Raw genomic sequence first — 45,708 nt, forward strand, 5'->3', positions numbered from 1 at the left:
TCGGCCGGGATGCCGGGGCCCTGGTCCACCACGGTCAGCTCGCCGCCGCGCAGGGCCACGGCGACCGTGCCGTGCTGCGGGCTGAACTTCACCGCGTTGTCGAGGACATTGACGACTGCCCGCTCCAGCGCTGCCGGCTCGGCCCTGACGTACCAGGGTTCGAGGTCCGCGGTGATGGTCAGCTCGGGGCCGCGGAGCCGTGCCCGCTCCAGCGCGGCGGAGGCGATGTCGTGCAGGCCGACGACTTGGAGCGGGCCGGGCTGGGCCGCGTCCGGGCGGGCCAGTTCCTGGAGGTCGCCGATGAGCGACGCCAGCTCCGTCATCTGCGCGGTCACCGATTTCATCAGCGCCCTGCGGTCGTCGGGCGGGATGGGGCGGCCCGTCTCGTCGCTGCGGGCGAGCAGTTCCACGTTCGTACGCAGGGAGGTCAGCGGGGTCCGCAGCTCGTGCCCGGCGTCCGCGATCAGCTGCGCCTGCCGGTCCCGGGAGGTGGCGAGGGAGGCGGTCATCGAGTTGAAGGAGCGGGACAGCCGGGCGATCTCGTCCTCGCCCTCGACGGGGATGCGGAGCGAGAGGTCCTCGGTGCGGGCGACATGCTCGACGGCGTCGGTGAGCTCGTCGACGGGGCGCAGGCCGGTGCGGGCGACCCAGAGACCGGCGGCGGCCGCACCGATGACGCCGATGCCGGAGACGATGAGGAGGACGAAGGCGAGCTGGTTGAGGGGGTGGGTGACCTGATCCATGGGCACCGCCACGGAGACGGCGAGGCCGGGCCGGACCAGCGGGCCGATGTGGACCTGCGAGGTGTAGACGCGCATCCTGGCGCCGTCCTTCGCCCTGGTGGTGTGCACCGCGTCCTGCCGCTCCCCGGCTGCGACGGCCCGGTCGGCGGACTGCACCGGAATCGCGGACTTGCCCGGCCAGGTGCACGGCTTCGTGCTTGTCGGTGTCACCACCTGGATGGTGTAGGGGATCTCCGGCCCGGGGTTGTTGTTCAGCGGCAGCCCCTGCAGGCAGGCCGCGTTGAGATCCTCGACACTCTGCCGGTCGACAGTGACCTGCCGCAGACCGCTGTCGAGCTGCTCGATCAGCCGGTCCCGCGTGGTCAGCCAGCAGGCCAGAGCCACTGCGGCCACCGCGAACGCCACCGCGGTCGCGACCAGCATCGCCAGCCGGGAGCGGAGCGGTAGGGCGCGGAACCGCTGCACGGGGCCTGTCACCCCTCACCCCCGTCGGCCCGCAGCGCGTACCCCACGCCCCGCACCGTGTGCACGAGCCGCGGTTCGCCGCCCGCTTCCGTCTTGCGGCGCAGGTACATCACGTACACGTCCAGGGAGTTGGAGCTCGGTTCGAAGTCGAAGCCCCAGACCGCCTTCAGGATCTGCTCGCGGGTCAGTACCTGGCGCGGGTGGGCCAGGAACATCTCCAGGAGCGTGAATTCGGTCCGGGTCAGCTCGACGCGGCGCGAGCCGCGGGTGACCTCGCGGGTGGCGAGGTTCATCCGCAGGTCGGCGAAGGCCAGCACATTGTCGTCGGGGACGCCGCCTGCCGCGGCCGCGTAGGAGCTGCGGCGCAGCAGGGCCCGGATGCGGGCGAAGAGCTCGTCCAGTTCGAAGGGCTTGACCAGGTAGTCGTCGGCCCCGGCATCGAGTCCGGTGACCCGGTCGCCGACGGTGTCGCGGGCGGTGAGCATCAGGATGGGCGTGGTGGTGCCGGTGGCACGGAGGCGGCGGGCGGCGGTCAGACCGTCCATCCGCGGCATCTGGATGTCGAGGACGATCAGATCGGGGGCGTACGACTCGGCCCTGGCGAGGGCGTCGAGTCCGTCGACGGCGACCTCGGTGTCGTAACCCTCGAACGCGAGACTGCGCTTCAGGGCCTCGCGCACGGCGGGCTCGTCGTCGACGATCAGGATGCGTTGCGGATCGTCTTCGGCGGGGCTCATTGCTCGTCGTCCTTTTCTCTCTGCTGCCGTGGTGCTGTCGTCTCAGCCTCGCACGACTGTCGCACTGCGGCGGGCGGCGCGGCGCTTCCGGCCGGTGCTGCGGGTGGTCGCACGGACCTCCGGCGAGCGCCGCGCCGCGGCGGCGAACTCCGTCGCGAGCATCAGTGGCAGCGCGAGGGCGGCCGGGCCGGTGGGGGTGTCGGAAGGGTGGTTCATGGCTGATCTCCTCAGGAGTTGTTGCCGGACCGCAGGGTGTCCAGGTCGGCCTTGAGCGTGTTCACCGGGATGGCGAAGCCGAGGCCGACGCTGCCCGCGCCGGAGCTGCTCGAGCCGTCGGACGAACTCGCGGAGTACATCGCGGAGTTGATGCCGATGATCTCGCCGTTCATATTGATGAGCGCACCGCCGGAGTTGCCGGGGTTGAGCGAGGCGTCGGTCTGGATGGCCTTGTAGGTGGTGGTGGAGTCGCCGGTGTCGCCGTTGAACTGCTGCCCGCCGAACTCGAACGGCCAGACGCCGCGGCCCCAGCCCTGCTGTCCCTGACCGCTGCTGTTGCCGCTGCCGCTGTCCTTGGCGACGGTGACATCGCGATCCAGCGCGGAGACGATGCCGCTGGTGACGGTGCCGGTGAGGCCCTCGGGCGAGCCGATCGCGACGACCTGGTCACCGACCTTGAGCGAGGAGGAGTCGCCGAGCGTGGCCGTCTTCAGCCCGCTCGCCCCCACCAGCTTGATGAGCGCGAGGTCCTTGTCGGCATCCGTGCCGACGACCTTCGCGGTGTACGTCCTGCCGGTGCTCAGCGTCACCTTGATCGTCGAGGCGTCCGCGATGACATGGTTGTTGGTGACGATCTCGCCGTCGGAGGTGATGATCACGCCGGACCCGGTGGACTGGCCCGCGTTCGAGCTCGCGACGATCTCGACGATCGTCGGCGACACCGCTTGCGCCACTCCGGCGACGGTGCCTGCGCTGCTCTGCGAGACGGTCGTGCCGCTGACCGCACTGCTGCCGCCACTGCCGCCGGAACCGGAGTCGGAGAACTGACCGATGACGGTGGCGGTGGCACCACCGACGACCGCCGCCGCGACGGCCACGGCCGTCAGGAGGGCGACCGGCCGTCCGACCCGACGCCTGCCGCGCGCGGGCGGCTCGGGTGCGGGCTGCGGCAGCCCGTGGAAGTCGCCGTGGCCGTCGTCACCGCCCCCGCTGTGACCGTCGGCGCCGCCGCTGCCGGGCCACACGGTCGCCCCGGGGCCCGCAGCGATCGGCTGCGCCGGCCGGTACGAGGGCGGCGGCGGGTAGGCCGCGTCGTCGTTGCCGTACGAGGGGTGCGTCGGGTGCTCGCCGCTCGGGCGCTGGCTCTCAGTCATGTCTATGACTGTGTCCAGCGAACATGAGAGAACCCTGAGCGTGCCCTGAGAAGCCCGACAGAACCGTGTATGCCCCATATAAGGCCGACCGGGAACGTCGTACGGGTGGGCGGAAGGCGAGCGCCCCGGCCCGGGGAAATGTCCCGTCTACCGGCCCTGGGCCGCCGGCTCCCCGCACCCGCACGAGCGCCGCACCACCAGCGCCGACGGGAACTGCTTCAGCCGCTCCCGTCGCGAGCCCGAGACCCGCAGCGAGTCGTCGAGCACCAGATCAACCGCGGCCCGGGCCATGGCCGGGCGGTCCGAGAAGACCGTCGTCAGCGGCGGATCGGTCAGCCCCGCTTCCTTCACGTCGTCGAAGCCCGCCACCGCGAGCTCCCCGGGCACATCGATCCGCAGTTCGCGCGCGGCCCGGAGCACCCCGATGGCCTGGTCGTCCGTCGAGCAGAAGATCGCCGGGGGCCGGTCCGGACCGGCGAGCAGTGCGAGCGCAACCCGGTAGGCGTCGTAGCGGTTGTACGGGGCCTGGAAAAGGCGCCCCTCCGTGGAGCGCCCCGACTCGTGCATCGCCCGTCGCCAGCCCTCGACGTGGTCCGCGACCGGGTCGCCGACCGCCGGGGTGGACTCCATGCCGCCGAGGCACGCCACGTACGCGTTGCCGTGTTCGAGGAGGTGCCGGGTGGCGAGCTGAGCGCCGCCGATGTCGTCGGTGACGACCGCGACGTCGTCGATCGCCTCGGGCCGCTCGTGCAGCAGCACGACCCGGGCGTCCCATGCCTCCACCTCGGCCGCGGCCCGCTCGCTGGGGCCCTGGCTGACCAGGATCAGTCCGGAGACGCGCATACCGAGGAAGGCGCGGAGATAGTGGACCTCGCGCTCGTCGCGGTAGTCGGAGTTGCCGACGAGAACCATTTTTCCGCGCTCGGCGGCAGCCTGCTCGACCGCGTGCGCCATTTCCGCGAAGAAGGGCTGGCGGGCGTCCGGAACGATCATCCCTATGAGGTCGGTCCGCCGCGAGGCCATCGCCTGGGCGACGCGGTCGGGCCGGTAGCCCAGGTTCTTGATCGCGGCGAGTACCCGCTCGCGCGTGGCCGGGGCAACCGGCCGGGGTCCGTTGTTGATGACGTAGCTGACCACCGCGGTCGACGTCCCCGCCAGTCTCGCCACATCGTCTCGCGTCACCTTGGCCACGCGCGGCAGTCTACGCGGATGGACCTACCTGCCGGCAGGCCGGACCGGGGCATCTTCCACGATCTCGGCCACGGAGGACTGCTCCGAACGGGTGGGTGGTTCGGCGGCCGCCTTTGCCGCCTGGGACTTCGCCGCCTGGGACTTCGCCCCCTTGGCGGCGCGCTCCCCCTTCTCCGGTGCGACGAAGCGGTAGCCGACGTTGCGGACCGTGCCGATCAGCGACTCGTGCTCGGGGCCGAGCTTGGCGCGCAGCCGCCGGACATGGACGTCGACCGTCCGGGTACCGCCGAAGTAGTCGTAGCCCCAGACCTCCTGCAGCAGCTGGGCGCGGGTGAAGACGCGGCCCGGGTGCTGTGCGAGGTACTTGAGCAGTTCGAATTCCTTGAAGGTCAGGTCGAGGACCCGGCCTTTCAGCTTTGCGCTGTAGGCCGCCTCGTCGACCGAGAGATCACCGCTGCGGATCTCCATCGGGGAGTCGTCGGAGGTGAGCTGCTGCCGGCCGGTGGCCAGCCGCAGCCGGGCCTCGACCTCGGCTGGTCCCGCGGTGTCCAGCAGCACGTCGTCGATGCCCCAGTCGGCGGTGACGGCTGCGAGACCGCCCTCCGTCACGACGAGTATCAGCGGACAGCCAGGTCCGGTGGACCGCAGCAGCTGGCACAGCGACCGCACCTGCGGCAGGTCGCGGCGGCCGTCGACCAGGATGACGTCGGCACCCGGAGTGTCGACGAGAGCCGGTCCCTCGGCGGGGGCCACTCGCACGCTGTGCAGCAGGAGGCCGAGGGCGGGAAGCACCTCCGTCGACGGCTGAAGAGCGTTGGTCAGAAGCAGCAGTGAACTCATCGCCGCCCACCTGCCCGGGTCGTCGGTCGGTGATCGTGCACGATGTGCTTGCCTTGCTCGCCCATTACGTCGGTCCTCCTCGTTCCCTGCGAGAGGGGCACTCCCGGGTGGGGCCCGGGGGAGATCTGCGGCACTTCTTCGTACGTGTGTCGTGCTGCTGCCGTACGACGATTGTCATACGTTTTTTAACGGTGCGTTCCCGCGCCCTGGGACCGCTGAGCTTGTCGAAACGTCGTCGTAACAACGCGTGTAAAGCACAAAAGGACCCGGGGGCTGCATTGCCCGGATCCTCTTCCCAGCAGAATAGCCCACATGAGTTCTGTGTCCGAGAGTTCGTTTCGCAGTTCTTCTGTTTGCTTGATCACGCCGGGAGCCCGGCGCACCACCTTGCGGACGGATGACGGGCTGCCGATCGAGGCGGTGTACGAACCGTGTACGACGGGTGCCGCCCCCGGCGCCGATGCCGGGGATGCCGGCCCGGCGATCGTGGTCGCGCACGGATTCACCGGTTCGCTGGACCGGCCCCCCGTGCGCCGCGCGGCGGCGGTGTTCGCCCAGCGTGCTGCCGTGATCACGTTCTCCTTCCGGGGACACGGAGGTTCCGGTGGCCGGTCGACGGTCGGTGACCGTGAGGTGCTGGATCTGGCGGCCGCGGTGGCGTGGGCGCGCTCGCTCGGACACCGGCGGGTGGTGACGGTCGGGTTCTCGATGGGCGGGTCCGTGGTGCTCCGGCACGGGGCGCTGTACACGGCTCCCGGGACTCCGGACACGGCACAGCCCGCTCCTCCGGTTCCCGAGCGCAGGGGGCGGATCGAAGCGCACGCGGACGCGGTGGTGGCTGTGAGTGCTCCCGCCCGTTGGTACTACCGGGGTACGGCCCCGATGCGGCGCCTGCACTGGGTGGTGACCCGTCCCACCGGCCGGCTCGTCGGCCGGTACGCCTTCCGCACCCGGATCGACCGCAGGGAATGGGACCCCGTGCCGCTCTCCCCGGTCGAGGCGGTCCCGCTGATCGCCCCGGCGCCGCTGCTCATCGTGCACGGCGACCAGGACCCCTACTTCCCGCTCGACCACCCCCGCATGCTGGCCGACGCGGCACAGGGCGGTGCGGAACTGTGGCTGCGGCGCGGCATGGGGCACGCCGAGAGCGCGGCGGACGAGAGCTTGCTCACCCGGATCGCGGACTGGGCGGTGGCGGAGTGATTCATCATGGACAGCTGACACGAGACGAAGGGAGCGTCGCCATGCCAGCGGGAACCATCCGCTACTGGGCCGCCGCCAAGGCCGCCGCCGGGACCGCGGAGGAGCCGTACGCAGCCGCGACGCTCGCCGAGGCGCTCGACGCGGTGCGCGAGCGGCACCCCGGTGAGCTCACCCGAGTGCTGCAACGGTGCTCATTCCTGATCGACGGTGACCCCGTGGGTACGCGCAGCCATGAGACCGTACGCCTTGCCGAGGGCGGCACGGTCGAGGTGCTCCCGCCGTTCGCAGGAGGGTGAACCACAGCACATGAGCAACAGAGATCAGCAGTATCCGTACGGACAGGAGCCCGGGACCGGTCACGGGTACGGCAACGGATACGGAAACGGCCAGGAACCGCAGCCGTACGGGCAGCAGGTCCCGTACGACCCGAACCAGGCGTTCCAGGACCCCGGGGTCGTACAGACCTGGGAGGGCCAGACCTGGGACACCCAGTACCAGCCGGCCGTCCCGTCGACACCGCAGCCGCAGCAGCCCCAGTACGAGCAGCCGCAGCAGTACGAGCAGCCCTACGCCCAGCAGTACGAGCAGCCTCAGTACCAGCAGCCTCAGTACGAGCAGCCCTACGCCCAGCCCTACGCCCAGCAGTACGAGCAGCCTCAGTACCAGGAGCCCCAGTACGAGCAGCCTCAGTACGAGCAGCCGCACCCGCCGCAGGCGCCGCAGCAGCCCGTCGCGGCCGCCACCGGCCCCGCCGGATATCCGATCCCGCAGGGCGCCTCCGGCTCGTACCCGCTGCCCCCCGAGGTCCCGGCCGCCGCCCCGGCCCCGGACGCGGCGGCCGCGCGCGACGCCTCCGGCTACAGCGCGCCCACCACCCTGGGCAACAGCCGCATCACCGACGCCCAGCGCGCCCGCGCCGAGGGCCGTTCGCCGATCATCGCGCCGGGGATGCAGCCGGCGGCGATCACCGCGGGGCTCGGGCTGCTGCTCGCCCTCGGTGCCGCGATCGGACAGTACGCGCTCTTCGTGCCGCTGGTGCTCCTCCAGGCCGTGACCGCTGCCGGCTGGTTCCGGCTCAACGGCATGTGGCCCGCCCGGCAGGGCATCGCGCTCGCTTTCGCCGGCGGGTTCGTCGCCGATGTCGTGCTGCTCATCGCGGGCCGGGAGAACGCCCCGGCGGCGATCCTCGGCACCCTCGGCATCTGGGTGCTGCTCACCGTCGTCCTGCAACTGCGCAGCCACGCGGGCGCCGACGAGCGGATGTACGGGCTGATGGCCACCGTCGCCTCGGCCGCCCTGGCGATCCTCGCCGCCGGGCATCTCGCGGCGGCGCCGGACGCCGTGACGGCAGGCTGTGTGGCTGTCGCGGTCGCCGTGCTCGCCCGGGCGCTGCCGCTGCCCGGACCCGCCTCGGTCGCGGTGGCGCTGCTCGCGGCCACGGTTGGCGGTGTCGCGGTCGGCGGGCTCACCGACCTCGGCGCGAAGGGCGCCTTCCTCGGGTTCGCGGCCGGTGGCTGCGCGCTGATCGGGCTGCGGGTGGCGAGCTACGACTACCCGTCACGTTTTGTGCACATGACGGCCGGGGTGGCGCTGCCGCTCACCGCCGCGGCCCCCGCCGTGTATCTGATCGGCCACGCGGTCTCCTGACCCGCGGGACTCGCCGCGGACCGGGAACCGCGGAGGGGCCCCGGCTCGTCGATCACCCCGGGCGTGCCGTGCAGCCGCAGCAGGCTCACGGGCGCCAGGGGGTCCGGGCGGACGCAGGGTGGGGGAAGAACGGGCATGCGTGCACTGCGAACACTGCTGGTCATCGTGGTGGTCCTGGGGGGCATCTTCCTCGTCGTCGACCGGGCCGCGGTGTACTTCGCCGAGTCCGAGGCGGCGGGCCGGGTCGAGGTCGTCGGGGGCACGGTCGACTCGACGGACGTCTCCATCAGGGGTTTCCCCTTTCTGACCCAGGTCGCCGGATCGGCACTCGACCAGGTCGACATCAAGCTCACCGGCATCGAGACCGCCGCCGGCGGGCGCAGGATCCGGATCAGCGAGATGAACGCCGAACTCCACGACGTCACGCTGGCCGACGGCTTCTCCAGCGCCACCGCCGCCCGGGCCACGGGCACGGCGACCATCTCGTACGAGGATCTGACGCACGCGGCCGACGACGGCGTCGTCGTCGAGTACGGCGGCAACGGCAAGGTGAAGGTGACCGGCGCCATCGACGTCCTCGGCCGCACCCTCACGCGCAGCGTGACCTCCACCGTCACCCTTGTCGACGGCCGCACCGTGCGGGTGCACGCGGACAAGGTGCCGGGCGAGGGAATCCCCGGACTCGAAGGCCTGGTGCGCGGGAAGACCGATTTCGAGCGGGAGATCGGCGCCCTGCCGAGCGGGCTGAAGCTGGAGCGGATCGAGCCGACGAAGGACGGTCTGGAGATCTCGGTGACGGGTTCGGACATCCGGCTCGCCGGATAGCCGAACCGCGTGCAGGCTGGGTAGAGCATTCCACCGCCACTGCTCCACATAGTGAGACGGGCCCGTCCGATCCGCAGATGACCGAGCGGCGCGCTCCTCCCGGTGCGGGTCCCGGAGGCACCGCGATCGCTCGACCGTCCCGCATTGCGGACGATCGCGTCTCAAGATGCGACACGCCGGTGACATGTCCGCCCGTACGTCCCTACGATCGGTTCCATGCAGTGCTCTATCAGCGGCCTCCGTCAGCGGGGCCAGGCGGATCTCACGAAGCGGCGGGCAGTAGACCTGTGCCGCGTCGCCGCCATGCTCTGTCGCACTGTCTGAGCGGGATCGTCGTATCCCGCATTCCCCCGGCCCTTCGATCGTTGTCAGGGCCCATTTCCGTGCATGTGTGTACGCGCAGAAATGCGCCCCCGTACATCCGCACCATCTCGCCGCAGACTGCCCCGGAGGAGAAAAGAATGAGCCGCAGTGACGTCCTCGTAGACGCCGACTGGGTCGAGGCCCACATCGACGACCCGAAGGTTGCTCTTGTCGAGGTCGACGAGGACACCTCGGCGTACGAGAAGAACCACATCAAGAACGCGATCCGGATCGACTGGACCAAGGACCTCCAGGACCCGGTCCGCCGTGACTTCATCGACCAGGCCGGCTTCGAGAAGCTCCTGTCCGAGAAGGGCATCGGCAACGACACCACGGTCGTGCTCTACGGCGGCAACAACAACTGGTTCGCGTCCTACGCGTTCTGGTACTTCAAGCTCTATGGTCACCAGGACGTCCGCCTGCTCGACGGCGGCCGCAAGAAGTGGGAGCTCGACTCCCGCGCCCTGGTCGACGGCGACCAGATCCCGTCCCGTCCGGCCACCCAGTACAAGGCCCAGGCGCAGGACCGGTCGATCCGCGCCTACCGCGACGAAGTCCTGGCGGCGATCGGCAACCAGAACCTGGTCGACGTGCGTTCGCCCGACGAGTTCAGCGGCAAGCTGCTCGCCCCGGCGCACCTCCCGCAGGAGCAGTCGCAGCGTCCGGGCCACGTCCCGACCGCGCGCAACATCCCGTGGTCGAAGAACGCCAACGACGACGGCACCTTCAAGTCGGACGACGAGCTCAAGGCCCTCTACGAGGACGAGCAGGTCGACCTGTCGAAGGACACCATCGCGTACTGCCGCATCGGTGAGCGCTCCGCCCTGACCTGGTTCGTGCTGCACCAGCTGCTCGGCCAGGAGAACGTCAAGAACTACGACGGTTCGTGGACCGAGTACGGCTCCCTCGTCGGTGTGCCGATCGAGCTCGGCGCCAACAAGTAACTCCGCACGACCTGGACCAGCCCGACCCCGACCAGAAGGACAGAACACCATGTGTGGAGCACAGGCCGGCGGCCCCGACGCCTCGACCATCAAGCCCGGTGAGACCACGATCCAGGGCAGCGTGACCCGCGACGGCGAGCCGGTGACCGGTTACGTCCGTCTGCTGGACTCGACCGGCGAGTTCACCGCGGAGGTCCCGACCTCGGCGACCGGACAGTTCCGCTTCTACGCGGCCGAGGGCACCTGGACGCTGCGCGCCCTCGTCCCGGGCGGCAGCGCCGACCGCACGGTCGTCGCGCAGACCGGTGGCCTCTCCGAGGTGGCCATCGCCGTCTGATCCGCGGCACAGAACGGCCGGAGGGCCGTACCCCAGGGGGTTGGACGCCTTCTGAACCGGGGTACGGCCCTTCGCGCCGTCCACAGGGTGTGCGGGGGTCCGTTCGTGCCGGGCGCACAGGCCGGGATCGGGCCTACCCTTGAGTTATGTACGCCCGGCGCCGTCGCCGCTACTTCCTGATGATGGGCGGATGCATAGTCCTTTTCGTCTCCGCCTGGGCCTTCGTGCGGCTCTGGTCGATGCCCGTCGCCGTCGGAATGTGTGTGGTCGCCATGGTCATCCCGCCCGTCGCGGCGATGCTCGCCAACCGGCGGGGGCCGGAGGACCGCTGGTGGGACGATCCGTCCGGCGACCCGCAGTCGGACGAGTGGTGGGACGAGCTCGACGGCAAGAAGCGCCGCTAGTGCCGCGACCGGCAAGGTTTGCCCCGTCGCGACGCCCGGCACGCGCGCTCGCGGCGTTGGCCAAAAGCCCAGGTAGCCCCTTCCCCGAGTTCTCAGCTTCGTTCGAGCAGGGGAGACCCCACCCCAGGGCCGCCTTGCGATCACACGCACCGGTCGCCGCTCCTTGACGGGCAAACCTTGCCGGTCGCGGCACTAGTAGCAGAACTGTCCGCCGTCGGCAGGAAGAACCGTCAGTAGACGAGGGCCTGGACGCCGTCCGCCATGACCTCGCTGACGAAGACCTGGGCACCGGCGATCCGTACGCCTTCCAGTACGTCGTTCTCGGTGATGTCGCGCCGAGCCGCGCACTGGGTGCAGAGGGTGATCAGGCCGCCCGCCTGAATCGACTCGATCAGGTCCGGCAGCGGTGCGGCGTGCGGGAGTTCGAACTCGGCGGCGCGGCCAGGCAGTGCGAACCAGCTGGATTCACCGGTCAGCCAGAGCGAGACCTCGACACCGCTGGCGACGGCGACCGCCGCCACCGTGAACGCCTGCGAGCAGCGCTCGGCGGAATCGGCACCTGCGGTCACCTTGATCACGAGCTTCTTCGGCATATGCCGAACTGTAATCGCCGGCCGCGCAACCCCACCCGACCGCCATAGCGGTTCCTTCCGCGTCCGTCCCCTGTACTACGCGGGGGCTATGCCGTGGCCGCAGGTGCTGCTGCAGTGAAGGCGTCCGCGTGCTCCGCGGCCCACTGGGCGAATGTGCGGGCCGGGTAGCCGGTGACCTTCTCGACGGTGTCGACGACCGTACGGCCCACCTCCGGGGTATTCCCGTATGCCTGGATCAGGAAGCCGATGACGTCCTCCGGGTGGCCCGCCGCCCGCCATTGCACGATGGCCTGCTCCTCGCTGAGCTCGACCAGGGCGATCTCCCGGTCGCGGGCGGCAGCGATCGTCGCCACCTTGTCGCCGACGGTCAGCAGTTCGGGGCCGGTGATCACGTACTCCTGGCCCCCGTGGCCCTCCTCGGTGAGCGCGACCGCGGCGACGGCGCCGATGTCGCCCTCGTGAACCATGGCACTCAGCCGGGAGATGAACGGCTCGCGTACTTCGCCCGAGGCCACGATCCCGTCCGCCCACCCCAGGCAGTTGGCCATGAACTCGACCGGCATGAGCACGGTCCAGTCCACATCGTCATCGGCACGCACGGCGTCCTCCAGCAGGGACGGCCCGCCGCCATGCAGCACGGTGACCCGGCGTACGGCCGCGCGGGCCAGCTCCAGGATCCGCGGGCCGGTCTCCAGCGGGGCGAAGTAGGGCCCGCCGAAGGTGATCAGATGGAGGCCGGTGACGCCCTCCAAGGCCGGAATCAGGCTGTCGGGTTCGGCGAGATCACCCTGGACGACTTCGACACCGGCCGGGAGGGCGGCTCTCGCCGCATCCCGGGTGAGGGCGCGGACCGCATGGCCGCGGGCGAGCAGTTCGGCGACGACCTGGCGGCCGACGGTTCCGGTGGCACCGGTGACAAGAATCCTCTGCGTCTGCGTCATGGCACGACCATAGGGAGCCTTTAGGTCAGCTTCTGTCCGCAAGGGCGCTCGGGCCGGAAACGGAGACAGGAACTGCCATGGGGGCACCGTTCCCGCGTACACAGCCGCCCTCGTCATCCAGTCCCGCAAGGGGAAGGCCGGCACGGAACGCGTCCCGTTCCACCGGACACTGACCCTGATGAACCAGCTGTTGGGCTGACCCGCACGCCGGGGAGCCCCTTCCGTCGGCACGCCCCGAACCGTCGCGCCGGGCCCCTACCCATTAGGCTGGGGTCCGGCCCTGTATTGCCGCCATACCGCTCGTTATCGCTCGTCCGAGGAGCTCCCGTGCTTGAGGCATTCTTCACCACCCTGCTGGTTCTGGTCTGCGTCGGCGTTCTTGCTTTCGCGGCCCTGACCGTGAAGAAGCTGTACCAGGGCCAGCGCTGACCCGGGTCCGCACCACTCACCACTCCCTCACAGATCGTCTGAGCCGCTCATGATCGAGATCCCGTCCGACCTCCACCCGGACCTCGTCCCGCTTGCCTTCCTGCTCGGCAACTGGGCGGGCGCGGGTGTGTCCGACTTCCCCGGCGCCGAGAAGTGCAACTTCGGCCAGGAAGTCTCCTTCAGCCACGACGGCCGGGACTTCCTGGAGTACGTCTCGCACTCCTGGGTGCTCGACGCCGAGGGCAACAAGGTCAAGCCGCTGGAGACCGAGTCCGGCTACTGGCGCATCGACAAGGACCGCAAGGTCGAGGTCGTCATGGTCCGCGACCAGGGGGTCATCGAGATCTGGTACGGCGAGCTCGCCCACCAGAAGCCGCAGATCGACCTGGTCACCGACGCGGTGGCCCGGACCGCGGCCTCCGGCCCCTACAACGGTGGCAAGCGCCTCTACGGCTATGTGAACAGTGACCTGATGTGGGTCGGGGAGAAGGCCACCCCCGACGTGGAGCTGCGCCCCTACATGTCGGCGCACCTGAAGAAGGTCGTCACCCCGGAAGAGGTCGAGGCGATGGCGAAGAGCCTCGGCGACCTGCCGGACGACGGCATCGCGTTCTTCAAGTAGCCGCACGCCTCCCAGGTACGCGAACAACCTGCGGTCAGGTGCTCACCCGGTCCTACACTGGCCCTGTGGTGAGCACCGACTGGAAGACCGATCTTCGGCAGCGCGGCTATCGGCTGACGCCGCAGCGGCAGCTTGTCCTGGAAGCCGTCGACACGCTGGAACACGCGACGCCCGACGACATCCTTGCCGAGGTACGCAGGACGGCGTCCGGTGTGAATATCTCGACCGTCTACCGGACCTTGGAGCTTCTGGAGGAGCTCCAGCTGGTCAGCCATGCCCATCTGGGGCACGGGGCGCCGACGTACCACCTGGCCGACCGCCACCACCACATCCATCTGGTCTGCCGGGACTGCGAGGACATCATCGAGGCCGATGTCGACGTCGTCGCCGAATTCACCGCGAAGCTGCGGGACAGCTTCGGCTTCGAGACCGACATGAAGCACTTCGCGATCTTCGGCCGCTGCGCCGGCTGCACGGCGAAGGCGGCGGACGGTGAGCCGGGCGATCAGCCCCGGCCGCCCGCGTCGGCGCCATAACGGCCTCCCTGTCGTGGGGGAGGCCGTAAGCCGAGTCGTACGCTGGTCGCATGAAGAGCCCCTTGCTGTCCCTGCCCGGCGCCGTCCCCGCCGAGGGCCGCGACGAAGGTGTCGCCGCGCACTACGGCGACCTGTTCCGCGAGCAGCGAGCCCTCGCCGACGGCACCGGCCTCGTCGACCTCTCGCACCGCGGCGTCGTCACCGTCACCGGAAGCGACCGGCTGGCCTGGCTGCACCTGCTGATCACCCAGCACGTCAGCGAACTCGCCCCGGGGGAGGCCACCGAGGCGCTGATCCTCACCTCGCACGGGCACATCGAGCACGCTCTCTATCTCGTCGACGACGGCGAGACGGTGTGGATGCACGTCGAACCGGACACCCAGGGCGACCTGATCGCCTATCTGGACTCGATGAAGTTCTTCTACCGGGTGGAGGTCGCCGACCGCACCGGGGACTTCGCCGTCGTGCACCTGCCGGCCGGCTCCATCGCGGAGGTCCCCGAGGGCGTCACCGTACGGGAGACGCCGCACGGCCGTGACCTGTTCCTGCCCCGCTCCGACCTGGAGACCTACGCCGCCGAGAACGGCCCGGTGGCCGGCATCCTGGCCTACGAGGCGCTGCGCGTCGAGGCTCACCGCCCCCGGCTCGGCTTCGAGACCGACCACCGCACCATCCCGCACGAGCTGGGCTGGATCGGCACCGCCGTCCACCTCCAGAAGGGCTGCTACCGCGGTCAGGAGACCGTGGCCCGGGTGCAGAACCTGGGGAAGCCGCCGCGCCGGCTGGTCTTCCTGCACCTGGACGGCAGCGACGTGATTCTGCCCGGACACGGCACCCCGGTGCGGCTCGCAGCGGACGGGGCGGAGGGACGTCAGCTCGGCTTCATCACGACGTCCGCCCGCCACCACGAGCTGGGCCCGATCGCGCTGGCGCTGGTCAAGCGGAACGTGGCGGTGGACGCGGAACTACTCGCGGGGGACACCGCGGCGGCCCAGGAGACGGTCGTCGAGCCGTAGATCCGCTACGCGAAGCCGTCTACGGACGCGCACGGCCGAATCCGGCTCAGACCTCGATCAGTACGGTGAACGGGCCATGGTTCGTGAGCGAGACCCGCATGTCCGCTCCGAACCGGCCCGTCTCCACCTGCGCGCCCAGCGCCCGCAGCTGCGCCACCACCTCGTCGACCAGCGGTTCGGCGATCTCGCCGGGCGCGGCGGCGTTCCAGGTGGGCCTGCGCCCCTTCCGGGCGTCCCCGTAGAGAGTGAACTGTGAAATCACCAAAAGCGGTGCATTCACATCGGAGCAGGACTTCTCGCCCTCCAGGATGCGCACCGACCAGAGCTTGCGGGCGAGCTGCGCCGCCTTCTCCACGGTGTCCCCGTGGGTGACTCCGACCAGCACACACAGCCCTTCGCCGACGATTTCGCCGACCACCTCGGGCCCGCTCCCGTCGCTCGCGCCGTCGGCCACCGTGACGCTCGCGCCGTCCACTCTCTGTATCACCGCACGCATACAGACCAACCTATCTTGGGCTGAACGGGTACAGAGCATCTGCATAGGCGCGGTGTGGGGTGGCACCATGCACGGGAGGCGGTGTGCCGACGCATCGGTCGAGGGGATGGACAGAGCATGAGTACATATGGAATCGGGCAGTCCCCCGGTGTCGTACCGGTCACGCGTGCCGCCGGTGCCAGTACGAGTACCAGCACCATGCGTCCGCCCGTGCAGCGGACCGGTCCCGGCCTCGACGACGGCCTGCCCGGTCCCTCGCAGCCGGAGCTGGGCTCCCTGCGGCTGCCGGAACTGCGCGCGCTGCGCCGCGACGCGCAGCGCGATGAGGCAGACCTCAGTTACGTACGCCGTCTGGTCCAGGGGCGGATCGACATCCTGCGGGCCGAGCTGGCCCGCCGCCGGGCCCCCGAGACCCCGGTCGTGGACCGGCTCTCCGAGATCCTCGCCGACACCCCGTCGCGGCACCGCTCGTCCGCCCGGCACGTGACGCTGACCACGCCGCGGAGCGACGAGTTCCGCCGGCTGGCCGCCGAGACACTCGCCGAGGTCGAACTCTCCGACCTCGACGCCCGTACCGACGCGGAGCTGCACACCGCAATGGGACGGCTCGTGCGCTATGAACAACAGGTCTCCCGCCGCCGTCACCAGCTGCAGTGCACCACGGACGATTGCAGTGCGGAGATCGCCCGCAGGTACCGTGATGGGGAAGCACAAGTAGACGACCTGCTCACCTGAAGCGATCCTTCCGGGGCGGGTCCCGCACAGCCCCGGAAGGCCGCCGCGATGAGCTCCACCCCCTTCATATCCCCGGCGGCCCCTGAGCTGCCCGTTCTGGCCGAGGTCGTACGGTCCGGCTTCGTCGAAGGCCACCACCGGGGCTCGCTGGTCGTGCTGGCCGCCGACGGCAGTGTGGAGCAGGCGCTGGGAGACCCGGCCGCAGCGGTCTTCCCGCGCTCCTCGAACAAGCCGATGCAGGCCGCCGCCGTGCTGCGGGCCGGGCTCGACCTCTCCGGGGAACGGCTGGCGCTGGCCGCCGCGAGCCACTCGGGCGAGGGGTTCCACCTCGATCTCGTACGCAAGATGCTCGCCGAGTACGGACTGACGCCGGACGATCTGCAGACCCCGCCCGATCTGCCGCTGGACCCGGCGGAGGCGGAGACCTATCTCGCCGCGGGCGGCGTCCGCGAGCGGATCACCATGAACTGCTCCGGCAAGCACGCGGCGATGCTCGCGGTGTGCGCACGCAACGGCTGGGACCCGGCGACCTATCTGGACCCCGCCCACCCGCTCCAGCAGCTGGTCCACCAGGCGGTCGAGGACGCGGCGGGCGAGCCGGTCACCGCGGTGGGTACGGACGGCTGCGGGGCCCCGCTGATGGCGATCAGCCTGGTCGGTCTGGCGCGGGCGTTCCGCTCGTTCGTGCTGGCCGAGGCGGGCACCGCGGAGCGCCGGGTGGCGGATGCGATGCGCGCCCACCCGGAGTACGTCGCGGGCACCCGGCGCCCCGACACCTGGCTGATGCGCGAAGTGCCGGGCACGCTCTCCAAGATGGGCGCGGAGGCGGTCCAGGCGGTGGCGCTGGCGGACGGCCGGGCGCTGGCATTCAAGATCGACGACGGCGGCGGGCGGGCGCTCGGCCCGGTGCTGGCCAGGGCGCTGGAGCTGCTCGGCATCGACGCCCCGGTGGTGGACCGGATCGGCCGGGCGCCGCTGCTGGGCGGCGGCGCGGAAGTGGGCGTGATCCGGGCGGCGTTCTGACCGTTCGGGTCTCCCGGGAAGCCCGGAAAACCTGGCGACATTTCCGTCCCGTATGCCTAGCGTGCTGCGCATGACTCTTGAGGTCCGTACCGTCAGCGAATCCGAGTACCCCAACTGGCTGCGTGCCGTGAACACCGGTTTTCTGCGCCCGCCGACGGTGACGGACGGGGAGGTCGCGAGCCGCCTCCCGCACACGGACCTGGCCCGTACCCAAGGGGTGTTCGACGACGGGCGGTGCGTGGCGTCGTTCCGGTCGTTCGCCCAGGAGCTGACGGTCGTCGGCGGCGCCACCGTGCCGTCGGACGCGGTCACCAACGTCACGGTGTCGCCCACTCACCGCCGGCGCGGGCTGCTCAGCCGGATGATGGCCACGGACCTGGCGGCGGCGAAGGAGCGCGGCGAGGTGGTCGCGACGCTGATCGCCGCCGAGTACCCGATCTACGGGCGGTACGGGTTCGGCCCGGCCACCTGGACCACCGAGTGGGAGATCGACGTCCCCCGGGCCGGCCTGGACCCGCGCTGGTCGGGCCCGTCCGCGGCGGACGGCGGCCGGATCGACCTGGTGGACGGGGCGGGGGTGCGCAAGATCGGCCCCGCCCTGCACGACCGGCTGCGCGCCCGGCAGCACGGCGTGGTCAGCCGCGGAGACCGCTGGTGGCAGCTGAGCACCGGCGAGGACCTGCCCGTGCCGGGTTCATGGACGGAACCGTTCCACGCCGTGTACCGCAATGCGGACGGGGAGGTCGACGGCCTGCTCGGCTACCGCGCCGACGACAAGTGGGGCGACGCGAAGCAGCCGCTGAACCGGGCGTCCGTCCTCGGTCTGATCGCCGAGACCCCGGCGGCGGAACGTGCGCTGTGGCACTTCGTCTGCTCGATCGACTGGGTCACCACGGTCCGCTCCGGCTACCGCGCCCCCGACGACCTGCTTCCCCTCCTCCTCCCGGACCCGCGCGCGGCCCGCATCGTCACGCAGGCGGACTGGATGTGGGTGCGGATCCTGGATGTCGTACGAGCCCTGGAGGCGCGCACCTACGCCGTCCCGGCCACCCTGACCCTGGACATCCGCGACCCGGCCGGCCTGAGCGGCGGCCGCTTCCGCCTGGAGGCCTCCCCGGACGGCGCGTCCTGCACGCCGACCGCGGAGAGCGCCGATCTGGCCCTGGACGTACGGGAGCTGGGGACGCTCTACCTCGGCGACGAATCGGTACTGCGGCTCGCGGCACTGGGCCGGATCGACGAGCTCACGCCGGGCGCGGCGGCGGTGGCTGACGGGGTGTTCCGGGCGCGGCGGCGTGCCTGGTGCCCGGATGTGTTCTGACCGCGTGCGCGGCTGCCGGCGTCCGGCCGGGCGTACGTGAGCGTGTCAACGTCACTCACGTCGATCACCACCTCGTCAGGCCCCGCCACCGGGTGGGGCCGCTCGGCCGGAACCAGTACCTCCGGACCGCTCAGCTCCCTGACCAGCGCCACGCGCATGCGGATCGCGCCCCTCCGCGTTCGGGCGGCCGGCCGGTCCGGTGCCCGTGTTCCCACCCTCGGACGCCAAGTCCGGTCGAGGTCAACGGCGTACGCTTCGTGGTCATGAACGGAGAGAAGGACCGACCCGGGACCGCGGCTCAGCCGCCGATCAGCCTGCGGGAGCGGAAGAAGCAGCTGACGTACCAGGCAGTTTCCGATGCCGCGATCGCCATGTTCCTGGAGCGGGGCTTCGACAAGGTCTCGGTGGCGGAGGTGGCGGCCGCCGCCGACATCTCCAAGCCCACGCTGTTCCGGTACTTCCCCACCAAGGAGGACCTGGCGCTGCACCGGTTCGCCGACCACGAGGACGAGGCGGCGAGGGTGATCGCGGCCCGCCCGGAGGGCGAATCGCCGCTGGACGCCCTGCGCCGCCACTTCCTCGACGGCCTGGAGCGGCACGATCCGGTGACGGGGCTCTGCGATGCGCCGGAGGTGCTGGCGTTCCACCGGATGCTGTACGGGACGCCGTCGCTGGTGGCCCGCCTGTACGGGTACCAGAGCCGCTCGGAGGCGGCGCTCGCACGTGCGCTGGGCGACGGGGTGCGGGACCGGCTGGCGGCGGGGCAGATCATCGCCGTGCAACGCATCCTGGCGATGGAGAGCTGGCGGCGGATCGACGCCGGGGAGAGCGCGGACGAGGTGTACGGGGACGCGGTGCGAGCGGCCGAACTCGCCTTCGTGCAGCTGAGGTCGGGGATCGAGGGGGACCGGTAGGGAGGGCGGCCCCGCCCGCTGTGCGCGTACGGACTACGGCCTCAGCACCGCGTCGCGAGTGGCGGCCCACTGCAGCGAGTGCCGGATGCCCTCCGCCACCGAGTGCTGCGGCTGCCACTCCAGCAGGCGGTGGGCGCGTTCGCTGCGGGTGTACGCCCCCGCCACATCCCCCGGCCGCGCGGCGACGTCGACCGACGGCACCGGGGCGTCGGCCACGCTGTTGAAGGCGGTGAGGAGTTCGCGCACCGTGGTGCCCGTGCCGGTGCCCACGTTGATGACGGTGGAGCGGGAGCCGTCCGTCCCGGGCAGCAGTGCGTCGAACCTGTCCAGCGCCGCCACATGCGCGGCGGCCAGATCCCACACATGGACGTAGTCCCGGATGCCCGACCCGTCGCGCGTCGGATAGTGGGTGCCCGTGACCTGGAACGCGACGCCCTCCTCCTGAGCCTCGATCATCTTGCCCAGGGCGTGGCTGGGCCGCCGGAGCTGAAGTCCCGTACGCATTTTGGGATCCGCGCCGATCGGATTGAAGTAGCGCAGGGACAGCACGCGGATCGGCCGGGTGGCGGCGATGTCGGCGAACATTCCCTCGCAGACCGCCTTGGTCCGGGCGTACGGGCTCTGCGGGTCGAGGGGTGACTCCTCGTCGACCGTCAGGTTCTCGTCCGCGGCGTAGATGGCGGCGGAGGAGCTGAAGATCAGGCGCTCGCAGCCGTTGCGCAGCAGATGGGAGACGAACTCCAGGCTCTTGGTGACGTTCGCCCGGTAGTAACCCAGCGGATCGGCCACCGAGTCGGGGACCACGATCAGTGCGGCGCAGTGGACGACGGCGTCGATGTCCGGATGCTCGGCGAAGACGCGGTCGATCAGCGGGCCGTCGGCGATGTCGCCCTCGTAGAAGGGGCGCCCGGACGTGAACTCCCGCCTGCCCGTCGCGAGGTTGTCGAGGATCACCGGACTGATCCCGGCGTCCGAGCAGGCTGAGGCGATCGTGCTGCCGATGTAGCCCGCGCCCCCGGCGATCAGAACCTTCATGCCGTACCCCTCCGTCGACCCGCCCGGCTGCCTGGCAGAGCCAGACGGTGATGTCCGGAGCCTAGTCCCCCTCCCGGCAGGCTTTGCCCCGTCGCACCGCCCAGCACGCCCTCCCTCAAGGCCTTGAGGGCCAGGGGCCCCCTTCCGCGCCGGCCGGCGGGGAAGCGCGCCCCGGCCGGCACCCGGAAGGGAGGTTGTTGCCGCTGATGTCGAAATCCCCGCAGGTGAGAAAGAAGCGACGTGCTGTCCGTGGTCGTCGGCGGCGCCCGCACACTCGAACTGCGCCTGAGGACCGACACGCTCCTGTCCGCCCTCGCCACGACGGCGTCCTGAGCGTTTGCGGAAGTCAGGCCACCCGCTCCGTCAGGAAGTCCTCCCATGTCCGCGTACCCACGGACGTCTCCTCGCCGAGCGACAGATTCTCGCCCGCCCGGTACGCGAGCCCGGCCTTCCCCGGAACCCGGACCGGCATCATCAGCCGGTGCTTGCCGCGCGCCTGCAGGTATCCGCGGCTCAGTTCGGCCACTCCGTACACGTTCGGTCCGGCCAGGTCCGGCACCAGGCCGGCCGGTTCGCCGAGCGTCAGCTCCACCAGCCGGGCCGCCACCTCACGCGCGTCGACCGGCTGGAATCGGAGTCCGCCGGGCACCGGAATCACCGGCAACTTCGTCATCTTCTCCACGACGGTCAGGACCAGGTTGTTGAACTGGGCGGCACGCAGCGTGGTCCACGGCAGGCCCGAGTCGGCCACGGCCTGCTCAGCGCCCAGCTTGGACTTGAAGTAGCCGATCGGCATCTTGTCCGCCCCGATGACCGAGATGTACACGAGGTGCTGGACTCCGGCTCGCGACGCGGCCCGTACCAGGTTCCGGGTCGCTTCGTCGTCTCCCTTGGGACCGCCCGCGAGGTGCAGCACCGTCCCGGCCCCGGCCACCGCGGACTCGACGCCCTCGTCCTTGAGCAGGTCGCCGGTCACGTACTCGATGCCGTCCTCGGGCTCGTGGCTGTGCCGGCTCAGGACCCGTACCTGACGTCCGGCGTCCCGCAGGAGCGGCACGACGAGGCGGCCGAGCGTGCCCGTGCCGCCGGTGACCAGAAGGGGAGAGGTGGCCATGGTGGTCTCCAATTCGTTCGTCCGGGAGTCGAACTCCCGTCACAATCAGCGGTGTTTTGTGGGTCTGCTGATATGACCCGCCATGGGGAAGGAATGTGACCGGATGGACGACAGCGCAGGGCTGACCGAGCGTTTCGAGGCGGACCGGGCCCGTCTGCGAGCCGTGGCGTACCGGATGCTCGGCTCGGTGAGTGAGGCCGATGACGCTGTTCAGGAAACCTGGTTGCGCCTCAATCGCACCGACACCAGCGGCGTCGAGAACCTCAGTGGGTGGCTGACGACGGTGACGGCACGGGTGTGTCTGAACATGCTGCGGGCGCGCGAGTCCCGGCGCGAGGATCCTCTAGCCGCACTCGTTCCCGAAACGGCCGCGGACCAGGAGGACGGGCGCGACCCCGAGGAGGAAGCGCTGCTCGCGGACTCGGTCGGACTGGCGCTGCTGGTGGTGCTCGACACACTGACACCGGCCGAGCGAATCGCCTTCGTGCTGCACGACCTGTTCGCCGTGCCCTTCGACGAGATCGGCCCGATGATCGAGCGTTCCCCCACAGCGGCCAGACAGCTTGCGAGCCGCGCCCGCCGCCGGGTCAAGGGGGCCGCCCCGGTGCCCGACGCCGACCTGGCCCGCCAGCGTCAGGTGGTCGATGCCTTCCTCGCTGCCACCCGTGGTGGGGACTTCGACGCACTGGTCCGGCTGCTCCATCCGGACGTCGTCCTCCGGGCCGACCCGGCGGTCGTGCCGACCCCCGAACCGATCGTCGTCCGCGGTGCCCGCACCGTCGCCCAGGGCGCGATGGCCGCCATGGGCCGGGCCCGGTTCACCCAGCTGGGGCTGGTCAACGGCGCGGTGGGTCTCGTCATGGCTCCGCTCGGCCGCCTGGCCCTGGTGCTCGGCTTCACGGTCACGGCGGACGGGATCACCGAGATCGACGTGATCGCGGACCGGGGCCTCCTCAGCCAGGTCGAAATCGCCGTGCTCGACGCCTGACCCGATGTCCACGCCCGGTGCCGTACCGAGCCGCCCGCGCGAGAACGGCTGCGGCGCCGGGCCGGGATGTGACCGGGCCGGCGTTTGACCGACGACAACGCCGCAGATGTGCGCATCCAGCCCCGCGACGCCGCCTCCCATGTGCCGGTCGGTCTTAGGCTGGCCCGGTGACACTTGAGGATCTCGTACGGTTGCGCCGGGCCCGGGACGTGATGGACCGCGACTACGCCCAGCCCCTCGACGTCCCGGCACTGGCGCGCGTCGCCCTCATGTCGCCCGGGCACTTCTCCCGCAGCTTCCGGGCCGCCTACGGCGAGACCCCGTACAGCTACCTGATGACCCGCCGTGTCGAGCGGGCCAAGGCGCTGCTGCGGCGGGGAGACCTGAGTGTGACGGAGGTCTGTTTCGCGGTCGGTTGTACGTCGCTGGGGTCGTTCAGCTCGCGCTTCACCGAGCTGGTCGGCGAGAGCCCGAGCGCGTACCGGGCCCGCCGCCACGACCCGGGCGCGGCCATTCCGGCGTGCGTCGCCAAGATCCTCACGCGGCCGGTCAGGAACGGACCGGTCAGGACCGGGGAAGCGGAAACCGCCGACCGCCCGTAGCGTCGAAGGCATGAACATCAAGCTTTCCCAGTGCTTCATCGCAGTCGACGACCATGACAAGGCGCTCGTCTTCTACCGCGACGTTCTCGGCCTGGAGGTACGCAACGACGTGGCGTTCGAGGGGATGCGCTGGGTGACCGTCGGCTCCCCCGCGCAGCCGGACGTGGAGATCGTCCTCGAACCGCCGGCCGCGAACCCGAACGCCTCACCGGCCGACAAGCAGGCGATGGCCGAGCTGCTGGCCAAGGGCATGCTGCGCGGCGTGATCTTCTCCACCGACGACTGCGACGCCACCTTCGAGCGCATCCGGGCCGCGGGCGGCGAGGTACTCCAGGAGCCGGCCGACCAGCCCTACGGCGTCCGCGACTGCGCCTTCCGCGACCCCGCCGGCAACATGCTGCGCTTCACTCAGCCGCGCGGCCGGTGACGTCCGCCCCCCATTGCCGACCGGTCTCAGCTCCTGCTGGCTCCGGCGTCACATTCCCACAGCCGCAAGGCACGCGTGCGACCCGCGTACGCACTCGACGCCTCGGCGAACTCGCGGTCTCCCCCCGTCCGCGCCTCGTGCCGCCCGCCGCAGTCCGTCCACCGGTCGGCCGTCCGCGGCCTCTGGAGGTGATCGAGCGCTCGGCCGGGCAGGGCCGCGAGGCGCACGCCGTCGAGCAGGAATCGAGAAGCGTCGGTCACCGACCCGCAGTTAACGTGACGGCCATGGACATCACCATTCACACGGCCTCCCTCCCGCATGACGACCCGGACGCCGCCCTGGCCTTCTACCGCGACACCCTCGGCTTCGAGGTCCGCAGCGACGTCGGACACGGCACGATGCGCTGGATCACGGTCGGCCCCGTCGATCAGCCCGGCACTTCCATCCTCCTGGCGCCGCCGGCCGCCGACCCAGGGGTCACCGAGGACGAGCGCCGGACCATCGTCGAGATGATGGCCAAGGGCACCTACGGCTGGATCCTGCTGGCCACCCGGGACCTCGACGGTACGTTCGAGAAGGTGCAGGCCGGCGACGCCGAGGTCGTCCAGGAGCCGACCGATCAGCCCTACGGCGTTCGCGACTGCGCCTTCCGCGATCCCGCGGGCAACCTGATCCGCATCCAAGAGCTTCGCTGAGCCGTTCGGTCATCGGTCTGCCCTCGGTGGCCGGTGTCGCGACCACCGCGAAGAACACGGCGGCCGGCGCTTCCGTGGTCCTGCGTCCCGGCGAGCCGGCCACCGGCCCTCACCTGGCCGCCGCCCGCGTCGGCATGCCGCCCAGCGCCTACCGGAGCAGCGCTGCGGGCGCTGCGGCGGGGATGCCGTCGTGCGTGACGAAACAGGTGACCAGACCGGTCAGGAATCGAGAAGCACCGGCGGCCGAGCCGCAACTAGCGTGACGGACATGACCTCCATCGAATCCATCACCCTCGAGGTGGCCGACCCCACGGCCGCCGACCGCTTCTACACCACCGCCTTCGGTTTGGGCACTCGGCTGCGCCTGCGGGCCTCCGAGGCGCCGACGACCGGCTTCCGCGGGTTCACGCTGTCGCTCACGGTGTCCCAGCCGTCCACCGTCAACAGCCTCGTCGACGCCGCCCTCGACGCCGGTGCCACGTCGCTGAAGCCGGCCTCGAAGTCGCTCTGGGGCTACGGCGGCGTCGTACAGGCCCCGGACGGGACGATCTGGAAGGTCGCGACCTCGGCGAAGAAGGACACCGGCCCGGCCACCCGGGAGATCGACGAGATGGTGCTCCTGCTGGGAGTCGCCGACATGACCGCGAGCAAGCGGTTCTACGTCGACCGCGGCCTCGCCGTGGCGAGGAGCTTCGGCAGCAAGTACGTCGAGTTCGCCGCTGGGTCGGGTCCCGTCAAGCTGGCGCTGTACAAGCGTCGTGCCCTTGCCAAGGACGCCGGCGTCCCTGCCGACGGCACCGGATCGCACCGGCTCGTGCTCGGCGGCGACGCCGGGGCTTTCACCGACCCGGACGGGTTCGCCTGGGAGGCCGCATCGCTGACAGGCACGCCCTGATCCGTCACCGCTGAGGTTCAGGTGCTGCCGCCGCCGAATAGATGCGTACGTCGCGTGTCCACCGGGCCCACGAGACGGGCGGTGTGCGCGAGGCCATCAGGGCGCTGGAGGCCACGCCGCCGGCGAAGCCCGCGGCCTCGATGGACCGACCGACGACCGACGGAGCCCCTCCCTCGGAGGAAGGGCTTTCCACGATGTGACTGGAGGAAGCATGACAGGCGCGCCGCCGCGTGGGCTCGAGGAGAGGCTGCGGGACACTCGCGCGAAACTGGAGAGCGACGTCGATCTCTGGGTCGCGACGGGGCAGGTGGCCGGACCAGGGCGGTGCAGGTTCGGTGAGACGAGTTGGGCTGACGGCGTGTTGGCGAAGGTGCTCCATTCCGCGCGGCGTTCCGCCGTGTGTCACTGAACCTGCGCCGTATGGCCCTTCCTCCTGTGCCGGGGAGGCCACTCAACGCGTAGCCGCGTCAGCGAGGATTGCCTGAAGTCGTGCTCGGCATTCGGCGACGAAGGCGGGGAAGGTGTCCCAGTAGTAGGAGATCCCACTGACGCCCACCGCGACCGCCCAGGCGCGGGCGCGGGTCCAGGTCACATCGTCGAGGTTCAGGGTGTTCCAGTAGGCCTGTCGGGCTTGTGGCGGCAGGTCCCAGACTGTGGAGTGCTCGGCGTCGGGAAAGCCGACCGAGAGTCCTCCGAAGTCGATGACTGCGTGGAGCTTGCCTTCCCGGACCAAGAGGTTGGTCGGCTTGAGGTCGCCGTGGAGCCACACCTGGGGCCCCGAGGGCTCGGGCAGTGCGAGCGCGGCTCGCCACAACTGTTCCAGAGTGTCAACGTCGAGCTCAGAACCCACCGTGGTCCGGCAGTCGTCGAGACACCCGGTGACCCACTGGTCGCATGGCTTCAGGCTGCCTCCCCGGTACCAGCTGAGGCCGTCCGTGCGGGTCGCTCCCATGAGGTCGATGCGGTGGAGTTCCCTCACGACCGCCGCCAGGTCGGCTCCGAAAGCGGGCCAGTCCCGGACGGTGTCCGGGCCGGCTTCACCACCGTCAATCCAGCGGTAGACCGACCAGACCAGTGGGAAGGCGTCGGTGGGCGTCCCGGCGTGGACGGGTTCGGGAATCGGACATGAAAGGAGGGGCGCCAAGCGAGGGAGCCATTCCTGTTCCTTCCACACGGACTGTCCCTTGTCGGCGGTTCGTGGAAGTCGCACGAGCAGGTCATTGCCCAGCCGATACATGGTGTTGTCCGTACCTGCGCCTGCGGGCGACAACGGTAGGTCAGCCCACTCCGGGCGCTGTGCTTTCAGCAGCGATCGGACTAGCGTCTCGTCGACTGGGATCTCATTCTCGTGAAGCGTCACGCCGGAAGTCTCATCGCTGGATGCAAGAGGAAGCCAGTGACTTTTCGTCAGATCGGGTCGTGACCCTCGAAGATGACCCCGCAGGCCTAGCCCAGACATCAGCCGCAAAGCAGGTCGTGGGCAGCGGGCGGGCCCTGTGCAGCGGGCTGCCTTGGCGCGGCCCATTCCTCAGGACGGCCGGGTTGGCGGGTGTGATGCCGACGCGTTCGGCGAGTTCGCCCACGGACGTCTTCCGCTTGGCGAGCATGACGTCGGTGTCGACGGTGATCGGCATCAGATCACCTCGTTCGGCTCGGCCTGCATCTGTGCCGCCTCGGCGTCGCAAGCATCGTCGGGCGGGGCTCCTGCCTGTCTGTGATCCACGGCACATCCAGTTCCTGTCAGGAATCGGGGGGGCTGTTCCGCTCAACTCACCGAAGGAGCAAGCGAACCGACAGGAGCGAGACATGAAGCACCGCATCGTCGTCCTCGGCGCCGGCTACGCCGGGGCCTACGTGGCCGGGAACCTGGCCCGCCGGCTGTCCCCGGCGGACACCGAGATCACCGTGGTCAACGCCGAGCCGGACTTCGTCCAGCGAATGCGCCTGCACCAGCTCGCGGCCGGCCAGCAGATCAATACTCCCAAGCTTGCCGACGTCTTCGCGGGCACGGGGATTCGGCTGCACCTGGCCCGTGTCACCGCCGTCGACCCCGAGCGCCGGGTCGTCGCCGTGGCCGACGCCGACGGTGGCGGCGAACTCGGCTACGACACGCTTGTCTACGCGCTCGGCAGCCACGGCGCCGTCGACCGCGTCCACGGCGCGGCCGAGCACGCCTTCGACGTCGCCAGCCGGCCCTCGGCGCTGCGGCTGCGCGAGCGCCTGGACAGCCTGGGCAGGCGGGGCGATGGCGGAAGTGTGGTGATCATCGGCGACGGGCTGACCGGTATCGAGACCGCCACCGAGATCGCCGAGTCCCGGCCCGGCCTGTCGGTGACGCTGATCGCCCGCGGCGAGTTGGGCGCCCGGCTCTCCGCCGGAGCCCGCGGCCACCTGCGCCGGGCCTGCGACCGGCTGGGCGTCACCGTCCTGGAGCACACCTGCGTCGAAGCCGTCGAAGCGGCGCGGGTGCTGTGCGCCGACGGCTCCGCTCTGGCGTCCGACGCAACCGTGTGGACGGCCGGGTTCGCGGTCGATCCCATCGCCGCCGCCGGCGGGCTGGAGGTCACCGAGGACGGTCGGATCGTCGTCGACAGCACCATGCGGTCGGTGTCGCACCCGAACGTCTACGCCATCGGTGACAGCGCCTACGCCATCGGCGACAACGGCCGGCTGCTGCCGATGTCCTGCTCCTCGGCCGCCTGCACCAGCCAGCAGGCCATCGAGTCGATCGTGGGACACCTGACCGGCCGCAAGATCGCGAACGCCAAGCTGGTCTACACGTACAACCACATCAGCCTCGGGCGGCGGGACGCGATCTGGCAGATGGTCGACAACGAAGGGCAGGCAAAGCCGAAGCACATGGGCGGCCGGAACATCGCACGGATCAAGTCGGGCCTCGTCGAGCTCTCCCGGTGGGCCACCGCGCACCCGACCCTCTACATGCCCAAGCGCAAGCACCGCCTGGCCGCCGCGCCGGACGCGACCGCCGAAAACGCCGTCGCGTCCGCTGGGAAGGCGGTCGGGTAGCCGCCTAGGGTGGTCCGCGTGGACAGCACCGCCACTGATCGCTTCGACACCAGCCGGTTCGAGGCCAGCCGGAACCGGCTGGCCTCGCTGGCGTACCGACTGCTGGGCTCCGCCGCCGACGCCGAGGACGCCGTGCAGGACGCGTTCCTGCGTTGGCAGACCGCCGACCGGCAGCGGATCAAGGAGCCGGAAGCATGGCTGACCAAGGTCGTCACCAACCTGTGCCTCGACCGGCTCCGCTCGGCACAGGCCCGCCGCGAACGCACGGTGGGCGCCTGGCTGCCCGAACCGCTCCTCGACGGCGACCCGATGCTCGGCCCGGCCGACACCTTCGAGCAGCGCGAAACGGTCTCCCTGGCCGTGCTGACCCTGATGGAGCGCCTGTCACCCCTCGAGCGGGCCGTCTACGTCCTGCGCGAAGCGTTCTCCTACAGCCACGCCGAGATCGCCGAGATCCTCGACATCACCGAATCCGCAAGCCAGCAGCACCTCCACCGGGCCCGGAACCGCATCACCACCGCGCGCCGCCGCGGCGGCGACGAAGTCGACCTCGAATCCGCCCGCAGGATCGTCGAGGAATTTCTCGCCGCTGCCTCCTCGGGCCGCACCGAACGGCTGGTGGCGCTGCTCACCGACGACGCGACCGCGATCTCCGACGGCGCCGGCCTGGCCGAGAAGCTGCTGCAGTTCGACACTGCGGAGCGCATCGCCGCCGTCGCACGGGCCGGCTTCAAGCCCACACCCGCGAAACGGCGACTGGCTGGCGGCACACCCGCCATCCACTACGCGCTCGTCAACGGCGCCCCCGCCATCCTCTTCGTGCTCGGCGACCAGGTCATCGGCGCCGTGACGTTCGACATCACAGGCGGCAGGATCGCAACCGTGCGCGGCATCGCCGCCCCCACCCGCCTCGTCCGCCTCACCGAATCCTGGCGGCAGCACGAACCGGGCACGCCGCTCATCACCCGGTGGTGACCCGACGCCGACCGCGGCCAGGCGCAGCGCCCCCCGGGGATCCCTTGGGCGGTGTCGTGACGTGGACGACCGGAATGCGACCTGTCCTGTCCCAGATAACTGTTGGCATGGTGCGGCCCTGACCTGCTGTGCTTACGGTTGAGCGGAACGAACGCGCTCTCCCCGTCCCGCTCAACCGTAGGCAGCCGCCTCTATGGCGTGCACGGAAGTCCACTGATTGGCTCGGAGTTCTCATGTCCCTGCAGATGGAACTGGTCGCGATAACACTCGATTGCCCTGATCCGCTGGCTCTGGCGGCGTTCTATCAGCAGGCCACCGGCTTTGAACCACACCCGAAGTCGGACGCCGAGTTCGCCGGTCTCAACCGTGAGGACGGACTCTTCATCGGCTTCCAGCGGGTCGAGGACTACCGGGCTCCGAGTTGGCCTGACCAGATCGTTCCCCAGCAGCTTCACATCTGCTTCAAGGTCGCGGAGAGCCTGGACGAGGCCGAGGCCCGGCTGCTGGAGCTGGGTGCGGGCAAGCCGGATCACCAGCCGCATGGGGACAAGGCACGGGTCCTCACCGACCCTGCTGGGCATCCCTTCTGCATCGTCACGCGCTGATTGGTGTTCTCGCGGCAATGAGTGTGGCTATGCCGTCGGGGTTGCCGAGCCGATACTCGATCTCCGCAGCCGATGACCTGACGGTTTTCGTGAGCCAGACGCGGCTGGTGCCGCGGATCGGGCTCTCGGTGGGGAAGCCTTGGTGGAACTTGGCGATGCTGCTGAGGGAGACGTAGAAGTCGTCGCTCATCGCCAGTTTCCTCCAGTGGGGAGACGTGAACATGTGGATCAGCGCGACGCGTTCGGGGAATCCGGCTGCTGTCAGCCAGGGTGCCTTCCTGTCCGGCTCGACTTCGGGCCCTTTGACTCGGACCAGGTCGTGAAGGGTCTCGGCTCGGTGGACGAGCCGGTAGTGGCGGTGGGCGAGGCCGGCCCAGAGCCCTGCGGTGAGTTCCTCGCAGAGGTCGATGAGGGCCGGGCCGTGATGTCGGCGAAGGCGCCAGTACTTCTGCTGTGCTCGAACGACATCGGGGGTGCGGGACAGATCGAGCTGCTCCTCGGGCGCGTGGACGTGCTGACCGACCCAGAGCTTGTGGCGAGTGCAGACGTTGTCGTGGATGGGTGCCCAGATCTGCGCGGGAAATGTCGCGCCGGTGCGCGCGACGACGCAGCGGCGGCAGGCCCAGCGAAGAACGTGGTCATCCGGGATGGCGGGCGGATCCGCAGGGCGGTCGTCGGTCTGAAGGTCGGGGAGTGTGCGGGCCAGGTGTTGGCGAGTCTCGCCGCTGAGGATGCAGAGGACGTCGACGTTGGTCAGGCGGGATTCCAGCCAGCGTGACGGTGCCCGCAGCCGGGCCAGAGAGACATGGTTGGCCAGGGCCAGTCGGGACCAGTAGGACGACTCGCACTCGCCGGGAAACGGCGGCAGCGGGATGGGCAGAGGACGGATCAGAGCCGGGCGGAACACGTTCATCCCGTGTGGGGCAGGGACGAGGGACGGCCGTGGCCGGAGGTTTCGCTGCTGTGGTCGATGCGGATGTTCTTGATCGTGGCCCGCGTGATGCGTTCACTCTGATCGAGGATCGCGGAGATCGCCGCCGCCCGGACGAGGTGGGAAAGGCTTCCGATCATGCCGCCCGTGCGCTGGTGCAGGTATCTCGCCATCGTCACCAGGGTGTTCGGCTCGTGCCGGTGCAGGCGGAGGGGCGGCGTACTTCTCGTTCGGAGTCAGCGCCTTGCTGAGCCTGGGCGCGATAGTTGTCGGTAACCTCCTATCCCGACCCGGCCTTTCTCGAAGCACTGAGCACGATATCTGTCGCCGAATTCGCATCGTTGTTGACGTGTTCCGTGCTTTTCACAGGCAAGTTGTCGCGGCGTCCCAGCCCGCGGGGCGGGCAGGTCAGGACTGCGCGGTCCGGAACGCGAGATACCGGCTGAAGGCTTCATGGCTGTCGGGGGTGAAGCGCCACTCCAGCAGGGCCGACCGCAACTCCGGCTCGGTCAGCCAGCCATGCCAGGCGACCTCATCAGGATCGGGGGCCACCGTGTCCGGCGCCACGGCTTCGTGCACGCCGAGCCAGTGAGGGCTCAAACCGCTGCGGTTGAGGAACGTGAACAGCAAGCGCGGCAGCACACGAATGCCCAGCTCTTCGGCCAGCTCCCGCGCGGCGGCCTGTTCATAGGACTCACCGACATCCACGGCGCCACCGACCACGACCTCGTAGAGCCCGGGGAAGCGCGACAGCTGCTCCGACCGCCGGTGAACGAGGATCCGCCCACGCTCATCACGACACACCGTCACGGCGACCCGGTGCAGCCAACCCTCCCGGATGGCCTGCCGGCGGCTGACCACCATCCCCAGCACACGATCTTGGTCGTCGACACACTCCACCAGTTCGTTCACGACGCACACCCTGGCAGAGGCCACTGACAACGCCGCTTCTCGGAGGCCCGTGGAGGCCGACCCAGGAGAACCTGCACCAGGAGGCCGAACGCGCATGACGACAGTTGTCGTGCAAATACGACACCTATTGTCCATTCCCAGGGGGTCTGAATTGGTGAGGTATCCCTGAGCTGCGCTTTGTCAGTTCTGCTGGGACGGCTCGGAGGATGGGCGGCCCAGTGGATGCGTTTGCGGCCGGTGGTGACGACGCCGCCGGCCCGCTTTCCGCTCGGGTCAGCAACTGGTCTACTGCGGCGGCCACGGCGGCCTGGTCGGTGTCGTCCCGCCCTCGCATCGCGAGCAGGTCCCGGGCCCGGCGCCATGTGAAGTCCGCGAACGGTGCCGAGACCAGGTGCCGGTGCGTCCACGGAACACTGATCCACTCTCGGGTGCGCGCGTCGCATACCCAGACCTGGGACAGGTCGTAGGGGTCGTAGTGGACTTCCCAGAGCCCGCCTTTGGCGGTCACTCCCGAGGAGCGGCGCCGTAGCGGGTTCAGTCCGGGGCAGTTGTAGGTGCGGTGGTCGATGCGGATGCCGTAGTCGTTGACCGAACGCCAGAGTGCCGGCAGCAACTCCAGGTAGTCGGGGCCGCTCAGCGGCATCGGCAGGTAGCCGCTGCGGTAGACCAGCAGGGCATGTGCGTCGTTGGGAGACATGGGCTGGCCCGGTAGGAACGGGCTGCGCAGTCCTTCGTGTGGCCGCTGCTGCCAGCAGGCCACGATCCACTCCTGCAGCAGGTCGTCCAGTTCCGCGAGCGTCCAGACGGCCTCGACCTCAGCGCCCCGGCGGGTCGTGTTCGAACCGGTGTAACCAGGGATGTGCTGGCAGAACAGCGTGTTGATCGAGGAAAACGTCCGCTCGACGATTCCCTTGTCAGTCGGGGTGGCCGGGCGGGACGGCTGGACGGAGATCCCCAGCGACCGGCAGGCGGTCAGAAAGGTGTCGGAGATGAACACCTTGCCGTGATCGATGCCGATCGTCTCCGGCACGATCACCGGCTTGGCGGCCGCTTCCTCCAGGCGTGCGTCGATGTCCAGCAGACTTCGGTGGGGGATCAGCGTCGCCGACATCGCCAGCGCGTCCGACCAGCCGGGCCGCAGCGGCTCCGGGACCAGCATCTTGGCCAGCAGCAGCGCGGCGTCCACGGCCTTGGTCCCTGCCGGTCGCAGCACCGCAGCGCAGATCGACCTCGTTGCCACGTCGACGGCGATCGTGAGCTCCGGGCGTCCGCTCACCCCGTCCTCGAGGACCACCAGCACGTCCAGCGGTGTCGTGTCGATCTGCACCATCTCGCCGGGTCGGCAGGCCGAGGAAGGGGTGAACGCTCCTGGCGGGCGGCGAGCCGCTGACCTGCGGGATGTGGCCTCACCGAAGGCGTGCGTACCCTCGCTCATCGCCACGACGAGCCGGTAGAACGCCGACTTCGACGGCATCGCCACTGTGCCCGGCCCGTGGACACCGACCCTGACCTCGCTCACATTCGGCAGGGGCTGAGCGTCACACTGACGGTCGGGTGAGTTTGGCGGCCACGGCGTCGAGGACCCAGTCCAGCCCGGTCGCGAAGGAAGTCTCGGCGTCCACGTCCGTGCCGTCGTACACGGCCTTGGCCAGCGCTGGGAAGCGGCCCGTGGCCAACATGCTCGTCACATGCGGGCCGTGGGCGCGCTGCCAGTCGTGCTTGGACAGGCCCGTGGCGCGCTCGGCCCGCAGGTTTGCGATCTCGCGCCTGATCGCGCCAATGAAGTAGGCGCTGACAGTCTCCACGGCACGCATGACGGTGTCGACATCGGTGAGGCCGTCGAGGGCGGCCAGCGTGGCCTCGGTCACGGCGAGGCCGTTCGGGCCCAGGGCCGGGCGGCCGCCGAGCAGGTCGGCCAGCCATTCGTGACGGAGAGCGGCCTGCCTGGTGCGATGGGCGAGGGCGCGCAGCGCCTCCCGCCAGTCACCGGGCTGCTCCTCGGGGAGAATCTCGGCCTGGACCTCGTCCACCATGAGGTCGAACAGTTCCTCCTTGGTGGAGATGTATCTGTACAGCCGCATCGGACCGGCGTCCAGGCGGGCCGCGACCTTGCGCAACGACACCGCCTCCAGCCCGCCCTCGTCGGCCAGCGCGATGGCGGCGGCGACAATCCGCTCCCGGTCGAGCGGCAAGGGGCGAGTCGGCGGCTCCGGCCGGTCCCACACAGTCATGCTCACACCGTACCGTTGCGATGCACCGTATACGAGCAATACAGTGTATCGACATGAGACACCGCATCGCAGTGGTCGGGAGCGGTCCTGCCGGCCTTACCTTCGCCCGCGTCCTGCACCGCCATGACCACGCCGTCACCGTCCTTGAACGCGATCCCGCCCCCGACGCCCGCCCCCCGGGCGGCGCGCTGGACCTGCATGAAGGGCTGGGCCAGCTCGCGCTGGACAAGGCGGGGCTGTTGGCGGAGTTCCTGGCGCTGTCTCGTCCCGAGGGGCAGGCCATGCGCATTTTGGACGCGGACGGGACCGTCCTGCGCGACTGGCGGCCCCGGCCGGATGACCGGGCCAATCCCGAGATCGACCGCGGGCAACTCCGTGACCTGCTGCTCGGCCCTCTCGACGTCCAGTGGGGTCGGGGCGTGACGCAGGTGGTGGCGGGGACCCGGGATGGCGTACTGGTCCACTTCGCGGACGGGCGGCAGGAGACGTTCGACCTCGTGGTCGGCGCGGACGGCGCCTGGTCCCGGATCCGCCCGGCGGTCTCGTCGGCGACACCGCACTACACCGGCGTCACCTATGTCGAGACCTCCCTCGACGACGTCGACACCCGCCACCCCGACCTCGCCCGGCTGATCGGCGACGGTTCCGTGGCTGTGTACGGCGTGAACCGAGCTCTCGTCGCCCAGCGCAACAGCGGCGGCCACGTCAAGGTGTACGCCCAGTTCCGCGCGCCGCTGGACTGGCACACGAACCTGGACCTGGCCGACGTCGAGGCCGTGCGATCGAGCCTGCTGGCTCTGTTCGACGGCTGGGCCGCTCCCGTCCTCGGCCTCCTCCGCCACGGCACCGCTTTCGTCCACCGCCCGCTTTACGTACTGCCCGTGTCCCATACCTGGACCCACGTCCCCGGGGTGACGCTACTGGGTGACGCCGCCCACCTGATGCCCCCCTTGGGGGCGGGCGCGAACCTCGCGATGCTGGAAGGCGCCGAACTCGCCGAGTCCATCGCCACCGGCCCCGAAGATCTGGACGAGACCGTCCGCGCCTTCGAGGAACAGATGTGGGCACGGGCCGGCCGGTGGGCGAAGATCACGACGGCCGGTCTGGAACGCCTCGTGAGCCCGGACCCCGCCGAAGCCCTCGCACTCTTCGACCAAGTCCAGCCATCCTGACTGCCAAGCGCGAGAGCACCAGCACCAACAGCTCGCCACGGCTTCACGGGGCAGTACGGCACCGCCGCGGTCCCTTCCGGCAAAACCACCGTTAGACGAACGCACGGACGCCTGCACCGAGCGCAACCCTCAACCCGCTACCGCCACTGGTCCGATCCTCCTCGCGGGACGGTGAAGCAACTCGCTGCGCAGGTCGTCCGGGACCCGTTCACTTCACTCTGCAGATTCGGCGGGAAACCGCAGATAGACAGGGAACGGACATGGACGACCGGAATGCGACCGGAGCGGCACGTGGCGCGGAACACTATTGCAAGCATGTGCTTGCAATAGTTAGCAGCGATGGCGCACTATCGAGTCATGGCATCACTCAACGTCGGCAATCTCGGTGAGTACCTGCGCGAGCAGCGTCGCCATGCGCAGCTGTCGCTGCGGCAGCTCGCCGACGCCGCCGGAGTGTCCAATCCGTACCTCAGCCAGATCGAACGCGGGCTGCGCAAGCCGAGCGCCGAGGTGCTGCAGCAGGTCGCCAAGGCCCTGCGGATCTCCGCCGAGACCCTCTACGTACGGGCCGGGATTCTGGACGAGCGGGAGCGGGAGGAGCTGGAGACCCGGGCGGTCATTCTGGCCGATCCCTCGATAAACGAGCGGCAGAAGAACGTGCTGCTGCAGATCTACGACTCCTTCCGCAAGGAGAACGGGTTCGAGACCGTCCCGGAGGACCCCGGTGACGAATCCGGCCTCAGCGCGGACGGCACGGATGCCGATACAGCTTCAAAGCCTTCACCACCCTCACACTGAGTCTGATGATCCGGGAGGACCACAGTCATGGCCATCACCGATGACCTGCGTAAGACCCTCACCGACCCGACCCCGCTCTACTTCGCCGCCGGTACGGCGGACCTCGCTGTAGAGCAGGCCCGGAAGGTTCCGGCCCTGATCGAGCAGCTGCGGGCCGAGGCGCCCGAGCGGATCGAGGCCGTGCGCAACACGGACCCCAAGGCCGTCCAGGAGAAGGTGACCACGCAGGCCAGGGAGGCGCAGGCCACCGTGCAGGCCAAGGTCTCCGAGGTGCTCGGGTCGCTCGACACCGATCTGAAGAAGCTCAGCGAGTCGGCCCAGGACCTGGCGCTGCGCAGCCTGGGCGTGGCCGCGGAGTACGCGGTACGGGCCCGGGAGACGTACGAGAAGGTTGCCGAGCGCGGCGAGCAGACGGTGCGGACGTGGCGCGGCGAGACCGCCGAGGAGATCGTCGAGATCGCTGTCGTCGTCGAGCCGCGCCGGGAGTCCGGGCCGAAGCCGAAGCCGAAGGCGGAGCCCGCCGCCAAGAGCGAGCCGAAGACCGCTGCCAGGACGGAGCCCCGCACGTCGGCCGCGCCCGCCAAGAAGGCGCCCGCGCGCAAACCCATGGAGGCTCCCGCGCGCAAGCCCGCGGCGAAGAAGCCCACGCCGCCGACCGCCAAGTAGCACTGCGGACGGTGTGTACCGGGGCACGGGGCGGGCACCTTTCGGGGTGGCCGGCTCGTTGTCCCGGTACCTTGGCCGCGAGGCGCTCATCCACTCACTAGGCGGTGCACACCATGTTGCTCACAGGATTCAGCACGCTCGTCTGGCTGCTCTACATGATCATGCTCGTCCTGGCCGTGGTCGCACTGCTCCTGGCCGCGACGGCCCGCGAGGACGCCTACCGTGCCGCGGACAAGCAGAAGAAGTCCTTCTGGGTGATCATTCTCGGCATCGCCGTTGCCGTGAACCTCTTCGTGCCGATGCTGTTCCTGCAGCTCGCGGGCGCGGTCGCATCGATCGTCTTCATGGTCGACGTACGGCCCGCGCTCAAGGCGGTCTCCGGCGGCGGTGGCCGACGCGGCGGTTCCAGCAGCGACGGGCCGTACGGGCCCTACAACGGCGGGCGCTGAGCGTTCGCAGGTGACGGCGTCGATCCGGGTCGCGGGCGGGGGAGTGGCGTGCTCCGGCTGTGGACCCGGTGGCCGCTCCGGTCGCGGTCGAGCAGCAGGACCGCCACGTCGTCGGTCAGTTCGCCGCCGTTCAGCTCCCGGACCTCGGTCACGGCGGCTTCCAGCAGTGCCTCTCCGGTGAGCCCCTCCTCCAGTTGACGGTTGATCATCGCGACCATGCCGTCCTGGCCGAGCCGCTGCGTCTCGTTCGCCCCGACGCGGCCTTCGATCAGACCGTCCGTGTACATCATCAGGCTCCAGGAGCCACCGAGTTCGACCTGCCTGCGCGGCCAGCGGGCACGCGGCAGCAGCCCCAGGGCCGGGCCGCCGTTCTCGTACGGGAGCAGCTGTGCCGCCCGTCCGTAGCGGGCGATCAGCGGCGCGGGGTGGCCCGCCAGGCAGAGACCTGCGTGGCGCCCGTCGGGGGTGATGTCGACGGTGCAGAGCGTCGCGAAGATCTCCTCGCTCTCCCGCTCGTGCTCCAGGACCTGCTGGAGCGTGGAGAGCAGCTCGTCCCCGCAGAGCCCGGCGAGCGTCAATGCCCGCCACGCTATGCGCAGTTCGACGCCGAGCGCCGCCTCGTCCGGGCCGTGGCCGCAGACGTCGCCGATCATCGCGTGGACGGTGCCGTCGGGCGTCCGCACCGTGTCGTAGAAGTCCCCGCCGAGCAGCGCGCGGCTGCGTCCCGGCCGGTAGCGCGCGGCGAAGCGGAGGTCGGAGCCCTGTAGCAGAGGGGTGGGCAGCAGTCCGCGTTCCAGTCGGGCGTTCTCCTGGGCGCGCAGCGTCGACTCGGTGAGCTGGTGCTGCGCCACGTCGGCGCGCTTGCGTTCGACGGCGTAGCGGATGGCGCGGGTGAGCAGCCGTCCGTCGAGTTCGCCGCGCAGGAGATAGTCCTGGGCGCCGACACGCACCGCCTCGGCGGCCAGCTCGGTGTCGTCCTCCGCGGTGAGCGCGAGGACGGCGTGGCGCGGTGCGATGCGCAGGACGTGCGTGAGAGTGGCGAGCCCGGCGGGCCCCTCGGCGCCCTCGCCGGCGCGTGTCTCGCTGCTGGGCGGCAGAGCCAGGTCCAGCAGGATGCAGTCGACGTCGTCCGTGAGGAGGCGGCCCGCCTCGGTCAGATTGCGGGCGGTGCGGATGCGTACCCGGGTGCCGGCCGCGGCCGGGAGCTCGGGGACGGTGAAGGTGCCCGCCGGGTCGTCCTCGATCACCAGGAGGGTGAGGTCGGCGACGTGGGTGGTTTCCACAGCGGGAATGGTGTGCTGCTGCGGTACGGGTACGGGCATCGGTTCGGTTTCCTTCCCTCCCCCCGAGGGCGCGGCGGAACGACGATCGACGACCCGCCAGACCGGGACGATAGCGGTACCGGACAAACGAACGGAATGGCGAACGGCAACCGACCCCTGGCATATGCGGAGCCATAAGCCGCGTCTTGTCACGGATCCGGCGCGATGTGCCCGCCCGGGACCGGGTGGGGAGTCATGACAAACATCACCCCGCGGTGGGGCCGGGGGGTGGCGTGGCTCACGGCGCGCGCGTGGTCCCGGTCACCGGGTGCGGCCGCGTGGTCCGGGTCACTGGACGCGGGTGGCTGGTGCGGGGGCCTTCACTTGTCCGGGCGGACGACCCCGAGGATCTCCATCGAGCCCGCGCCCGCCAGCGTGACATTCCGGCCCGGGCGCGGTGCGTGCACGATTGCGCCGTCGCCGATGTACATCCCCACATGGCTGGCGTCACCGTGGTAGATGATCAGGTCGCCGGGGCGCATGTCCTTGATCGCGATGTGCGGGAGCTGCCGCCACTGTTCCTGCGAGGTGCGCGGGATCGGCCGTCCCGCCGCCGCCCACGCCTGGGACGTCAGCCCGGAGCAGTCGTACGATCCCGGGCCTTCGGCCCCCCACTCGTATGGCTTGCCGATCTGCGACGTCGCGAAGGCCACGGCCTTCTTGCCGCGCTCGCTCGCCTCGCGGTTGATCTCCTTGAGGGCGCCGGAGCCGAGCCAGGCGGTCTGTGCCCGGTACTCCGCCTCCTGCTCCAGCTCGAGGAGACGGGCCCGCTCCTCCTTCTCCAGCTGTGATTCCAGCTTCTTCGCGGCGGCGATCTGCGCGTTGATCTGCTTCTTGGCCTTGGCCTGTTTGATCCGGTTGGCTTCGAGCTTCTTCCAGTTGGTGCTCGCGTCCTTGGTGTACATCTCCAAGTCCGCCTGAGTCCTGGTCATTTCACCGAGGACTCCCTTGGCTGCCTGCTGGCCCTGCCAGACCCGGTTGATGCCGTCCATGAACATCTGCGGGTCGTCGCTGAGCATCAGTTGCGCGCCCGGCGGCAGCCCGCCGGTCCGGTACTGCTCGCGGGCCTGGGCGCCCGCTTTGCTCTTGAGGTCGGCGATCTTCGCCTGTCCGTCGACGATCGCCTTCGCCAGTTCGACGATCTCGCCGGACTGCTTCTTGGCCTGCTCGTCGGCGAGGTTGTACGCATCGGTGGCCGCCCCGGCCTTGCGGTAGAGGGCGTCTATCTCCTTGCGCACCTCTTCGAGGCTCTTCTTCGGCGCTTTGGAAGAGGCGGTGGGGGAGGGCGGTGCGGGCGCCGCGAATGCCTGGGTCGGCGCGGTCAGTACGGTCAGCGTGCAGACCAGAGTGATCGCGGCAGCGGCACAGTGGCGTCGGTTCACGAGCTCCCCCTCCGAACGGATCTGATTTACCGTCAGTAACGTTTTTGCGACGTCGAGATCGTGCCATGCCGTACCTAAAAGCAACAGAGGCAGACAGCTCCTGTCCTGACGGGCACTCGGGTCACACGGGTCATGCCGATGCGCGGGATCGCTCCCCCTCGTCTGGGACGAACGACGCCCCGTCCCCGTTCCCGGGTGTCCCTCGAATCACTCTCGCTCAGAAACGGCCGGGTTCGGGCCGCAGAGCCGCCCATTTCACCGTGACTTCACCCTGCCGCCACCGCCGTACCCCGTCCGTCAGCGGCCAGTCGCCGGAAAGCGAACGCACCGCGGTGATCCAGCGCTGCCGCGCGCCCAGCGAGGCGTACGGCGCCGCGGCGGCCCACGCCCGGTCGAAGTCGCGCAGGAACGCGTGGACCGGTTCGCCCGGCACATTGCGGTGGATCAGCGCCTTGGGGAGTCGTTCCGCGAGATCGGAGGGGCGGTCCAGGGAGCCGAGGCGGGTCGCGAACGTGACCGTGCGCGGGCCCTCCGGGCCGAGCGCCACCCATACATGGCGGCGCCCGATCTCGTCACAGGTGCCTTCCACCAGCAGCCCGTCGGGCGCGAGCCGGGCGCAGAGCCGCTGCCAGACCGCGGCGACCTCACCCTCGTCGTACTGGCGCAGTACGTTCGCCGCCCGGATGAGGGCGGGGCGGCCGGCCAGCGGGATCTCGAAGCCGCCGTGGACGAAGGTGAGCCCCTCTTCCTCGTACGGTTTCGCCGCCGCGACCCGCTCCGGGTCGATCTCGATGCCGACGACCGCCGTGCGCGGTTCGGCGGTGCGCAGACGGTGCAGCAGCTCCACGGCGGTCCAGGGCGCGGCCCCGTACCCGAGGTCGACGGCGACGGGTGCGTCGGAGCGGCGCAGGGCCGGACCGTGCGTGGCGGCGATCCAGCGGTCCATGCGGCGGAGCCGGTTCGGGTTGGTGGTTCCGCGGGTCGCGGTGCCGATGGGGCGCATGTCAGCGAGCCTAACGATCCCTGGGACGGCGACCTGCAGGGCCGTCGCGTCCGGGTAGGCATCGTGACGCGCCGTGATCGAGCGTAATGATTTGGTAAAGCGGAAATGAAAGGGCGTATTCCGCTGTTCCAGCCTTTCGATGGGGCTCCGTGTCCCTTCGGTGTCGTGCCCTGAGCGAGGAGGACCGGACGACGTGAGCCAGTACGTCTCTCGGCTCGGCAGCAGCCGTATGGCGCCGCGCCTCAGGTTCCCCGCCACCTTTCCCGGCAGCCACCGCAAACCCCGCCGCGTCGCGATGCTCTCCGTCCACACGTCCCCGCTGCACCAGCCGGGCACGGGCGACGCGGGCGGCATGAACGTCTACATCGTGGAGCTGGCCAAGCGGCTCGCCGCGATCGGCATCGAGGTGGAGATCTTCACCCGGGCCACCACCGGTGCACTGCCCCCGGCGGTCGAGATGTCGCCCGGTGTCCTGGTCCGGCATGTCGACGCGGGACCGTACGAAGGTCTGGCCAAGGAGGACCTGCCCGCCCAGCTCTGCGCCTTCACGCACGGCGTGATGCAGGCCTGGGCCGGCCAGCGGCCCGGCTACTACGACCTGGTCCACTCCCACTACTGGCTCTCCGGCCATGTCGGCTGGCTCGCCGCGCAGCGCTGGGGCGTTCCCCTCGTCCACGCCATGCACACCATGGCCAAGGTGAAGAACGCCGCGCTCGCCGAGGGCGACACCCCCGAGCCGGCCGCCCGGGTCATCGGTGAGACACAGATCGTCAATGCCGCGAACCGGCTGATCGCGAACACCGCGGAGGAGGCGGACGAGCTCGTCCGCTTCTACGAGGCCGATCCGGCAGCGGTCGCCGTCGTGCACCCCGGGGTCAACCTCGACCGCTTCCGCCCCGCCGACGGGCGGGCCGCCGCCCGGGCCCGCCTCGGACTGCCCCAGGACGCCCTCATACCGCTCTTCGCGGGCCGCATCCAGCCGCTGAAGGCTCCCGATGTGCTGCTGCGCGCGGTGGCCGTGCTGCTGGACCGGAACCCCTCGCTCCGTTCCCGCATTGTCGTTCCGGTGGTCGGCGGCCCCAGCGGCAGCGGGCTCGCCAAGCCGGAGGGCCTGCAGAAGCTGGCGGCGCGGCTGGGGATCGCCGATGTCGTACGGTTCCACCCGCCGGTCGGCCAGGACCAGCTCGCCGACTGGTTCCGGGCGGCGTCCGTGCTGGTCATGCCCTCGTACAGCGAGTCCTTCGGCCTGGTCGCCATCGAGGCGCAGGCGGCGGGCACCCCCGTCGTCGCGGCGGCCGTGGGTGGGCTGCCGGTGGCGGTACGGGACGGGGCGAGCGGTTTCCTGATCCCCGGGCACGACCCGGAGGCGTACGCACAGGCGCTGGCCCGGTTCGGCGAGTCGCCGGAGCTCGTCGCCCGGATGGGTGGGGCGGCGGCCGCGCATGCGCAGGGCTTCGGCTGGGACACGGCCGCGTCCGCGACCGCGGACGTGTACACCGCGGCGATGCACGAACACCGCCGTCGCGTCCGCGGCCACCACGTCTGACGTACGCGCCCACCACGGCCGACGCGCACCCGCGCCGGGGCGACGGACGCCCGCACCACACCTCACGTACGCTCACCCCATGGCTGACGTATCCGCCGAAGCGGCAACAGCGCAGGTCATCGAGGCGACGCTGAAGGAAGCCGGGCTCGAGTGGGAGAGCCCCGACCGCGGTACCTACGTGGTGAAGCTTCCCGGTACCCGCAAGCTGTCCACCACCTGCTCGCTCATCGTCGGCAAGCACTCGCTCTCCCTCAACGCCTTCGTCATCCGCCACCCGGACGAGAACGACGCGGCGGTCCACCGCTGGCTGCTGGAGCGCAACCTCCGCCTCTTCGGTGTGAGTTACGCGATCGACCGGCTCGGCGACATCTACCTCGTCGGCCGGCTGCCGCTCTCCGTGGTCACGCCGGAGGAACTGGACCGGCTGCTCGGCACGGTCCTCGAAGCGGCCGACGGCTCCTTCAACACGTTGCTGGAGCTGGGCTTCGCGAGCGCGATCCGCAAGGAGTACGCGTGGCGGGTGTCGCGCGGTGAGTCCACGCGGAACCTGGATGCGTTCACGCATCTGACTCGGCAGCCCCCCAACTGACCTCCCTCGCCAACGTCCTGCACCGGTGCCGTACCCGACGGCTCCGCCGGCGCCGCCCCCCCGCACTCAACCGTGCCGTCGCCGCTGCCGGAGAGCGTGGTGGTGGCCCGCCCGCATCACCGCCGTGCACAGAGACCGGGGCGCCCCGGAGCGCCCGCTCCCGCTCGGCTCGGCAGGCGAGAGAGTCCCTTCACGGGATGATCACAACGCAATCACGATCACGTGCGGTGACCTCATTGGTTGATCGTCAAACCATGGCCCGCTCATAGGGTTTGGGACATGAGACCTGCTGCTCTACGCCGTACCGCCGTTGCCGCCGCCTGCGCGATGTCCCTGACCCTGCTTGCCACCGCTTGTGGCGGAGACTCCGACTCCGGCAGCAAGGGCGCCGACGGCAAGGGCAAGGAGAGCGCCGCGGCCCACCCTGCCGTCAAGGCGCTGACCGCCGCGGAGCTGGACAAGGTCGCGCTGGTCCAGGGTGACGTCAAGGGGCACAAGGTCGCCGATACGGGCAAGGCCGATGTCGTCTCGGCCTCCGACGCCACTGCGGACAAGGAGGCCTGTGAGCCTCTCGCCGACGCGCTGATGGGCGCCGAGCTCGGTACGCCCGCGGCGGTCAACCGGCGCAAGGTGATCAGCGAGCCCAAGAAGGGCCAGAAGGACAAGCTGGACAGCGCGGACGCGGGCGAGACCTTCACCGCCGCCTTCGACATCACGACGACGCTGACGTCCCTCGCCTCGTACGACGGCAAGGGCGCCCAGGACGCTGTCGAAAGCCTGCGCACCGCGGCGACCGCGTGCTCCGGCGGCTTCACCCTCGCCGCGGGCGGGACGAAGCAGAAGGTCGTCACGATCAAGGAGGAGAAGATCTCGGGCGGCGAGGAGGCCGCCGCCTGGACGCTGACGGTGGAACAGGACGGCGAGAAGGCCCCGCTCAAGCTGATCGTCGCACGCCAGGGCGCCACGGTCGCGTTGTTCAGCGCTCTCAACCTGGCCGCTTCCGGCACGGGCCAGGACTTCGAACTGCCGACCGCGGTGGTCGACGCACAGCTCGCAAAGCTCGCCTGAGCGGCGGAACTCAGGGAAGCGGTACCAGCCGCACCACGGTGACGGTGAGGACGGACCCGGAGACGTAATAGAGCACGATGGCCCCGGCGACCGTGGCCTCACGTCGGTCGTGCTCACTCTTGACGGCGGACGACCCGTGCCCGTACGGGTCGCTCCCCAGGGTGCGTGCCATCTCGTCCCGGAAGGTGTCGCCTTCCCGCATCTTGGCCAGGGTGTCGTCGGCGGGCGGAGCGTAGGAAATTCGGAAGCTCAAGCGACGCTCCGCCTCTCGGCCTCGTCCCGCGCCAGCCGGTCCAGGATCCGCTCGGCCTCGGGATCGGGCACGGCCTCCAGCATCCAGTGCCGCATCACGGCCTGGATCTCCTGCACTCCGGCCCCATTGATGGCGCGGTCGAACTCCTCGCGTCTCTCCTCGGGCAGCGTGGCCCGGATGTCCGGAATGCTGTTGGGCACGTCGACTTCGGTGCCGCCGACAAACGTCTTCAGTGGCTTGCCCATGACCGTTCTCCCGATCGCCCAACGCGCTGCGTCACACAGTACGGCGGTGGATACGGGCCGTCACCTCGCGCGCCGCCACCACTTCTTGGAAGCAGGTGCCGGGTCGTCAGAAACCGAGGCGGCCGACGGCTCGGGCAGTTCCCGTACGGCGGACCGGATCCGGTCGAACGTGGCGACCGGATGCCCCGAGCCGCCACTCGGCAGGACGACGCCGAGACAGACCAGCTTGAACCGCTGGTCGTCGAGGTGGATGCCGACGAAGACGGGCGCCCCGACACATCCCACGGGAACGGTGCAGTCGAAGCGGACCTGCCCGTCGTCCGCGTCCCGTACGACGTTCCCCACGACGACGGCCTGCGGCCGGTCGGTCCGGTCCGGCCCGACATCATGCCCCAGGACATACGCGGGAACCGGCTTGCCGCCGATACCGGCGACGTCCTCCGCCGTCGCCGCCAGCCCGTCGGTGATCTCGTCGGTCGCCCACTCCCACCGCTTGCGCCGGGCGTGCGCGTGCAGCGGGGCGGCGGGCATCACCGCGACGCCTGACTCACCGAGCGGGATCCACTCGTCCTCGAACGCGCGCATCGCGAGGGCGTTGGCGCTCATGGCCGACGTCGACAGCTCGGGCCGCAGCCGCACCTCGGCGAGGTCGTACCGGGTCAACGCGCGGGCTGTCACCAGATACTGCCGGACGGTCTCCGTGTCACCCTGCTTGTCGACGAGGTCGTTGAACCAGAACGCCGTCCCGAAGTCCGTTCCGCGATGGGCTTGCTGGTACGGCAGAGTGGAACGGGCGGCGTTGGTGGTGATGGCGTCGATGATCGAACGGTGATCAGCAGTCTGTGCGGACATGAGGCTGGACCCTAGCGGAGCGGATCGGAATCGGCGCCGGGACCTCTCCGCGCGGTCAGCGAGGGGCTGTTGGCGTCCGGTCGAGCGATGGCGATCGGGAGAGGCGGGCGCTCCCAAGCGGCTAGGGCGTGTTTCGAAAGTCCCGCCTGGCCCGCCCTACGGGCGGACGACGCTACTTTCGAAAAACCCCCCCCTACCGCGCCGGGGGCAACCCAGGCGGTGGGCGGGCGA

53 protein-coding genes and 2 pseudogenes (1 of these 55 only partly in view) are annotated in these 45,708 nt (G+C 70.1%); 31 read left to right on the forward strand and 24 right to left on the reverse strand.

Annotated features, from left to right (window positions below; translation table 11 throughout):
• From AB0N06_RS15100 to AB0N06_RS15125, 6 genes are all read right to left on the reverse strand, one after another.
• On the reverse strand, nt 1-1,220 hold the 5' portion of the coding sequence (locus AB0N06_RS15100; RefSeq protein WP_366135125.1) for a HAMP domain-containing sensor histidine kinase. Its footprint begins 202 nt before the window's first position; only the first 1,220 of its 1,422 coding nucleotides appear in the window; its start codon is at nt 1,218-1,220; its stop codon lies beyond the left edge, outside the window.
• The gene (locus tag AB0N06_RS15105) at nt 1,217-1,945 is read right to left on the reverse strand and encodes a response regulator transcription factor (RefSeq protein ID WP_366135126.1); all 729 of its coding nucleotides are present in this window, start codon (nt 1,943-1,945) and stop codon (nt 1,217-1,219) included. Before AB0N06_RS15105 ends, AB0N06_RS15100 begins: the two co-directional genes overlap by 4 nt.
• A gap of 42 nt (nt 1,946-1,987) precedes the next feature.
• A complete protein-coding gene (locus AB0N06_RS15110; RefSeq protein ID WP_366135127.1) occupies nt 1,988-2,161 on the reverse strand; it encodes a hypothetical protein in 174 nt (57 codons plus the stop codon).
• Nucleotides 2,162-2,172: 11 nt separating this feature from the next.
• Nucleotides 2,173-3,315: a trypsin-like peptidase domain-containing protein gene (locus AB0N06_RS15115; RefSeq protein WP_366135128.1), complete on the reverse strand. Its 1,143-nt coding sequence runs from the start codon at nt 3,313-3,315 to the stop codon at nt 2,173-2,175.
• Nucleotides 3,316-3,462: 147 nt separating this feature from the next.
• Nucleotides 3,463-4,506: a LacI family DNA-binding transcriptional regulator gene (locus AB0N06_RS15120; RefSeq protein ID WP_366135129.1), complete on the reverse strand. Its 1,044-nt coding sequence runs from the start codon at nt 4,504-4,506 to the stop codon at nt 3,463-3,465.
• Nucleotides 4,507-4,530: 24 nt separating this feature from the next.
• Nucleotides 4,531-5,346: a response regulator transcription factor gene (locus AB0N06_RS15125; protein WP_366135130.1), complete on the reverse strand. Its 816-nt coding sequence runs from the start codon at nt 5,344-5,346 to the stop codon at nt 4,531-4,533.
• 312 nt (nt 5,347-5,658) lie between these two features.
• Between AB0N06_RS15125 and AB0N06_RS15130 the strand changes: the two genes are divergently transcribed.
• From AB0N06_RS15130 to AB0N06_RS15165, 8 genes are all read left to right on the forward strand, one after another.
• The gene (locus AB0N06_RS15130) at nt 5,659-6,549 is read left to right on the forward strand and encodes an alpha/beta fold hydrolase (RefSeq protein ID WP_366135131.1); all 891 of its coding nucleotides are present in this window, start codon (nt 5,659-5,661) and stop codon (nt 6,547-6,549) included.
• Between the two features lie 41 nt (nt 6,550-6,590).
• Complete coding sequence (locus AB0N06_RS15135) at nt 6,591-6,845, forward strand: MoaD/ThiS family protein (RefSeq protein ID WP_030925031.1); 255 nt, start codon at nt 6,591-6,593, stop codon at nt 6,843-6,845.
• 10 nt (nt 6,846-6,855) lie between these two features.
• Complete coding sequence (locus AB0N06_RS15140; RefSeq protein ID WP_366135132.1) at nt 6,856-8,196, forward strand: hypothetical protein; 1,341 nt, start codon at nt 6,856-6,858, stop codon at nt 8,194-8,196.
• 135 nt (nt 8,197-8,331) lie between these two features.
• Nucleotides 8,332-9,021, forward strand: coding sequence for a DUF2993 domain-containing protein (locus AB0N06_RS15145; RefSeq protein ID WP_366135133.1), 690 nt, complete (start codon nt 8,332-8,334; stop codon nt 9,019-9,021).
• A gap of 216 nt (nt 9,022-9,237) precedes the next feature.
• The gene (locus AB0N06_RS15150; RefSeq protein WP_351392369.1) at nt 9,238-9,345 is read left to right on the forward strand and encodes a putative leader peptide; all 108 of its coding nucleotides are present in this window, start codon (nt 9,238-9,240) and stop codon (nt 9,343-9,345) included.
• Between the two features lie 137 nt (nt 9,346-9,482).
• Nucleotides 9,483-10,328: a sulfurtransferase gene (locus AB0N06_RS15155; RefSeq protein WP_366135134.1), complete on the forward strand. Its 846-nt coding sequence runs from the start codon at nt 9,483-9,485 to the stop codon at nt 10,326-10,328.
• Between the two features lie 49 nt (nt 10,329-10,377).
• The gene (locus AB0N06_RS15160) at nt 10,378-10,665 is read left to right on the forward strand and encodes a DUF1416 domain-containing protein (RefSeq protein ID WP_003968135.1); all 288 of its coding nucleotides are present in this window, start codon (nt 10,378-10,380) and stop codon (nt 10,663-10,665) included.
• Between the two features lie 146 nt (nt 10,666-10,811).
• Entirely contained in the window at nt 10,812-11,069 is a 258-nt protein-coding gene (locus tag AB0N06_RS15165; RefSeq protein ID WP_366135135.1) for a DUF3099 domain-containing protein, read from the forward strand.
• Nucleotides 11,070-11,299: 230 nt separating this feature from the next.
• Here the strand turns inward: AB0N06_RS15165 and AB0N06_RS15170 are convergent, their stop codons facing one another.
• On the reverse strand, nt 11,300-11,662 hold the full coding sequence (locus AB0N06_RS15170; protein WP_358860297.1) for a DsrE family protein: 363 nt from the start codon (nt 11,660-11,662) through the stop codon (nt 11,300-11,302).
• A gap of 86 nt (nt 11,663-11,748) precedes the next feature.
• A complete protein-coding gene (locus tag AB0N06_RS15175; protein WP_366135136.1) occupies nt 11,749-12,603 on the reverse strand; it encodes an NAD(P)H-binding protein in 855 nt (284 codons plus the stop codon).
• 478 nt (nt 12,604-13,081) lie between these two features.
• On the opposite strand from AB0N06_RS15175, the gene AB0N06_RS15180 reads away from it, so the two are divergent.
• From AB0N06_RS15180 to AB0N06_RS15190, 3 genes are all read left to right on the forward strand, one after another.
• Nucleotides 13,082-13,654 carry an FABP family protein gene (locus tag AB0N06_RS15180; protein ID WP_037695873.1) on the forward strand — a complete coding sequence of 191 codons (573 nt, stop codon included), beginning with the start codon at nt 13,082-13,084 and terminating at the stop codon, nt 13,652-13,654.
• 65 nt (nt 13,655-13,719) lie between these two features.
• Nucleotides 13,720-14,190, forward strand: coding sequence for a transcriptional repressor (locus AB0N06_RS15185; protein ID WP_366135137.1), 471 nt, complete (start codon nt 13,720-13,722; stop codon nt 14,188-14,190).
• Nucleotides 14,191-14,240: 50 nt separating this feature from the next.
• Nucleotides 14,241-15,206, forward strand: a complete 966-nt coding sequence (locus tag AB0N06_RS15190) for a folate-binding protein (protein WP_366135138.1) — start codon at nt 14,241-14,243, stop codon at nt 15,204-15,206.
• A 46-nt stretch (nt 15,207-15,252) separates the two neighbouring features.
• Here AB0N06_RS15190 and dtd read toward each other — a convergent pair whose 3' ends face one another.
• Complete coding sequence (gene dtd / locus AB0N06_RS15195) at nt 15,253-15,702, reverse strand: D-aminoacyl-tRNA deacylase (RefSeq protein WP_366135139.1); 450 nt, start codon at nt 15,700-15,702, stop codon at nt 15,253-15,255.
• A 117-nt stretch (nt 15,703-15,819) separates the two neighbouring features.
• Between dtd and AB0N06_RS15200 the strand changes: the two genes are divergently transcribed.
• The 4 genes from AB0N06_RS15200 to AB0N06_RS15215 all read left to right on the forward strand — a co-directional run bounded on the left by AB0N06_RS15200 (nt 15,820) and on the right by AB0N06_RS15215 (nt 19,695).
• Nucleotides 15,820-16,437 (forward strand): ABC transporter substrate-binding protein, encoded by a 618-nt coding sequence (locus AB0N06_RS15200; protein WP_366135140.1) that lies wholly within the window; start codon nt 15,820-15,822, stop codon nt 16,435-16,437.
• Between the two features lie 48 nt (nt 16,438-16,485).
• Entirely contained in the window at nt 16,486-17,460 is a 975-nt protein-coding gene (locus AB0N06_RS15205) for an asparaginase (RefSeq protein WP_366135141.1), read from the forward strand.
• A 70-nt stretch (nt 17,461-17,530) separates the two neighbouring features.
• Nucleotides 17,531-18,781: a GNAT family N-acetyltransferase gene (locus tag AB0N06_RS15210; RefSeq protein WP_366135142.1), complete on the forward strand. Its 1,251-nt coding sequence runs from the start codon at nt 17,531-17,533 to the stop codon at nt 18,779-18,781.
• Between the two features lie 263 nt (nt 18,782-19,044).
• Nucleotides 19,045-19,695 carry a TetR family transcriptional regulator gene (locus AB0N06_RS15215; protein ID WP_366135143.1) on the forward strand — a complete coding sequence of 217 codons (651 nt, stop codon included), beginning with the start codon at nt 19,045-19,047 and terminating at the stop codon, nt 19,693-19,695.
• A gap of 33 nt (nt 19,696-19,728) precedes the next feature.
• Here the strand turns inward: AB0N06_RS15215 and galE are convergent, their stop codons facing one another.
• Both galE and AB0N06_RS15225 read right to left on the reverse strand, forming a co-directional pair.
• The gene (gene galE, locus AB0N06_RS15220) at nt 19,729-20,730 is read right to left on the reverse strand and encodes a UDP-glucose 4-epimerase GalE (protein ID WP_366135144.1); all 1,002 of its coding nucleotides are present in this window, start codon (nt 20,728-20,730) and stop codon (nt 19,729-19,731) included.
• Nucleotides 20,731-21,076: 346 nt separating this feature from the next.
• Complete coding sequence (locus AB0N06_RS15225; protein ID WP_366135145.1) at nt 21,077-21,844, reverse strand: NAD(P)H-binding protein; 768 nt, start codon at nt 21,842-21,844, stop codon at nt 21,077-21,079.
• Between the two features lie 103 nt (nt 21,845-21,947).
• On the opposite strand from AB0N06_RS15225, the gene AB0N06_RS15230 reads away from it, so the two are divergent.
• The 6 genes and pseudogenes from AB0N06_RS15230 to AB0N06_RS15255 all read left to right on the forward strand — a co-directional run bounded on the left by AB0N06_RS15230 (nt 21,948) and on the right by AB0N06_RS15255 (nt 25,451).
• Nucleotides 21,948-22,832: a sigma-70 family RNA polymerase sigma factor gene (locus tag AB0N06_RS15230; RefSeq protein WP_366135146.1), complete on the forward strand. Its 885-nt coding sequence runs from the start codon at nt 21,948-21,950 to the stop codon at nt 22,830-22,832.
• A gap of 167 nt (nt 22,833-22,999) precedes the next feature.
• A complete protein-coding gene (locus AB0N06_RS15235; RefSeq protein WP_366135147.1) occupies nt 23,000-23,434 on the forward strand; it encodes a helix-turn-helix transcriptional regulator in 435 nt (144 codons plus the stop codon).
• Between the two features lie 10 nt (nt 23,435-23,444).
• On the forward strand, nt 23,445-23,861 hold the full coding sequence (locus AB0N06_RS15240; protein WP_366135148.1) for a VOC family protein: 417 nt from the start codon (nt 23,445-23,447) through the stop codon (nt 23,859-23,861).
• 284 nt (nt 23,862-24,145) lie between these two features.
• Nucleotides 24,146-24,556 carry a VOC family protein gene (locus tag AB0N06_RS15245; RefSeq protein WP_366135149.1) on the forward strand — a complete coding sequence of 137 codons (411 nt, stop codon included), beginning with the start codon at nt 24,146-24,148 and terminating at the stop codon, nt 24,554-24,556.
• A gap of 128 nt (nt 24,557-24,684) precedes the next feature.
• Nucleotides 24,685-24,819, forward strand: a pseudogene (locus tag AB0N06_RS15250) (AraC family transcriptional regulator); the annotation flags it as partial.
• A 5-nt stretch (nt 24,820-24,824) separates the two neighbouring features.
• A complete protein-coding gene (locus tag AB0N06_RS15255) occupies nt 24,825-25,451 on the forward strand; it encodes a glyoxalase (RefSeq protein WP_366135150.1) in 627 nt (208 codons plus the stop codon).
• A 451-nt stretch (nt 25,452-25,902) separates the two neighbouring features.
• Here the strand turns inward: AB0N06_RS15255 and AB0N06_RS15260 are convergent, their stop codons facing one another.
• Nucleotides 25,903-26,811 (reverse strand): aminoglycoside phosphotransferase family protein, encoded by a 909-nt coding sequence (locus AB0N06_RS15260; protein WP_366135151.1) that lies wholly within the window; start codon nt 26,809-26,811, stop codon nt 25,903-25,905.
• Nucleotides 26,812-26,971: 160 nt separating this feature from the next.
• A pseudogene (locus AB0N06_RS15265) lies at nt 26,972-27,085 on the reverse strand (transcriptional regulator); the annotation flags it as partial.
• Nucleotides 27,086-27,257: 172 nt separating this feature from the next.
• Between AB0N06_RS15265 and AB0N06_RS15270 the strand changes: the two are divergent.
• The 3 genes from AB0N06_RS15270 to AB0N06_RS15280 all read left to right on the forward strand — a co-directional run bounded on the left by AB0N06_RS15270 (nt 27,258) and on the right by AB0N06_RS15280 (nt 30,058).
• Nucleotides 27,258-28,478 (forward strand): FAD-dependent oxidoreductase, encoded by a 1,221-nt coding sequence (locus AB0N06_RS15270; RefSeq protein ID WP_366135152.1) that lies wholly within the window; start codon nt 27,258-27,260, stop codon nt 28,476-28,478.
• Nucleotides 28,479-28,496: 18 nt separating this feature from the next.
• Entirely contained in the window at nt 28,497-29,453 is a 957-nt protein-coding gene (locus tag AB0N06_RS15275; RefSeq protein WP_366135153.1) for a sigma-70 family RNA polymerase sigma factor, read from the forward strand.
• 233 nt (nt 29,454-29,686) lie between these two features.
• A complete protein-coding gene (locus AB0N06_RS15280; RefSeq protein ID WP_031089257.1) occupies nt 29,687-30,058 on the forward strand; it encodes a VOC family protein in 372 nt (123 codons plus the stop codon).
• Here AB0N06_RS15280 and AB0N06_RS15285 read toward each other — a convergent pair.
• From AB0N06_RS15285 to AB0N06_RS15305, 5 genes are all read right to left on the reverse strand, one after another.
• On the reverse strand, nt 30,048-30,971 hold the full coding sequence (locus tag AB0N06_RS15285; RefSeq protein WP_366135154.1) for a hypothetical protein: 924 nt from the start codon (nt 30,969-30,971) through the stop codon (nt 30,048-30,050). The two genes, AB0N06_RS15280 and AB0N06_RS15285, sit on opposite strands and share 11 nt — an antisense overlap.
• Nucleotides 30,968-31,162, reverse strand: a complete 195-nt coding sequence (locus AB0N06_RS15290; RefSeq protein WP_366135155.1) for a hypothetical protein — start codon at nt 31,160-31,162, stop codon at nt 30,968-30,970. Before AB0N06_RS15290 ends, AB0N06_RS15285 begins: the two co-directional genes overlap by 4 nt.
• A 235-nt stretch (nt 31,163-31,397) precedes the next feature.
• Nucleotides 31,398-31,910, reverse strand: coding sequence for an NUDIX domain-containing protein (locus AB0N06_RS15295; protein WP_366135176.1), 513 nt, complete (start codon nt 31,908-31,910; stop codon nt 31,398-31,400).
• 115 nt (nt 31,911-32,025) lie between these two features.
• Nucleotides 32,026-33,420 carry a Mu transposase C-terminal domain-containing protein gene (locus AB0N06_RS15300; protein ID WP_366135156.1) on the reverse strand — a complete coding sequence of 465 codons (1,395 nt, stop codon included), beginning with the start codon at nt 33,418-33,420 and terminating at the stop codon, nt 32,026-32,028.
• Between the two features lie 19 nt (nt 33,421-33,439).
• Entirely contained in the window at nt 33,440-34,132 is a 693-nt protein-coding gene (locus AB0N06_RS15305) for a TetR/AcrR family transcriptional regulator C-terminal domain-containing protein (RefSeq protein ID WP_366135157.1), read from the reverse strand.
• Nucleotides 34,133-34,185: 53 nt separating this feature from the next.
• Between AB0N06_RS15305 and AB0N06_RS15310 the strand changes: the two genes are divergently transcribed.
• The 4 genes from AB0N06_RS15310 (at nt 34,186) to AB0N06_RS15325 (ending at nt 37,217) form a co-directional block, all read left to right on the forward strand.
• Nucleotides 34,186-35,304, forward strand: a complete 1,119-nt coding sequence (locus AB0N06_RS15310; protein ID WP_366135158.1) for an NAD(P)/FAD-dependent oxidoreductase — start codon at nt 34,186-34,188, stop codon at nt 35,302-35,304.
• Between the two features lie 357 nt (nt 35,305-35,661).
• Nucleotides 35,662-36,102: a helix-turn-helix transcriptional regulator gene (locus AB0N06_RS15315; RefSeq protein ID WP_366135159.1), complete on the forward strand. Its 441-nt coding sequence runs from the start codon at nt 35,662-35,664 to the stop codon at nt 36,100-36,102.
• 27 nt (nt 36,103-36,129) lie between these two features.
• On the forward strand, nt 36,130-36,768 hold the full coding sequence (locus AB0N06_RS15320; protein WP_366135160.1) for a hypothetical protein: 639 nt from the start codon (nt 36,130-36,132) through the stop codon (nt 36,766-36,768).
• A 113-nt stretch (nt 36,769-36,881) separates the two neighbouring features.
• Entirely contained in the window at nt 36,882-37,217 is a 336-nt protein-coding gene (locus tag AB0N06_RS15325) for a DUF2516 family protein (RefSeq protein WP_366135161.1), read from the forward strand.
• On the opposite strand, the gene AB0N06_RS15330 is transcribed toward AB0N06_RS15325, so the two are convergent.
• The 3 genes from AB0N06_RS15330 to AB0N06_RS15340 form a co-directional block, all read right to left on the reverse strand.
• A complete protein-coding gene (locus tag AB0N06_RS15330) occupies nt 37,199-38,539 on the reverse strand; it encodes a fused response regulator/phosphatase (RefSeq protein ID WP_366135162.1) in 1,341 nt (446 codons plus the stop codon). The genes AB0N06_RS15325 and AB0N06_RS15330 overlap by 19 nt on opposite strands.
• 320 nt (nt 38,540-38,859) lie before the next feature.
• Nucleotides 38,860-39,921, reverse strand: coding sequence for an NlpC/P60 family protein (locus AB0N06_RS15335; protein WP_366135163.1), 1,062 nt, complete (start codon nt 39,919-39,921; stop codon nt 38,860-38,862).
• A gap of 217 nt (nt 39,922-40,138) precedes the next feature.
• On the reverse strand, nt 40,139-40,924 hold the full coding sequence (locus AB0N06_RS15340) for a class I SAM-dependent methyltransferase (RefSeq protein WP_366135164.1): 786 nt from the start codon (nt 40,922-40,924) through the stop codon (nt 40,139-40,141).
• A gap of 193 nt (nt 40,925-41,117) precedes the next feature.
• Here AB0N06_RS15340 and mshA point away from each other — a divergent pair, with 193 nt between their 5' ends.
• The 3 genes from mshA to AB0N06_RS15355 all read left to right on the forward strand — a co-directional run bounded on the left by mshA (nt 41,118) and on the right by AB0N06_RS15355 (nt 44,127).
• Nucleotides 41,118-42,470 carry a D-inositol-3-phosphate glycosyltransferase gene (mshA, locus tag AB0N06_RS15345; RefSeq protein WP_366135166.1) on the forward strand — a complete coding sequence of 451 codons (1,353 nt, stop codon included), beginning with the start codon at nt 41,118-41,120 and terminating at the stop codon, nt 42,468-42,470.
• A 79-nt stretch (nt 42,471-42,549) separates the two neighbouring features.
• Nucleotides 42,550-43,059, forward strand: a complete 510-nt coding sequence (locus AB0N06_RS15350) for a YbjN domain-containing protein (RefSeq protein WP_366135167.1) — start codon at nt 42,550-42,552, stop codon at nt 43,057-43,059.
• A 279-nt stretch (nt 43,060-43,338) separates the two neighbouring features.
• On the forward strand, nt 43,339-44,127 hold the full coding sequence (locus tag AB0N06_RS15355) for a hypothetical protein (protein WP_366135168.1): 789 nt from the start codon (nt 43,339-43,341) through the stop codon (nt 44,125-44,127).
• A gap of 10 nt (nt 44,128-44,137) precedes the next feature.
• Here AB0N06_RS15355 and AB0N06_RS15360 read toward each other — a convergent pair whose 3' ends face one another.
• From AB0N06_RS15360 to AB0N06_RS15370, 3 genes are read right to left on the reverse strand one after another with little or no spacing between them, the layout of a single operon-like run.
• Nucleotides 44,138-44,380, reverse strand: a complete 243-nt coding sequence (locus tag AB0N06_RS15360; protein ID WP_266983174.1) for a hypothetical protein — start codon at nt 44,378-44,380, stop codon at nt 44,138-44,140.
• The gene (locus tag AB0N06_RS15365) at nt 44,377-44,625 is read right to left on the reverse strand and encodes a hypothetical protein (protein WP_366135169.1); all 249 of its coding nucleotides are present in this window, start codon (nt 44,623-44,625) and stop codon (nt 44,377-44,379) included. The genes AB0N06_RS15360 and AB0N06_RS15365 overlap by 4 nt, the downstream gene beginning before the upstream one ends.
• A 60-nt stretch (nt 44,626-44,685) precedes the next feature.
• A complete protein-coding gene (locus AB0N06_RS15370; protein WP_366135170.1) occupies nt 44,686-45,477 on the reverse strand; it encodes a hypothetical protein in 792 nt (263 codons plus the stop codon).
• Nucleotides 45,478-45,708 lie beyond the last annotated feature (231 nt).

Origin of the sequence: Streptomyces sp. NPDC051020, assembly GCF_040683105.1 — a bacterium.
Taxonomy (GTDB): domain Bacteria; phylum Actinomycetota; class Actinomycetes; order Streptomycetales; family Streptomycetaceae; genus Streptomyces.

Coding starts and splice junctions, on each gene's coding strand:
- AB0N06_RS15245 (WP_366135149.1), top strand. CDS start 24,146: ATGGACATCACCATTCACACGGCCTCCCTCCCGCATGACGACCCGGAC.
- AB0N06_RS15215 (WP_366135143.1), top strand. CDS start 19,045: ATGAACGGAGAGAAGGACCGACCCGGGACCGCGGCTCAGCCGCCGATC.
- AB0N06_RS15165 (WP_366135135.1), top strand. CDS start 10,812: ATGTACGCCCGGCGCCGTCGCCGCTACTTCCTGATGATGGGCGGATGC.
- AB0N06_RS15350 (WP_366135167.1), top strand. CDS start 42,550: ATGGCTGACGTATCCGCCGAAGCGGCAACAGCGCAGGTCATCGAGGCG.
- AB0N06_RS15325 (WP_366135161.1), top strand. CDS start 36,882: ATGTTGCTCACAGGATTCAGCACGCTCGTCTGGCTGCTCTACATGATC.
- AB0N06_RS15190 (WP_366135138.1), top strand. CDS start 14,241: ATGAAGAGCCCCTTGCTGTCCCTGCCCGGCGCCGTCCCCGCCGAGGGC.
- AB0N06_RS15160 (WP_003968135.1), top strand. CDS start 10,378: ATGTGTGGAGCACAGGCCGGCGGCCCCGACGCCTCGACCATCAAGCCC.
- AB0N06_RS15285 (WP_366135154.1), bottom strand. CDS start 30,971: ATGAACGTGTTCCGCCCGGCTCTGATCCGTCCTCTGCCCATCCCGCTG.
- AB0N06_RS15330 (WP_366135162.1), bottom strand. CDS start 38,539: ATGCCCGTACCCGTACCGCAGCAGCACACCATTCCCGCTGTGGAAACC.
- AB0N06_RS15130 (WP_366135131.1), top strand. CDS start 5,659: ATGAGTTCTGTGTCCGAGAGTTCGTTTCGCAGTTCTTCTGTTTGCTTG.
- AB0N06_RS15355 (WP_366135168.1), top strand. CDS start 43,339: ATGAGACCTGCTGCTCTACGCCGTACCGCCGTTGCCGCCGCCTGCGCG.
- AB0N06_RS15210 (WP_366135142.1), top strand. CDS start 17,531: ATGACTCTTGAGGTCCGTACCGTCAGCGAATCCGAGTACCCCAACTGG.
- AB0N06_RS15140 (WP_366135132.1), top strand. CDS start 6,856: ATGAGCAACAGAGATCAGCAGTATCCGTACGGACAGGAGCCCGGGACC.
- AB0N06_RS15145 (WP_366135133.1), top strand. CDS start 8,332: ATGCGTGCACTGCGAACACTGCTGGTCATCGTGGTGGTCCTGGGGGGC.
- AB0N06_RS15315 (WP_366135159.1), top strand. CDS start 35,662: ATGGCATCACTCAACGTCGGCAATCTCGGTGAGTACCTGCGCGAGCAG.
- AB0N06_RS15290 (WP_366135155.1), bottom strand. CDS start 31,162: ATGGCGAGATACCTGCACCAGCGCACGGGCGGCATGATCGGAAGCCTT.
- AB0N06_RS15340 (WP_366135164.1), bottom strand. CDS start 40,924: ATGCGCCCCATCGGCACCGCGACCCGCGGAACCACCAACCCGAACCGG.
- AB0N06_RS15170 (WP_358860297.1), bottom strand. CDS start 11,662: ATGCCGAAGAAGCTCGTGATCAAGGTGACCGCAGGTGCCGATTCCGCC.
- AB0N06_RS15115 (WP_366135128.1), bottom strand. CDS start 3,315: ATGACTGAGAGCCAGCGCCCGAGCGGCGAGCACCCGACGCACCCCTCG.
- AB0N06_RS15110 (WP_366135127.1), bottom strand. CDS start 2,161: ATGAACCACCCTTCCGACACCCCCACCGGCCCGGCCGCCCTCGCGCTG.
- AB0N06_RS15280 (WP_031089257.1), top strand. CDS start 29,687: ATGTCCCTGCAGATGGAACTGGTCGCGATAACACTCGATTGCCCTGAT.
- AB0N06_RS15135 (WP_030925031.1), top strand. CDS start 6,591: ATGCCAGCGGGAACCATCCGCTACTGGGCCGCCGCCAAGGCCGCCGCC.
- AB0N06_RS15310 (WP_366135158.1), top strand. CDS start 34,186: ATGAGACACCGCATCGCAGTGGTCGGGAGCGGTCCTGCCGGCCTTACC.
- AB0N06_RS15255 (WP_366135150.1), top strand. CDS start 24,825: ATGACCTCCATCGAATCCATCACCCTCGAGGTGGCCGACCCCACGGCC.
- galE (WP_366135144.1), bottom strand. CDS start 20,730: ATGAAGGTTCTGATCGCCGGGGGCGCGGGCTACATCGGCAGCACGATC.
- AB0N06_RS15205 (WP_366135141.1), top strand. CDS start 16,486: ATGAGCTCCACCCCCTTCATATCCCCGGCGGCCCCTGAGCTGCCCGTT.
- AB0N06_RS15305 (WP_366135157.1), bottom strand. CDS start 34,132: ATGACTGTGTGGGACCGGCCGGAGCCGCCGACTCGCCCCTTGCCGCTC.
- AB0N06_RS15105 (WP_366135126.1), bottom strand. CDS start 1,945: ATGAGCCCCGCCGAAGACGATCCGCAACGCATCCTGATCGTCGACGAC.
- dtd (WP_366135139.1), bottom strand. CDS start 15,702: ATGCGTGCGGTGATACAGAGAGTGGACGGCGCGAGCGTCACGGTGGCC.
- AB0N06_RS15180 (WP_037695873.1), top strand. CDS start 13,082: ATGATCGAGATCCCGTCCGACCTCCACCCGGACCTCGTCCCGCTTGCC.
- AB0N06_RS15150 (WP_351392369.1), top strand. CDS start 9,238: ATGCAGTGCTCTATCAGCGGCCTCCGTCAGCGGGGCCAGGCGGATCTC.
- AB0N06_RS15200 (WP_366135140.1), top strand. CDS start 15,820: ATGAGTACATATGGAATCGGGCAGTCCCCCGGTGTCGTACCGGTCACG.
- AB0N06_RS15320 (WP_366135160.1), top strand. CDS start 36,130: ATGGCCATCACCGATGACCTGCGTAAGACCCTCACCGACCCGACCCCG.
- AB0N06_RS15230 (WP_366135146.1), top strand. CDS start 21,948: ATGGACGACAGCGCAGGGCTGACCGAGCGTTTCGAGGCGGACCGGGCC.
- AB0N06_RS15370 (WP_366135170.1), bottom strand. CDS start 45,477: ATGTCCGCACAGACTGCTGATCACCGTTCGATCATCGACGCCATCACC.
- AB0N06_RS15225 (WP_366135145.1), bottom strand. CDS start 21,844: ATGGCCACCTCTCCCCTTCTGGTCACCGGCGGCACGGGCACGCTCGGC.
- AB0N06_RS15270 (WP_366135152.1), top strand. CDS start 27,258: ATGAAGCACCGCATCGTCGTCCTCGGCGCCGGCTACGCCGGGGCCTAC.
- AB0N06_RS15125 (WP_366135130.1), bottom strand. CDS start 5,346: ATGAGTTCACTGCTGCTTCTGACCAACGCTCTTCAGCCGTCGACGGAG.
- AB0N06_RS15175 (WP_366135136.1), bottom strand. CDS start 12,603: ATGACGCAGACGCAGAGGATTCTTGTCACCGGTGCCACCGGAACCGTC.
- AB0N06_RS15240 (WP_366135148.1), top strand. CDS start 23,445: ATGAACATCAAGCTTTCCCAGTGCTTCATCGCAGTCGACGACCATGAC.
- AB0N06_RS15365 (WP_366135169.1), bottom strand. CDS start 44,625: ATGGGCAAGCCACTGAAGACGTTTGTCGGCGGCACCGAAGTCGACGTG.
- AB0N06_RS15155 (WP_366135134.1), top strand. CDS start 9,483: ATGAGCCGCAGTGACGTCCTCGTAGACGCCGACTGGGTCGAGGCCCAC.